45 protein-coding genes and 1 other RNA gene (1 of these 46 only partly in view) are annotated in these 57,671 nt (G+C 46.2%); 13 read left to right on the top strand and 33 right to left on the bottom strand.

Annotated features, from left to right (window positions below; genetic code table 11):
• Nucleotides 1-1,246, top strand: the 3' portion of a protein-coding gene (locus ACFSKO_RS12070) for an aminopeptidase P family protein (protein WP_380251859.1). Its footprint begins 572 nt before the window's first position; 1,246 of the gene's 1,818 nt are visible here — the last part of the coding sequence; its start codon lies beyond the left edge, outside the window; it ends in the stop codon at nt 1,244-1,246.
• A gap of 62 nt (nt 1,247-1,308) precedes the next feature.
• Here ACFSKO_RS12070 and ACFSKO_RS12065 read toward each other — a convergent pair whose 3' ends face one another.
• The gene (locus tag ACFSKO_RS12065; protein WP_380251857.1) at nt 1,309-2,214 is read right to left on the bottom strand and encodes a LysR substrate-binding domain-containing protein; all 906 of its coding nucleotides are present in this window, start codon (nt 2,212-2,214) and stop codon (nt 1,309-1,311) included.
• Between the two features lie 265 nt (nt 2,215-2,479).
• Between ACFSKO_RS12065 and ACFSKO_RS12060 the strand changes: the two genes are divergently transcribed.
• Nucleotides 2,480-3,310, top strand: a complete 831-nt coding sequence (locus ACFSKO_RS12060; protein ID WP_380251855.1) for an alpha/beta fold hydrolase — start codon at nt 2,480-2,482, stop codon at nt 3,308-3,310.
• Between the two features lie 29 nt (nt 3,311-3,339).
• Here ACFSKO_RS12060 and yddG read toward each other — a convergent pair whose 3' ends face one another.
• Together yddG and ACFSKO_RS12050 are read right to left on the bottom strand one after the other, a co-directional pair.
• Entirely contained in the window at nt 3,340-4,272 is a 933-nt protein-coding gene (gene yddG, locus ACFSKO_RS12055; RefSeq protein ID WP_380251853.1) for an aromatic amino acid exporter YddG, read from the bottom strand.
• Nucleotides 4,273-4,361: 89 nt separating this feature from the next.
• Nucleotides 4,362-5,141: a helix-turn-helix transcriptional regulator gene (locus ACFSKO_RS12050; protein WP_380251851.1), complete on the bottom strand. Its 780-nt coding sequence runs from the start codon at nt 5,139-5,141 to the stop codon at nt 4,362-4,364.
• A gap of 182 nt (nt 5,142-5,323) precedes the next feature.
• Here ACFSKO_RS12050 and ACFSKO_RS12045 point away from each other — a divergent pair, with 182 nt between their 5' ends.
• The gene (locus ACFSKO_RS12045; protein WP_380251849.1) at nt 5,324-6,061 is read left to right on the top strand and encodes a substrate-binding periplasmic protein; all 738 of its coding nucleotides are present in this window, start codon (nt 5,324-5,326) and stop codon (nt 6,059-6,061) included.
• Between the two features lie 97 nt (nt 6,062-6,158).
• Here ACFSKO_RS12045 and ACFSKO_RS12040 read toward each other — a convergent pair whose 3' ends face one another.
• The 29 genes from ACFSKO_RS12040 to ACFSKO_RS11900 form a co-directional block, all read right to left on the bottom strand.
• Nucleotides 6,159-8,414, bottom strand: coding sequence for a methyl-accepting chemotaxis protein (locus tag ACFSKO_RS12040; protein WP_380251847.1), 2,256 nt, complete (start codon nt 8,412-8,414; stop codon nt 6,159-6,161).
• Nucleotides 8,415-8,730: 316 nt separating this feature from the next.
• The gene (gene ligA / locus ACFSKO_RS12035) at nt 8,731-10,839 is read right to left on the bottom strand and encodes an NAD-dependent DNA ligase LigA (RefSeq protein WP_380251845.1); all 2,109 of its coding nucleotides are present in this window, start codon (nt 10,837-10,839) and stop codon (nt 8,731-8,733) included.
• Nucleotides 10,840-10,844: 5 nt separating this feature from the next.
• Entirely contained in the window at nt 10,845-12,515 is a 1,671-nt protein-coding gene (gene recN, locus ACFSKO_RS12030) for a DNA repair protein RecN (protein WP_380251843.1), read from the bottom strand.
• A gap of 25 nt (nt 12,516-12,540) precedes the next feature.
• The gene (locus ACFSKO_RS12025) at nt 12,541-13,380 is read right to left on the bottom strand and encodes an outer membrane protein assembly factor BamD (protein WP_380251841.1); all 840 of its coding nucleotides are present in this window, start codon (nt 13,378-13,380) and stop codon (nt 12,541-12,543) included.
• Between the two features lie 194 nt (nt 13,381-13,574).
• Complete coding sequence (gene lpxC, locus ACFSKO_RS12020) at nt 13,575-14,528, bottom strand: UDP-3-O-acyl-N-acetylglucosamine deacetylase (protein ID WP_380251839.1); 954 nt, start codon at nt 14,526-14,528, stop codon at nt 13,575-13,577.
• A 169-nt stretch (nt 14,529-14,697) separates the two neighbouring features.
• On the bottom strand, nt 14,698-16,404 hold the full coding sequence (gene ftsZ, locus ACFSKO_RS12015; RefSeq protein WP_380251837.1) for a cell division protein FtsZ: 1,707 nt from the start codon (nt 16,402-16,404) through the stop codon (nt 14,698-14,700).
• 93 nt (nt 16,405-16,497) lie between these two features.
• Nucleotides 16,498-17,769: a cell division protein FtsA gene (ftsA, locus tag ACFSKO_RS12010; protein WP_380251835.1), complete on the bottom strand. Its 1,272-nt coding sequence runs from the start codon at nt 17,767-17,769 to the stop codon at nt 16,498-16,500.
• Between the two features lie 67 nt (nt 17,770-17,836).
• Entirely contained in the window at nt 17,837-18,700 is an 864-nt protein-coding gene (locus ACFSKO_RS12005; RefSeq protein ID WP_380251833.1) for a cell division protein FtsQ/DivIB, read from the bottom strand.
• Nucleotides 18,697-19,629: a D-alanine--D-alanine ligase gene (locus ACFSKO_RS12000; RefSeq protein ID WP_380251831.1), complete on the bottom strand. Its 933-nt coding sequence runs from the start codon at nt 19,627-19,629 to the stop codon at nt 18,697-18,699. The genes ACFSKO_RS12005 and ACFSKO_RS12000 overlap by 4 nt, the downstream gene beginning before the upstream one ends.
• Nucleotides 19,626-20,579 (bottom strand): UDP-N-acetylmuramate dehydrogenase, encoded by a 954-nt coding sequence (gene murB, locus ACFSKO_RS11995; RefSeq protein ID WP_380251829.1) that lies wholly within the window; start codon nt 20,577-20,579, stop codon nt 19,626-19,628. The genes ACFSKO_RS12000 and murB overlap by 4 nt, the downstream gene beginning before the upstream one ends.
• A 3-nt stretch (nt 20,580-20,582) precedes the next feature.
• Nucleotides 20,583-22,019 (bottom strand): UDP-N-acetylmuramate--L-alanine ligase, encoded by a 1,437-nt coding sequence (gene murC / locus ACFSKO_RS11990; protein ID WP_380251827.1) that lies wholly within the window; start codon nt 22,017-22,019, stop codon nt 20,583-20,585.
• Entirely contained in the window at nt 22,016-23,170 is a 1,155-nt protein-coding gene (gene murG, locus ACFSKO_RS11985) for an undecaprenyldiphospho-muramoylpentapeptide beta-N-acetylglucosaminyltransferase (protein ID WP_380251825.1), read from the bottom strand. The genes murC and murG overlap by 4 nt, the downstream gene beginning before the upstream one ends.
• On the bottom strand, nt 23,167-24,291 hold the full coding sequence (ftsW, locus tag ACFSKO_RS11980) for a putative lipid II flippase FtsW (protein ID WP_380251823.1): 1,125 nt from the start codon (nt 24,289-24,291) through the stop codon (nt 23,167-23,169). The genes murG and ftsW overlap by 4 nt, the downstream gene beginning before the upstream one ends.
• A complete protein-coding gene (murD, locus tag ACFSKO_RS11975) occupies nt 24,288-25,727 on the bottom strand; it encodes a UDP-N-acetylmuramoyl-L-alanine--D-glutamate ligase (RefSeq protein ID WP_380251821.1) in 1,440 nt (479 codons plus the stop codon). The genes ftsW and murD overlap by 4 nt, the downstream gene beginning before the upstream one ends.
• Before the next feature lie 7 nt (nt 25,728-25,734).
• On the bottom strand, nt 25,735-26,823 hold the full coding sequence (mraY, locus tag ACFSKO_RS11970) for a phospho-N-acetylmuramoyl-pentapeptide-transferase (RefSeq protein ID WP_380251819.1): 1,089 nt from the start codon (nt 26,821-26,823) through the stop codon (nt 25,735-25,737).
• Nucleotides 26,823-28,247 (bottom strand): UDP-N-acetylmuramoyl-tripeptide--D-alanyl-D-alanine ligase, encoded by a 1,425-nt coding sequence (locus tag ACFSKO_RS11965; protein WP_380251817.1) that lies wholly within the window; start codon nt 28,245-28,247, stop codon nt 26,823-26,825. The genes mraY and ACFSKO_RS11965 overlap by 1 nt, the downstream gene beginning before the upstream one ends.
• Nucleotides 28,237-29,769, bottom strand: coding sequence for a UDP-N-acetylmuramoyl-L-alanyl-D-glutamate--2,6-diaminopimelate ligase (locus tag ACFSKO_RS11960; protein ID WP_380251815.1), 1,533 nt, complete (start codon nt 29,767-29,769; stop codon nt 28,237-28,239). Before ACFSKO_RS11960 ends, ACFSKO_RS11965 begins: the two co-directional genes overlap by 11 nt.
• The gene (locus tag ACFSKO_RS11955) at nt 29,756-31,522 is read right to left on the bottom strand and encodes a peptidoglycan D,D-transpeptidase FtsI family protein (protein WP_380251813.1); all 1,767 of its coding nucleotides are present in this window, start codon (nt 31,520-31,522) and stop codon (nt 29,756-29,758) included. Before ACFSKO_RS11955 ends, ACFSKO_RS11960 begins: the two co-directional genes overlap by 14 nt.
• Entirely contained in the window at nt 31,519-31,869 is a 351-nt protein-coding gene (ftsL, locus tag ACFSKO_RS11950) for a cell division protein FtsL (RefSeq protein WP_380251811.1), read from the bottom strand. Before ftsL ends, ACFSKO_RS11955 begins: the two co-directional genes overlap by 4 nt.
• A complete protein-coding gene (gene rsmH, locus ACFSKO_RS11945) occupies nt 31,866-32,945 on the bottom strand; it encodes a 16S rRNA (cytosine(1402)-N(4))-methyltransferase RsmH (protein ID WP_380251809.1) in 1,080 nt (359 codons plus the stop codon). The genes ftsL and rsmH overlap by 4 nt, the downstream gene beginning before the upstream one ends.
• Entirely contained in the window at nt 32,945-33,436 is a 492-nt protein-coding gene (locus tag ACFSKO_RS11940) for a division/cell wall cluster transcriptional repressor MraZ (protein WP_380251808.1), read from the bottom strand. The genes rsmH and ACFSKO_RS11940 overlap by 1 nt, the downstream gene beginning before the upstream one ends.
• 373 nt (nt 33,437-33,809) lie before the next feature.
• An RNA gene (gene rnpB / locus ACFSKO_RS11935) (RNase P RNA component class A) lies at nt 33,810-34,251 on the bottom strand.
• A 10-nt stretch (nt 34,252-34,261) separates the two neighbouring features.
• Nucleotides 34,262-34,984 carry an N-acetylmuramoyl-L-alanine amidase gene (locus ACFSKO_RS11930; protein ID WP_380251806.1) on the bottom strand — a complete coding sequence of 241 codons (723 nt, stop codon included), beginning with the start codon at nt 34,982-34,984 and terminating at the stop codon, nt 34,262-34,264.
• A complete protein-coding gene (gcvA, locus tag ACFSKO_RS11925; RefSeq protein WP_380251804.1) occupies nt 34,968-35,906 on the bottom strand; it encodes a transcriptional regulator GcvA in 939 nt (312 codons plus the stop codon). Before gcvA ends, ACFSKO_RS11930 begins: the two co-directional genes overlap by 17 nt.
• Nucleotides 35,907-36,193: 287 nt before the next feature.
• Complete coding sequence (locus tag ACFSKO_RS11920) at nt 36,194-37,294, bottom strand: NAD(P)/FAD-dependent oxidoreductase (protein WP_380251802.1); 1,101 nt, start codon at nt 37,292-37,294, stop codon at nt 36,194-36,196.
• 24 nt (nt 37,295-37,318) lie between these two features.
• Nucleotides 37,319-39,175, bottom strand: coding sequence for an ABC-F family ATP-binding cassette domain-containing protein (locus ACFSKO_RS11915; RefSeq protein ID WP_380251800.1), 1,857 nt, complete (start codon nt 39,173-39,175; stop codon nt 37,319-37,321).
• 14 nt (nt 39,176-39,189) lie between these two features.
• Complete coding sequence (locus ACFSKO_RS11910) at nt 39,190-39,912, bottom strand: TerB family tellurite resistance protein (protein WP_380251798.1); 723 nt, start codon at nt 39,910-39,912, stop codon at nt 39,190-39,192.
• Nucleotides 39,913-40,021: 109 nt separating this feature from the next.
• Nucleotides 40,022-40,729, bottom strand: a complete 708-nt coding sequence (locus ACFSKO_RS11905) for a DUF3750 domain-containing protein (protein ID WP_380251796.1) — start codon at nt 40,727-40,729, stop codon at nt 40,022-40,024.
• Nucleotides 40,730-40,904: 175 nt separating this feature from the next.
• A complete protein-coding gene (locus ACFSKO_RS11900) occupies nt 40,905-41,669 on the bottom strand; it encodes a DUF2161 domain-containing phosphodiesterase (RefSeq protein ID WP_380251794.1) in 765 nt (254 codons plus the stop codon).
• 321 nt (nt 41,670-41,990) lie between these two features.
• On the opposite strand from ACFSKO_RS11900, the gene ACFSKO_RS11895 reads away from it, so the two are divergent.
• The 6 genes from ACFSKO_RS11895 to ACFSKO_RS11870 all read left to right on the top strand — a co-directional run bounded on the left by ACFSKO_RS11895 (nt 41,991) and on the right by ACFSKO_RS11870 (nt 51,047).
• Entirely contained in the window at nt 41,991-43,382 is a 1,392-nt protein-coding gene (locus ACFSKO_RS11895) for an FAD-binding oxidoreductase (RefSeq protein WP_380251792.1), read from the top strand.
• A 147-nt stretch (nt 43,383-43,529) separates the two neighbouring features.
• A complete protein-coding gene (locus tag ACFSKO_RS11890) occupies nt 43,530-45,644 on the top strand; it encodes a methyl-accepting chemotaxis protein (RefSeq protein WP_380251790.1) in 2,115 nt (704 codons plus the stop codon).
• An 849-nt stretch (nt 45,645-46,493) separates the two neighbouring features.
• Nucleotides 46,494-47,591: an ABC transporter ATP-binding protein gene (locus tag ACFSKO_RS11885; protein WP_380251788.1), complete on the top strand. Its 1,098-nt coding sequence runs from the start codon at nt 46,494-46,496 to the stop codon at nt 47,589-47,591.
• An 89-nt stretch (nt 47,592-47,680) separates the two neighbouring features.
• Nucleotides 47,681-48,775, top strand: a complete 1,095-nt coding sequence (locus ACFSKO_RS11880; protein ID WP_380251786.1) for an ABC transporter substrate-binding protein — start codon at nt 47,681-47,683, stop codon at nt 48,773-48,775.
• A gap of 161 nt (nt 48,776-48,936) precedes the next feature.
• Nucleotides 48,937-50,196, top strand: a complete 1,260-nt coding sequence (locus ACFSKO_RS11875) for an ABC transporter permease (RefSeq protein WP_380251784.1) — start codon at nt 48,937-48,939, stop codon at nt 50,194-50,196.
• A 5-nt stretch (nt 50,197-50,201) separates the two neighbouring features.
• Nucleotides 50,202-51,047, top strand: a complete 846-nt coding sequence (locus ACFSKO_RS11870) for an ABC transporter permease (protein ID WP_380251782.1) — start codon at nt 50,202-50,204, stop codon at nt 51,045-51,047.
• An 87-nt stretch (nt 51,048-51,134) separates the two neighbouring features.
• On the opposite strand, the gene ACFSKO_RS11865 is transcribed toward ACFSKO_RS11870, so the two are convergent.
• A complete protein-coding gene (locus ACFSKO_RS11865; protein WP_380251780.1) occupies nt 51,135-52,157 on the bottom strand; it encodes a GlxA family transcriptional regulator in 1,023 nt (340 codons plus the stop codon).
• A 222-nt stretch (nt 52,158-52,379) separates the two neighbouring features.
• Here ACFSKO_RS11865 and ACFSKO_RS11860 point away from each other — a divergent pair, with 222 nt between their 5' ends.
• The 4 genes from ACFSKO_RS11860 to ACFSKO_RS11845 are packed head-to-tail and all read left to right on the top strand — an operon-like array spanning nt 52,380 to nt 57,653.
• The gene (locus tag ACFSKO_RS11860; RefSeq protein WP_380251777.1) at nt 52,380-53,630 is read left to right on the top strand and encodes a sarcosine oxidase subunit beta family protein; all 1,251 of its coding nucleotides are present in this window, start codon (nt 52,380-52,382) and stop codon (nt 53,628-53,630) included.
• A gap of 12 nt (nt 53,631-53,642) precedes the next feature.
• Nucleotides 53,643-54,041 (top strand): sarcosine oxidase subunit delta, encoded by a 399-nt coding sequence (locus ACFSKO_RS11855; protein ID WP_380251775.1) that lies wholly within the window; start codon nt 53,643-53,645, stop codon nt 54,039-54,041.
• Nucleotides 54,041-57,061, top strand: coding sequence for a sarcosine oxidase subunit alpha (locus ACFSKO_RS11850; protein WP_380251773.1), 3,021 nt, complete (start codon nt 54,041-54,043; stop codon nt 57,059-57,061). Before ACFSKO_RS11855 ends, ACFSKO_RS11850 begins: the two co-directional genes overlap by 1 nt.
• Entirely contained in the window at nt 57,054-57,653 is a 600-nt protein-coding gene (locus ACFSKO_RS11845) for a sarcosine oxidase subunit gamma (RefSeq protein WP_380251771.1), read from the top strand. Before ACFSKO_RS11850 ends, ACFSKO_RS11845 begins: the two co-directional genes overlap by 8 nt.
• Nucleotides 57,654-57,671 lie beyond the last annotated feature (18 nt).

The following is a 57,671-nucleotide window of genomic DNA, read 5'->3' as shown; positions in this document are numbered from 1 at the left end:
TTGTGCAGTCTTGAGCTTGCCGGATTCTGTGGCCTGGTTGCTCAATGTACGTGGCGAAGATGTGGATCATACACCGTTAGTGTTGTCGTTTGCTGTCGTGCATGCCGACGGGTCTGTTCAATGGTTTGTTGATGGTGGAAAAGTTACCAGCGAGACACTTTCTGCACTAGATAATCAGGTTGAAGTAGCTGAACCGGACGCTCTTGAAAGTCGTCTGATTGCTTTTGCTCAAAAAGGCAAGTCTGTTTTGGTAGATCCTGCAACGTGCCCGGAACGTATTACTTCCTTGTTGGAAAAAAATGGTGCCAAGCTGGTGCGTGCCATGGACCCGGTGATGAAACCGAAAGCCCGGAAAAATGACACGGAGCTCAATGGCATTCGTGCGGCACATATTCGGGATGGTGCTGCAATGGTTCAATTCCTGAAATGGGTAACCGAAAATGCGATTGAGCGTGCCGGGACAGATAATCCTGTAACGGAAATGGAAGCTGCAGACAAACTGCGTTCATTCCGGGAAGACGTCCCCATGTTCAAGGATCTTTCTTTTGACACCATATCTGGAGCAGGACCCAATGGGGCGATGTGCCATTATAAGGTTTCGAATGAAAGCTCAATTTCCTTAAATATGAATGAGATCTTCTTGATCGATTCTGGTGGACAGTTTCTAGACGGAACAACAGATATTACGCGTACCATTATTATCGGATCTCCGACCGAAGAAATGAAGGATCGTTTCACACGGGTACTGATGGGCCATATATCACTAGCTATGGCAAAGTTCCCCAAAGGAACAAACGGAATGCAACTTGATAGTTTGGCAAGGCGTCCGTTGTGGGATGCTGGTTTGGATTTTGATCACGGCACGGGCCATGGTGTCGGATGCTTCCTTGGTGTACACGAGGGTCCACAGCGCATTGCAAAGGCGTCATCACCTGTAGCGTTAGAGCCTGGGATGTTTCTTTCCAATGAGCCTGGATATTATAAAGCGGGTGAATATGGTATTCGCATTGAAAACCTGATTATTGTACGTGATGCTGGAAAAATGATTGGCTTGGATATACCACTCTATGATTTTGAGACGGTTACACTGTGCCCAATTGATTTACGCCTTGTCGAGCCATCGATTATGAGTGCGAGCGAAATTAAATGGCTGAACGATTATCATGCTTGGGTACGAGAAGAACTAACACCTTTACTTGATGCGGAGCATCAGGCGTGGCTCCAAGCCGCAACAAAGTCAATTTAATTTAGAATCACATGTATCTGTCGTTAAGGCTCTGATGCTTGCCTTGATGACAGACTACACGTTTACTTCGGCTGTCTGGAGGATAGACAATCTAGCTGGTTCTGTGCCCGGATCCATTGAAGGAAAACATGTAGGTGATGAGGAGCCACTCCCTTTTTGTAAACCAGATGGTACCCAGTATCTTTGCCGCTACTTAAGCTAAATAACTCAATAAGTCGCCCGTCTTTTATGTCTTCGCTGACCCAGTTAGAGGGCAGCACGCCTATTCCTTGACCGCCGCGAATGGCGTCACGTGTGAGGTATCCTGACAGGTGTATCTTTGCATGGTGCTTTTTGAATGCAATGCCGTGATGTTCCAGCCAGTGGTTCCATTCTGAATGACGATCGTCAATGTCGCAAACCCAGGGGAGTTTGGTAATGTCCTGAGGCTCTTTTATGGTGACGTCTTTTAAAAGTTCTGGAGCGACGACAATAGAGGCATAACTGCCCATCAGTTTTTCCACTGTAAATCCAGGCCAATTTCCGTTTCCGTATCGGATGGCGAGATCATACTCTTGCCGACGCAGATCAACGACTTCGCTGTTGGCGTTGAGAAGGATCTCTATATCAGGGTGTTTTTGTCGAAAGTCCCAAAGTCTGGGCATCAACCAAAAATTTGTAAAGGTGGGGGTTAAGGTAATCCTTAAGGGGCGGTGCTCTGTGCTATTTTTCAGGTCATTTACAGCGTCATCAATAATATCAAAGCTCTTACTTAGTTCTATACCCAATTGTAAGCCAGCTTCGGTTGGCACAACGCCGCGGCCTTCCCGACGTGACAGTGTGATACCAAACCATTCTTCTAAACGCTTGATCTGCTGGGCGACTGCGGCATGGGTTACGTTCAATTCGTTTGCCGCGTGCGTAAGGTTGTTATGACGGACAACGGCTTCAAAGGCCCTCAAGCTGGAAAGGGAGGGGAAGTTACGCATTCTTATATGTAAGAAAAACTAACATTTATGAAATTTTCCTGAATTGATATGTAACAAGAATACCCTGATATTTAAGAGAGTAATATCTTGAAAGGATGTGAGCAATGTTAAATGTTTTGGGAAAAACTTACATATTGGCGGCAAGGATGGATGATACTCGTTGGTTTGAAAAACCAGACCAGAAAGCAGAGAAAGTTGTTTGCGCTGAGTCCTCATACTTTCTTTCGTTACATTCATGTTTGGGTTTTGTTAAAGGGCAGAGTAAGTGTTGCGCTTCTCAAACTCACGGATGTTAAAGCTTGATCAACGATTTGTTTTTGACGGTCAGACTGTTGCTTGGGGTGTTATGGGAGAAGGGGATCCCTTGGTTCTTATCCATGGGACACCCTTTTCATCTCAGGTCTGGCGACGGATTGCTCCGCTTCTTGCTAATCGGTGGCGCATTTATTTTTTCGACTTGATCGGTTATGGCCTATCAGAAAAGAAGACTGGCCAGAATGTTTCTCTTTCAGTGCAAAATGAACTCTTAGTTGCTTTATTACAGGAGTGGCAAATTTCGCACCCTACAGTACTTTGCCATGATTTTGGTGGGGCAACAGCTTTACGGGCTCATTATTTAAACGGTTTGGCGTATGCGAGCCTAACACTGATTGATCCTGTCGCTCTTTCGCCGTGGGGATCTTCCTTTGTTCAACATGTTCGCCAGTTTGAGGACGCTTTTGCAAAGGTTCCAGATTATATGCACGACGCTATGCTTAAGGCTTATTTACAAAGTGCTGCTTTCAAAGAACTCGATGGTGAAGCTCTTGAAATTTATATGAAGCCGTGGCAAGGAAAAATTGGTAAGCCTGCGTTCTATCGGCAAATAGCACAAATGGATGAAAAGTATACGGATGAAATTTCCGGTCGTTATGGGGCAATGGACTGTCCCGTGAAGCTTCTTTGGGGAGAAGAAGATAATTGGCTTCCACTTGCTCAAGGAAAAAAGCTGGCTGAGAGATTAACTGGTGGGAAGATCACACTTGTACCCGGCTCCGGGCATTTGATGCAGGAAGACCGCCCGGAGGCTATCGTTGCTGCTGTATTAGAAGGATAAATTATGACCTTTAGCGGCGAATTTTGTGCTCATTTATCGTGACGAATTTTGGTCGTATGTTGAGCGATTTTTTTAGACTTATGTGCCTTCAGTATTTTAATTGACGCTAAGAGTGCGCCACCAACGATAAGAAGGCAGGCTATCGCGATAGTCCAACTTGCCTCAGCCAGTCCAGTTGAGATCAGTACTAAAGTGCTTAGGAGTGGGGCGGCATAGGAAAGAGCTCCTAGCACTTGGATATCTCCGTGTTTGGTTCCGTAATCCCAAACAAAAAATGCCAAACCAACGGGGCCGAGGCCAAGGGCTATTATAGCAACTGATTGTATGAGGTTTGGCGTTACCCAGCTCTCGGTTATCAAATGACATATCAGTCCTAGTAAAGCTGTTGCACCACAAAATCCGGTTACGGCCTCGCTAGGCACATGGTTAAATTTTCGGTTAAGAACAGAATATCCAGACCAGATTAATGCACAAGTGATGGCTGCGAGATACCCAAAGGAATATTCTGGGTTCAGTGAAAAGGATTGTCCCTTGGTTACAATTAGAACCGCGCCGGCCAAGCCTAATAATGTTCCTGCAATGTGGAACCAATAAAGGCGTTCCCCAGGAAGCAAGGCTGAAAAAAATACGATTAACAGTGGCCAGAGGTATGCAATAAGGCTTGCCTCTACCGCGGGAGCGTTGTGGAGGGCGATAAAGTAGAAAAGATGATAGCCGAACAAACCGCCAACCGATATCAGCCAGATCAAAGGTCGTTGCTTTAATTTCAAGAGCTTGTCTTTTCCTTGGAGGGTTAATATTAACAATCCAGATAGAAAGGCAATGGCGAACGACGACATCAAAAGTTGAAAAGTCGGAATGCCTTTTGCCCATGTGGTAAAGAGCGCAAGGAGAGCCCATAGCAGTATGGCGATTCCCCCAATAAGGGTTGCGCGTATCTTTGTCGAGGAAGTGTCTGTCATGTTCATTAGCCCAAAGTTAATGGCTGCATTCTAATCACTTTGGCAGGAGTGTCTTGTCTGGGGTTCCTTTTGTTTATACTCAAATTCCGCTATTGATGATTTTGATAGATTTTCCGTTCTTTCCCCGGAGCCAAATCATAAAGCTTTCGATAGGCACGGTTGAAGCTGCTTTGGTCCGAGTAACCTACTTCTTGGGCGATGTGAGAAAGGGAAAGGTTACTGCCAAGTACCAGTTGTCGTGCGCGCTCCAGCTTTAGTCTCGTTTGAAAATTTTGTGGTGAAAATCCCAGGAAATTTTGAAATAAAGAATGGAGATGGCTGACGGATAAGCAGGCTGTCATCGCGATGTCCTTTGAGGAGAGGGACCGCGTGTGATTTTCTTTTATAAATTTTAAAGCAACTTGGAGTTTCTCTGGAAGCTGGTCTCCTACGACTGAAGCTTTATCAGCCAGAGCAAGTAGGAACAACTTGATCCCTTGCTCGCCAATAGAAGTGAGTCCGTGTTGTTCTAACTCTAGCGCAGTAAACCGACTTAAGTTCAATAAGCCTTCGTCGAGTGAAAACAATATCTGATTGTGCGCATGATCCCAAAGTGAGTTAAGCTCTGGCATGTAGCTGGCATCGGTAAAGTCAAAGTCGACTACGGTAAAGCTGTTGGGGTGTAATCCACGAAAAGCATGGGTGTCATTGGCCGTAATAATAGCGACTTGATCAATACTGGCTATTCCAGACGACTGTTCCGCTTCCAGCTCCAACTCTCCTTTGTGGGGGATTATCAGTTGGTGAAATGTACTGTGGCTGTGACTTTTGAAATCTTTATCGTAGCTTTTTATCTTTGCTTCCATGCTGCATTTTATCAGACTTGCCATGTAAGCCAAGCCGTGAACAGAAAGAAAAATTATACTTGTGGAGTAATTTTATTATTAAATAACAAAGACTTAATTTGAAGATAATTTTATTAAACACAAGTTAAAATAATTTTGATATAATCTGAAGTCTCTGCGATGACCTTGGGGTCAAAGAGAACGATTACTGTGAATTGGCGGTGTCTATGAAATTATGTGGATATGGAGCTGTATTTTATCTGCTGTTGAGCCTGTTCTTAGCGCCTGCATACTCCCAAACTATATATACGGAGAATTTTCCTCCTTATAATTATCAGGTTGATGGAAAATTACAGGGATTATCCAGTCAAATGATCCAGAAGATGGCCCATGAGATTGGTGTTGAGCCTTCTATTTCTTTTTTACCTTGGGCGAGAGCTTACAAGTATGCAAAGGAGAGAGAAAATAGTGGTATTTATTCTATAGTACGTATTCCTTCGAGGGAATCTGATTTTCACTGGGTTGGTCCTATCGAGACTGTAAATATGGGTATTTATACATCTGAACTCAGCGGAGATGAATACTTTGGAGAAAATGAAGAAAGGTTGGGTCAAGCCAAGATTGCGCCGAGTATCGGTGTGCAACGTGGAGGCGCAGCGGAAAAAATTCTCACCTCAATGGGATTCAAAAATCTAGATCATTCCGAAACAACGCGGAAAGCTATTTTGAGATTGATCAATCATAGATACGAATTATTGGCACTTGATGGAAACTATTTACAGTTCATATTAGAAGCCGAAAGTATTCCGCTGACTCGTATCAGAAGAGTTGCAGATATCGGCACGTTCGACTTATATCTTGCATTTTCAAGAAGCACTCCAATTGAAGTGGTTAAGAAATGGCAACAGGCACTGGACATCATAAGAAGTCGTTCTGCTAAAGAGAGCGATGACGTTATAAATTAATGTTATATACCGATGATTGCCCAGGACGTTTTAAGTTAAAAAGCATAGCCTCTTATCTTGAATAATAAACAAAATTGAGGCTATGCAGATGAGCGGATTATGCCACCGCGCGTTGACTTTGGTTCGTAGCCAGTTGTTTTTCTAAGAAGTTGTGAAGTTCTTCTTTTGAGCTATTAGTATGGCTAAATTCTATCAGAAGACCACTAGATGGTGTGCCTTCCATAATTTTGAAACTAATCTCTAATTCGAGACCTGTGATTTCAATGCTGTGGGCCGATTCAGGTAAATAGGCAAGGGGGCTGATTTTCGCTCCAATATCAGACAGATCAATTAATTCCACATTAAGTTTATTGGTGCCGATAATAAGAGAAGCTTCCCAAGGGCCGTGGTGCTTTGTGGTTTCCGCTTGATCTCCGACGGCCGACTGGCGCAATTTGGCGAGGACTTCTGCCATACGTTGTTCCAACTCGACAATATATTCAGAAGTCTCATTGGCATTTGTGACGACTTGGTCGGATATTTTACTTACTTGTTTGGTTTCGTTTGCAAGATGTTCCACTTCGGAAGAAGCTTCAGTGGTGTTTGTTGCTGTTTCTTGAACGTTTTGACTGATTTCCTTGGTTGCCAAATCTTGTTGTTCTACTGAATCAGCAATGGTTTGTGCGATATCATTGACTTCGGTAATGGTGCCTGCAATGGATCGGATAGCGGTTACAGCTTCCTCTGTTTCTGTACGAATAGCAGTAACTTGGCCACTGATTTCTTCGGTGGCTTTTGCTGTTTGTGTTGCGAGACTTTTAACTTCAGATGCGACAACAGCAAATCCTTTTCCTGCATCGCCTGCACGGGCAGCTTCGATGGTCGCATTGAGGGCCAGAAGGTTGGTCTGTTCTGCTATGTCCTGAATGAGGCTGACGACATTTCCGATTTTATCGGCAGCCAAAGCGAGGTCACTGATAGTTTTATCAGTACTTTTAGCTTCCCCGACAGCTTTAAGGGTGATGGAGTTTGATTGTTCCACCTGGCGGGTTATTTCTCCTATTGATGATGAAAGTTCTTCAGCAGCTGAGGCTACAGCTTGAACACGCTCGCTTGCTTTGAAGGTGCTTTGAGCCACCGAACTGGTTCTTCCCGATAGCTGTTGAACAACATTGCTCATATCCAAAGAAGCCTCTTTCATCGTTGATGATTTAAGGTTGGCGCCTTGGACTGCATCCTTAATTTCTCGATCAAGATCATCGGCAATAGATAAGAGCTCGTTTTTTAATGCATCAGCTTGTTCTTTCCTCTGCGCAGCATTTTCCGCACGGGATTTGACAATTTCAATTGAATTTTCTTTAAAGACCTGGACGGCTCGACTCATTTCACCCATCTCATCTTTTCTCTCGAGTCCAATAATTTCAATAGATTGATCACCTTTTGCGAGGCGTCTCATGGCTGTTATTATTTTCCCAAGCGGCACAGTGATGCTTCTTGTAATCAGCGTGCTTAAAAGAATCGAGCTAAGTAATAAAATGGATACAACAATGATGGTGATGAATTTCGTTTGATCACGAACAGTATTCAAATCCGTTTTTGCTTTTTCTAAACCGATCCCTGCAGTGTCAAAAAGAGTGATAAAATCTGGTTCCATTTGTTTGAATATGGAGCTTAGTATTTTAACTTCGGATTGAGTTTGCATAAAGGCTTGAGACCACAAAGTGAACTTTGTGACATAAGCCTCTAACAACTCAGTGATTTGTTTTTTTTGAGAGGCTGACAGGTTGGAAGTATCTAGGGTTTGAAGGAATTCTGTTTGTCTGGCGTTAATTCGTGTAACGTACTTTTCTTGTCCACGTAACATAAAGTCTTTTTCGTGCCGGCGCATCATCAGCATTTTTATGGTCAGTACTTCGAGATTGGCGCTTTTTAATTGTTCTTCAATCTGGTGAACCGCATTACGTAAATCACCTTTTAACCCGCTTTCTTCATCCAATCCCATGACCTTAGTGAGGTCGAAAACTTTTTGAAATTGACTGGCATGGACTTCGAGATTGCTTTGCAGTCGTTCGATTTCACCATGAAGGTTTTTAGCCATTTCTAACCCCGACAGCTCACCAAGTGCGGTTGATACATGTTGTTTTTCAGCTAGATAGAGAGCCGCATATTTAAGGTCATTACGGAGAAGGAAGTCTTTCTCTCGGCGACGCATTTGAAGGGTCCCGATCTCAATATTTTTTGTAAGCGTTGCTAGTTTCTCGTTTTCAGATTGATCATGAAAGGCTTCTCCAACCAGCTTGTCGCCAGAAAAAAAAGTCCCTCCCAAAATAAGTAGACTTAACACGGCTAAGCCAGCAATAAAGCTTATACGCATACTAATTTTTATACTTTTAAAAACACTGAAATTCAACATGACAGAACCATTCCTTAACAGGTGTGAGAGGTCAAATTGGCAGAAATGACCACGGTTTTGTCTCGACGCCTACAAACTGTATCTTTGGCAAAAGGCACATGATCTAGGTGTATATTACGAGCATTGGTAGTTTGAGGGGATAATTACTAAAAATACATTAAGTGAAATATATTTATCGTTATAGTTGTGATTTTTGTATGTTTTAAAGCTGTATCTTGCGTTGATAACATAGATACAGATCTCTTTTAGTTTGATAAAAAACGTTGGTGAAAAATAGTTAACTAACGAGCGTGTGCCATTCTTCTTCACTTAGAACGCTAACGCCAAGAGATTCCGCTTTCTTAAGTTTTGATCCGGCATCTGCTCCAGCAACAACAAAATCTGTTTTCTTGGAGACGGATCCTGCAACTTTGGCACCGAGGCTCTCGGCTTTAGACTTGGCCTCGTCTCTGGACATTGTTTGAAATTTACCCGTGAAGACGATTGTCTTTCCGGTAACAGGTGAATCATTTCTGGCCTGAAGCACAAACTCTTCGATTGTTAAGTGCTGTTTTAAAGCTGAAATAACTTCTTGGTTATGGGGTTCACCAAAGAAAGCAATAAGATCTCCTGCCATGGACGCGCCAATACCATCAATTGCAAGGAGTTCGGAGAGAGCGTCGCTTTCGGGGTCGTGTACGAGCTTTGTTATTTCTTCTATGTGCTCCAAAGTTGCATAGGTCTTAGCAAGAAGTTTGGCCGTTGCTTGGCCAATTTGAGGAATGCCAAGGGCGTATATAAAGCGGTCCAAGCTAATGGTTCGTTTTGCTTCAATGGCATTATATAGTTTTTCTACCGACTGTTTCCCCCAACCTGGCTGGTTACGCAAGGGTGTGAGGGTATTTTTATCTTTTTGTGAGAGAGTGAAAAGATCTGCGGGTGATTTGATCAGATCCTGCTCAAAGAAGAACTTGATTTGTTTGTCTCCCAAACCTTCGATATCAAAAGCATTTCGACTGACAAAATGTTTCAAGCGTTCTACTGCCTGGGCTGGGCATATCAACCCGCCTGTGCACCGGGTGACGACTTCGTCTTTTTCCTGAATGGCGAGGGAGCCGCACTCGGGGCAATGATCAGGGAAGGCAAAAGGAATGGAGCTTTCTGGACGTTTGTCGAGTAGAACTTCCACGACTTGAGGAATAACGTCGCCTGCACGTTGAATAACAATGCTGTCACCTTCGCGGACGTCTTTTCGTTCGATCTCGTCCCGATTATGAAGCGTGGCTCTTGAGACGACAACACCACCGACTGTAATTGGTTCAAGATTTGCGACAGGTGTCAGTGCGCCTGTGCGTCCAACTTGTATGGTGATTTCATTGAGGCGTGTTATGGCTTGCTCAGCGGGAAATTTGTGGGCAATGGCCCAGCGTGGTGCGCGGCTGACAAAGCCCAAACGTTCTTGCCAATCAAGGCGATTAACTTTGTAAACAATACCATCTATTTCATGCTCTAGATCGGGTCGGTCCATCATGATATTGCGATAGTAATCCAGAACCTCAGTCTGGGAGGTGCATAGCTCTCCTGGGTTAACAGGCAAGCCCCAGCTTTTGAAGCTGGCACGGACTTCGGTTAAACTTTTACCGAGAGGCTTAGAGACTTCGCCCCAAGCATAGGCATAAAAATCAAGAGGACGTGCGGCGGTGATGGATGGATCGAGTTGGCGTAGAGAACCTGCCGCGGCATTCCGTGGATTGGCAAAGAGTTTTCCGCCGATGGAAGTTTGATTGGTATTAAGTTCGCTAAAGCGATCGCGCCGCATATATACCTCACCCCGAACCTCGAGAACATCGGGATAGCCTGATCCTGAGAGATGGTGTGGTATGCAGGCGATGGTTTTTACATTCTCTGTTATCTTTTCGCCTACAGCGCCGTCACCACGGGTTGCTGCTTGAACCAAAACTCCTTTTTCGTAACGGATAGAGCATGATAGCCCATCGATTTTTGGCTCTGAAAAAATTTCAATGATTTCGTCCTTGCTCAGGCCGAGGAAGCGTCGAATACGTGCTAAAAATTCAGCAACGTCTCCGTCATCAAAGGCATTTCCTAGCGAAAGCATGGGGACGCTGTGGTTAACTTTACTAAACCCGGAAGAGGGGGGGGCGCCGACTTTGGAAGTTGGGCTGTCGTCTCGAACCAACTCGGGAAAATGCTTTTCTATCGCGGTATTGCGTCTGCGAAGAATGTCGTATTCTGCGTCCGTAATTTCGGGTTCGTCTTGCTGATAATAAAGCTTGTCGTGCTTGGAAATTTTTTTGGCTAGAGTTGCCAACTCTTGTGTAGCTTGTTCAGGCGTAAGCCCTTCTGTCTCTGGATCAAAGAGAGAGAATGTTTGGTTTTTGTCGTTCAAGGTACTTATCCTAAAAGGCTATCAGCTGCGGATCTAGCTTCATTTGTTATCTCAGCCCCTGAGAGCATTCGGGCTACTTCTTCGCGTCTTTGCTGGTCTGTAAGGGCAAAGACAGTTGTCGTTGTTTGTTTGCCTTTTGCCGACTTCGCGACCATGAGATGCTGGCTGCCCTTTGCCGCGACTTGAGGGCTGTGGGTGATTACCAAAATTTGACGTTCTTCAGCCAAACGCGCTAAACGCTCGCCCACGGCATGGGCCGTGGCTCCGCCAATACCTGCATCAACCTCATCAAATACCAGACAGCCGATTGGACTGACCTTGGCCATTACGACTTTAAGGGCAAGGAGGAAGCGTGCGAGTTCGCCTCCCGAAGCTATTTTACCAAGTGGGCCGGGTGCGGATCCAGGGTTGGTTGAGACAAGAAATGAAACCTGGTCCCAACCATGAGAGCCCCAGTTTTTTTCGGCCTGGATTTCAATGCCCGTTTTGAAAGAAGCACGTTCGAGTTTGAGGGGGGGGAGTTCGCTGTTAATTGCTTTGTCCAGCTCCATGGCTTTTTTATGCCGAGCCTTACTTAGCTTTTCCGCGGCTTGGACATAATCGTCGCGTGCTTTTTCGCAACGACGGTCAAGCTCTTGTAAGTGCTCGTTACCCGTGTCAATCAGGTAAAGCTGCTGCGCAACGGTCTCTCTTATCCGCGGGAGCTCTTCGGGCTCAACACGATGTTTCCGGGCGAGGTCCTGATATGAAAAATACCGTTCTTCAATCTCTTGAAGTTTTGCTGGATCGAGATCTAAATCATTTGAAATGCTTGTCAAAGATGACAGAGCATCTTGAACTTCATAGGTCGCCCGGTCCAGAGCGTCCACAACAGGTTGAAGGCGCTCTCTTGCGCTTTCCGGAATGTTGAGAAGATGCCCCTGTGCACCTGAAATTGCATTTTCAGCCCCACCAACGCCATTTTCACCCGTAAGATCTTGTGTACAGGCGCTCATCGCTTGGACCAGCTTTTCACTATGCATCAGGAGTTGACGCTGGGATGATAGGGTATCGAGTTCGCCTTCCTCTGGTGTGAGAGCGTCAAGCTCTTCGAGTGAGTGTCTAAGGAATGTTTCTTCTCTTTGAGCTTGAGCAAGTTTTTCATCAGCCTCGGCGCGTTCTTTTCGAACGTGATGCCAATGCGTCCATAGGGTATTAATTTTTAAGAGTAATTCATCGTTACCACTGGCAGCATCTAGAAGGTTCCGGTGGTTGCTTTGGTCCAAAAGGCCGCGCTGCTCGAATTGCCCTTGTATTTCTATTAGAAGATCACCTGCCTGCCTCAAAAGGTTGGCAGATACGGGGGTGTCATTGATATAAGCACGGCTGCGGCCGTCCGAATTTAGGACGCGTCGAAATACCAGAAGCTCGTTTTCGAGAATGACGTCTTTTTCTTGTAGGAGGTCAAAGACCGGATGGCTGGGAGCAGGATCAAAAACAGCGCTAACGGTTGCTTTATCTGTGCCTTGTCGCACGAGCCTTGATTCTGCTCGTGCACCTAATGCAAGACCGAGAGAATCTAATAGTATTGATTTACCCGCACCTGTTTCGCCCGTGAGGACACAAAGCCCCTGATCAAAGGCGAGCTCTAATCGGTCGATGAGAACCACATTGTTGATCGTTAAGTTGAGCAGCACAGCTCACCTGCCATTTATAGAGCCATTAAAGAATTGAATCCCAGACTTCAGAAATCCATGAGCCTTCTTTTTCTGCAGGCTCAAGATTTTGTCCGGTTAATAGAGCGTAACTGTCTTCATACCAGCGGTCGCCGGGAAAGTTATGGCCTAGTACTGCCGTTGTTGCTTGCGCCTCATCAATGATGCCCAAAGCGAGGTAGGCCTCTACCAATCTATGAAGGGCTTCTGGAACATGTGTTGTGGTTTGAAATTGACCAATAACGGTTCTGAAGCGATTGATTGCTGCAAGGTATTCTTTACGGTTGAGGTAAAAACGGCCAATGGTCATTTGTTTTCCCGCGAGGTGATCATTGGCGAGGTCGATTTTTAACTGAGCATCACGGGCGTACTTACTCTCTGGGAAACGGCGTACCACATCACGGAGAGAAGTTAATGCCTCAACAGTCATTTTTTGATCGCGGGCGACATCTGAAATCTGTTCGTAATAACTCAAGGCTTTCAGATAATAGGCGTAAGGCGTATCGCGATTGCCAGGATGAAGTTCAATAAACCGATCCAAAGCGCTAATGGCGTCGTCATATTGGTTTTCAGTATAAAGAGCATAAGCAGCCATTAACTGTGCTTTGGAGGCCCAAACTGAATAAGGATGCTGCCGCTCAACTTCGTCGAAGAGGCGGGCGGCTTCCTGGTTTTCACCTGCTTTTAAAGCATTGTTGGCGGCGCTGTAGAGTTCTTCGACCGGCCTTTCGACGTACGCGGGCTTTTCATCTGAGCTACAAGCCGCAAGTGTTGCAATCAATGACAGTGCAAGCGTCGCACGGAAAAGGGGAGTTGCAATTAACTGTCTAAATAGACCGGATTTCATATTACGCTACTCTTTTTGTTCGCGATTTTGGTTACCTGAGGCTGAATTGTCAAAGCACTATAGGGCTTCGTTATCCGGTCCTCAAGAGAACTGAGCCGATCTTGACTGGAAAGGTGTAAAATAATTTTTTTGCTAGAAAGAAAAAAGCAAAAAAGCCCAGTAAAACCGGGCTCTTTTTAATAAGTGTGCCTTGCTTAGACGCTGGCTGCTGCTGCTCTTTGTGGGACGGTATAAGAGGCGCTATGAGAGACTGTATCTTCAATAGGAAGAGTTACCCATTCCCAAGCACTGTTATCAGCGAGTAATTTCTTAACAAGACGGTAGGTTTGGGCATGTCCTGTGCGTACACCATGGTAGTGACCAACAATTGGAGCGCCCGCGAGATAGAGATCACCGATGGAATCTAAAACTTTGTGTCGGACAAACTCGTTACCATAACGAAGACCGCCTTCGTTCATGATTGTGTCGCCATCAATCACAATTGCATTATCTAAAGAACCGCCACGGGCAAGTCCCATTTTGCGAAGTTGATCTGCTTCATGTAAGAAGCCAAAAGTACGGGCGCGGCTGACTTCTTGTTTGTAACGATCAGCGCGGACTTCCATGTAAAGTTCTTGATGACCGATAGCTTGACTTTCGAAGTCGATTTCGAAACTTACAGAGAAACACTCGTTTGGACTAAGGCTACCAGAGCGGTTATCTTCTTCGTCGCGAACTTCTTTGAGTATGCGAATAGCACGCTTAGGGGCATTTTGTTCTAGTATGCCAGCACATTCGATCAGAAATACAAACGGCGAAGAGCTTCCGTCCATAACGGGAACTTCACAAGCATTGATGTCAATATAACAATTGTCGATACCAAACCCTGCAAGAGCAGACATTAGGTGTTCGATGGTACCTATTTTAACATCGTCTTTTACAAGCATTGTGCAAAGAGGTGATTCTATTGCGTATTCCCATGTCGCTGGGATTACAGCGCCTTTACCTGCAACATCTGTCCGACGAAAAACGACACCGGTATCAGGTGCGGCAGGGTGAAGTGTCATGATAACGTTGTCGCCTGAATGCAGTCCAACTCCAGAGCAATTTATGGCGCTCTTGAGTGTTTTTTGTTTTTGGACGCGATTGGCAGTGATGTTGGTTTTCATGAGCACGCTTCGTTTGTTAGTTAATCCCCCGGAAGCAAACTGAGCTATGCAGCTAAATTGTACACCCGATAAAATGCAACAAGGGAACGATAGCTCGTCCCCTTGTTTCTAACAAATCACTGTTTGTTTCAATATGTTACGAAATGTAACGTACTCTGAAACAATTGTCCTAGTTGGCTTGACGCCGCAGAAATGCTGGGATGTCCAGTAAATCTTCGTCGCTGGAAGCTGACTGAATGCGATCATTTGGGTCCAAGCCAGTCAAACGAGGTTGTTGGCTGTTACCTGTTGTCGGCGATTCGGTCGGCTTTGGAACCGCACTTGTTGCCACTGGGGCGGGTGCCGCTACAGTTGAGCCAATCTGTAATTCGTCATGTTCTTCGCTTTGGGTAGCTGCCTGAAGTGCCCGAGCTGCACCGCCAGTGATTCGACCAAAAAGTCCGCGACCCTTTTTTGCATTATCGTCGTGTCGGTCAGTTCCATTCGCCAAGGCCGCTGCCGCAAAAGGATCTGCTTTTTGAGGTTGTGGCTGTGGTATAGCTGGTTTCTGGTTGGTAACAGTCGCTGGAGTTGGAGCAACGAAAGTATCGTTCTTGATTTCAGCTTGAGGGGCCGATGCCATTATCTGTTGACCGTCAGCATCGCTGCGTGTGATTGCAGATTCAATACTTGTTTGCGAAGGTCCAGTTTCAATAATGGGCTGTGGCGCTGTGCTTGCGGCAGGGGCGAGTGGTTGTTGTGACGCTGCAGGCGCTGCTTGAGCAGACATTGAACCAGGACCTGCGTGTTCCGTTGGGGAAACCATCGTTTGGTCTGGTTGAGCTCCTGCCTGCTCTGGCGTCACGTTCAAAGGTGCTGGAGGTGTCTGGAACTCTTTGCTCTGTACCGGGCGGATATTTTTGATGGATTCAGCATCGATGCCTGTTGCAACAACGGAAACGCGCATGGTGCCTTCCATGTTTGGATCGTAGGTTGATCCAAAAATGATGTTAGCTTCAGGATCTACTTCATCACGAATACGATTAGCGGCTTCATCGACCTCAAATAGTGTGAGATCAGGGCCACCGGTAATGTTGATTAACACACCGCGTGCACCCTTCATGGAGACTTCATCAAGAAGCGGGTTGGAAATCGCAGCTTCAGCAGCGTCCATAGCGCGGGTTTCACCTTCTGCTTCACCTGTACCCATCATGGCTTTGCCCATTTCCGTCATTACAGCGCGGATGTCGGCAAAGTCGAGGTTGATGAGGCCAGGCATAACCATAAGGTCTGTTACACCACTAACACCGGAGCGAAGTACGTCATCAGCCATTTTAAAGGCGTCGGCAAAAGTGGTTTTTTCGTTGGCAATTCTGAAGAGATTTTGGTTTGGAATGATGATCAGCGTATCAACATACTGCGCAAGCTCTTCAATTCCTTTTTCCGCAAGACGCATACGGTGTACGCCTTCGAAATGGAAGGGCTTGGTGATAACACCTACAGTCAAAATGCCTGCATCACGGGCTGATTTTGCAATAACCGGTGCGGCACCTGTTCCTGTGCCACCGCCCATACCAGCGGTAATAAAGACCATGTTAGAGCCTTCAAGGTGACCAAGGATTTCGTCCATGGCTTCTTCAGCGGCTGCCTTGCCAATGTCTGGTCGTGACCCAGCACCAAGGCCTTGTGTGATATTACGTCCGAGCTGAATAGTGCGATCACAGGATGATTGAGCAATCGCCTGAGCGTCGGTATTGGCGATAAGAAATTCAACACCCTCTAAATTACTCTGGATCATGTTGTTAACAGCATTACCGCCTGCGCCACCAACACCAATTACGGTGATCTGGGGGGTCAGTTCGGATTCAACTGGGGGAACATCTAAATTTAAAGCCATTACTAACCTCCATTGGGCGCCGACTCGGCGAACTCGTTTGTCAAGTTGTACTATAAAGTTGTGGAATCAGTCGAGCTAATTCCTAACTTTTTATTAAAAATTTTCACGAAACCATCTTCCAAATTTATTTACGAAGTTCTGAGGCTGAGGTTCTTCGGGTGTTTTTTCACTTTGAACCTCAGTATGAGAGATGGTTGCGTAGGTTAACAAGCCACTGCAAGTTGAGAAGCTGGGACCACCTGTTGCATCTGCTAACCCGGAAACGCGTATAGGTCTGCCTATACGTACTTGCTTATCTAAAATGAGGCTGGCCAAGTCTGGTAGACCGGGCAGTTGGCTGGCGCCACCTGTAAGGACGACGCGTCTTCCACCAACTTTATCGAAACCACTCATTTCCAATTTTGAGCGTACGATTTCAAAGGTCTCTTCTAACCTGGGCTGTATGATACCAACAAGAAGAGATCTGGGAACCTGCTGAGGTTGGCTGCCTGCGGCTTCACCAACTTGGGGAACATCAATCATTTCGCGTTCGTCGGTCACTGTTGCTACAGCGTGTCCATATAGTGTCTTCATGCGTTCGGCTTCAGCAACCGGGGTAGAGAGGCCACGCGCGATGTCGTTGGTAACGTGATGTCCGCCAACGGGAATGACATCGCAAAATACTAATTTGCCTTCACTAAAGACAGCGATTGAAGTTGTTGTTCCACCCATATCGACCAAGGTAACGCCGAGTTCCATCTCATCATCTACGAGACAGGATAATCCAGAGGCGTATGGTGAAAGAACAAAGGCTATGGGCTGTAAGTGACAACGCTTAATACAGGTCGTTAGATTTCGTAATGAATTTGTCGCAGCTGTAATAAGGTGCATGGTGACACCGAGCATCTCGCCATGCATGCCGCGAGGGTCTTTAATGCCGCGATTACCATCAAGAGTAAAGCCGGTTGGAAGCGAGTGTATAAGCTGTCGCCCCTGTTCAGGGTCACCCTGGGGACCTTGGACCTGGCTGGCGTGTTCGAGGGCCTGTCTGAGATCTGTATCGGTGACCTCGTGACCATTAATCGCAATTTCCAGATTGATGTTATGCGATGATGGTGCACCACCTGAGAGGTTGACCAAAAGTGCGTTGACGGTTTCACCGGCCATTTGTTCCGCAGCATGAACAGCATTGAGGATGGAATCTTCCAACGCTTCCATATCAACGATATTACCGCTTTTCATACCATGACTGGCTTGTTGGCCAATGCCGATAACTTTAGGAGGAGAATCTCCGTCTATCTGGGCGATAAAACAGCAGACCTTACTGCTACCGACATCGATAGCAGCAACGGTTCCGTGTTTGATTGCACCCGGGTTCCGCTTCATGATTTGCGGCATCCTTTCTGGTCAGAAAGGTCAGTTGTGTGTGTCTGGTTAAAATGAACCATCAACATCAGGTCTTTTTTCCTTTTGTGTTAATTTTTCTGTCTTTAGCGGAGCCGCCAGAGGTTCTTACGATCAGGCGATCGCGGGAACGTAAATCTACGAGTATAACATCTCGTTCCAGAACACCTTCTTCGCGTTCTATACGTGCAAAAAATGACCATGCGTCGGTTGGGTCCACTTCGGGAAGCTGAACATCAACGCCATTGTTAAGACGAATGTTCCAACGGCGGCCACTTACTCGAACAGCCGCTTTTACCTTCGTTCCCAAATCGGGTTCACTTGCGATGAGGGCAAGTATCTCTTTCGCATGATCAGGTGCATCTGGACCAACGATGAGCGGCAAGGTCGAGAATCTTTTTGCCTTTGCCGTCGGAATGACTGCACCGTTTTGATCAATGACATGCAAGACGCCTTCTTGTTGCCAGAGAGCGAGAGGTTGTCGTTCGGTCAATTGAACATAGATCACATTGGGGAGACGACGTTCTACGATGGCGTATTCTACCCACGGCAGAAGTTCGATTTCTGCTTTTGCGTCTTCTGGGGAAAAAGACAGTATAGGTGTGCCCCGTTCGACATCAAGCTTGTTGAGGATTGCCTTTGCATTGGTACGTTTTCTGCCTTCAACCAATACGTCTTCCACAGATAAACCTGCCTTGGCCGTCATGTCATGAAAATCATCTACGGCAAGGTTGATTTGTCCCGGTATCCATCCATTGGTCCAAAGTACGGTCACCAAGCAGGCAATAGCAAAGATCGAGCCAATACCTGTGCCGATAAATACTCGTCGCCAGTTGGTATCGCCAAAGGGAAGTTTACTTCGTTTTTGTTTACGATTACGGCGACGTTTGGTTGTCACAGTTTTTTTGCTCATTGCTCCTCCTTGATCCGAAGGGCGTCTTTGACCATCCATGCGCAGAGTTCGGGAAAAGAAATGCCAATATATTTTGCTTGCTCAGGAACCAGACTAAGGTCGGTCATTCCAGGTTGAGTGTTGGTTTCCAGATAATACAGTCCGCCATCGCCTCCAGGTGTGTCGTCATAGCGGAAATCGCTCCGACTGACACCTCTACAACCGAGGATTTGATGGGATTTTAATGCTGCATCTAATGCTTCTTGATAAATTTTTTCTGGGAGTGGTGCGGGGATAATGTGATCTGTTTTTCCATCCGTGTATTTGGCTTCATAGTCATAGAAACCTTCTTTCGGGGATAGCTCTGTTACGGCAAGTGCGCGATCTCCCATAACAGCAACTGTTAGTTCGCGTCCTGGAATATAGCGTTCAACCATAATATCGCCTTGGAACCCTAATTCTTTACGTGTAGTTGCTATATGATTGTCGCCTTCAAACACGATATGAACGCCGACGGATGAGCCTTCGCTCAAAGGTTTGATTACATAAGGACGAGGTAGGGGGTCGCCTAGAGCAAGATCCTTGGCAATAATGCTTTTACTTTCGGGAACTCTGACACCGACTTGTTCAACGAGAGCTTTGGCGCGTTCTTTGTGCATGGCAAGCGCTGAACTTAAGACGTTAGAGTGTGTATAAGGTAGTTCTAATAATTCCAAAAGGCCTTGCACGCATCCATCTTCGCCCCACTGGCCATGAAGCGCGTTGAAGACAACAGAAGGCTTAACTTCTTTGAGTTGAGAAATTAACGAGGGTATATCGTTGCTCACATCAATCTCGGTTACGTTATAGCCTGCCTCTTGCAAAGCCTTGGCACAGGCGGCTCCACTGGCAAGGGATACGTCCCGCTCAGCTGAAAAACCACCTTTGAGCAATGCAACGTTACAGGTCATAAATTTTTATTCCTTATCGTATTCTTAGCGTTTAATGGAGCGCCAATGCGTTTTATTTCCCAGTGAAGATCAATCCCAGATGTGTTCTTGACGCGCTGACGGACGTCTTCCCCTAGGGTCTCTAAATCACTTGCGGAGGCTTTGTCAGTGTTAATGAGAAAATTACAGTGTTGTTCTGATACCTGTGCATCGCCGATTTGGTGTCCGCGGCAACCGGCTTTGTCGATAAGTTGCCAAGCTTTGTTGCCTTCAGGGTTCTTGAATGTGCTGCCACCCGTTCTGGACTTTATGGGTTGGGTGCTTCCACGCGCATCCTGAATTTCTTTCATGCGCGTGGCGATATCTTCTTCGACACCAGTTTCGCCTTGAAAACAAGCGCTTAAGAAAATCCAATCACTGTCTAGATTGCAATGCCGATAACTGTACCCAAGCTGATCGGGCGTGAACTTATGCATGTTACCTTCGGGGTCCATTACTTCAGTCCAAAGGAGTACGTCTTTGGTTTCTCGGCCGTAAGCCCCGGCGTTCATACGCAAAGCCCCGCCAATGGTTCCGGGAACGCCGCAAAGAAATTCTAACCCTGTAAGGCTGGATTTCAACGCAGTCTTTGCAACTTTGACATCAAGCGCTGCAGCTCCTGCTATTATCTGAGAACCGTCACTCTCGACCTTTGAGAAGGCAGGGCCAAGTCGAATAACAACGCCGGTCACACCACCATCGCGGACGAGAAGGTTTGAGCCAACGCCGATAACCATTACCGGGACATCAGCCGGTTTGTTTTTGATAAAATGGACGAGGTCGTCTTGATCTGCCGGAGTAAAAAGCACATCCGTTGGGCCACCCACACGAAACCATGTGATTTTACCAAGACGCGCGTCGGCCTTGTAGCTGCCTCTAACTGTTGGCAGCCTGTGTATGAGGTGGTTTTCTGGAAGGCTATTCTCGATCATGAGTTACGACTTTGCCCCTTCCTGTTTTTCTTTCAGAGACTGGAGTTGTTTGGGAAGATCATGCGCCCAAGCTGAGATACTTCCGGCCCCGAGGCAAACCACAACGTCGCCCGGTTCGGCCGAGGCAGCAACGATGCTTGCAAGATCATCCGGGTGCGGGAGAGCTATTGCGTTTCTGTGACCTCGGGTGCGTAAGCCTTTGACGAGACTATCGCGGTCAGCCCCTTCAATGGGGTCTTCTCCGGCGGTGTAAACGTCTGAAACGATAACCTGATCGGCATCATTAAAGCAGGAGCAAAAACCTTCAAAATGATCAGATAATCTGGAATAACGATGAGGCTGAACAACTGCAATTACCCGTGAATCTTTCGATACAGCTTGGCGAGCAGCCTGAAGAACGGCGGCAATTTCAACAGGGTGATGGCCATAGTCATCAATAATTGTGACCCCGTTAACTTCGCCGGTTTTGGTGAAGCGTCGTTTTACGCCTTTGAAACCTGCTAAAGAAGTGCGAATTCCTTCATCGCTCATGCCCAGCTCGCTTGAGACTGAAATAGCAGCCAACGCATTGAGGATATTGTGGTTGCCGAGCATGGGGAGGCGACAGTCAGCTACGGTCCGACTTTCTTCATCATTTCTTTTGGAAATCACGACATCAAAAACGTTGCCAGTGATTTCTGTGCGCACGTTCACTGCACGGAACTTGGCTTGTGGGCTAAATCCATAAGTAACAATACGGCGATCTTCTATACGACCAATCAAAGACTGAACCACCGGGTGATCAATGCACAAGACAGAGAATCCGTAAAAAGGAATGTTGGTGACAAAAGTCGCAAAGGCTTCGTGTAACGCTTCGATGGAGCCGTAAAATTCCATGTGCTCGGGGTCGATGTTCGTGATCACGGATACGGTTGCGGGAAGCTTGATAAAAGTACCATCGCTTTCATCGGCCTCTACCACCATCCAGTCACCATCCCCCAATCGGGCGTTGGTACCATAGGCGTTAATGATACCGCCATTGATCACGGTTGGATCAAATTTACCACCGTCCAGTAGAGCTGCAATCATGGAAGTTGTTGTTGTTTTTCCGTGTGTACCACCGACTGCTACACAAGATTTAAAACGCATCAATTCAGCCAGCATTTCTGCTCGGCGAACGATGGGGGTTAATCGGTTGCGTGCTTCTTCTATTTCAGGGTTGTCCAACTTTATCGCGGATGAAACCACGACAACCCGAGCATCTTGAACATTTTCAGCTTTATGGCCGATCATGATCTTTATACCCATTTCGCGAAGCCTAAGAACGTTGGCAGATTCAGCGATATCGCTTCCTTGAATCTGGTAACCCAAATTATGAAGGATTTCTGCAATACCACTCATACCAATGCCGCCAATGCCGACAAAGTGTAGCGGACCTATATCAAGTGGCATGCCTTTCATGCTGCCGCACCCGTTGAAACGTTCTCGTTTGTTGATGGTTCGTCTCCATTATTTGTTTGGATTCCACAAATGACATCAGCCAAATTGCTTGCGGCGCCAGTTATGGCATGCTCGCTGGCGCAAGATGCAGCTCTTTGCAGAATTTGTGTGTGTGAAAAAAGGGAAATTAAACGTTCAGATAAGCTTTTTGCATCAAGACAGGCTTGGGTCATAAGCCAACCGGCCCCAGCATCGGTAAAATCGCAGGCATTTTTTGTTTGATGATCGTCTGTTGCATGTGGGTAGGGGACCAATATTGCCGGCCGCCCAGCTGCAGCTAATTCAGTAATTGTTGAGGCCCCTGATCTGCAAATAGCGATATGAGCTTTGGCTAATCGTTCAGGCATATCATCAAAGAAGGGCTTCAGATCGGCTGAAATATCGTTTGAATGATAGATTTTAGCAATATTCTCAGAGCCCTCACCGCGGACCTGCTGACTGACATGCAGACGTTTTTTTAACTCTTCCGGTAGCAGAGTAAGGGCTTCTGGAACAATCGTATTAAAAACGGATGCACCTTGGCTTCCCCCGGTGACGAGAATATTAAATTGACCGTTTTCTTTTGGGGTGCTGAAAGGAATTTCCCGTAACGCCATGATCGTTGGCCGGACAGGGTTTCCTGTTAGGGAGATTTTACTCTCTTGGCCAGTAGGAACGTGGGTTACTGACCGAAAAGAAGTGCAAATATTTTTTGCTCTTCTTGCAAGTAATCTGTTTGCACGACCAAGGACGGCATTTTGCTCGTGGAGATAAAGAGGGATGCCAAGTTGACTTCCCGCTAGGGCGGCTGGAACACATGCATAACCACCAAAGGCAACGATGGCATCAGCCTTTATAGTGCGCAGTAATTTTCTGGCCTGAAGTGTTCCAAAAACCAACTTGCAAAGGCTCATGGCTTTACGTGCAATTCCACTGCCTGCGACACCCCCTGCGGAAACGCGGTGAACAGTAACATCTTGGAGGTCGTTACCAAACCCTTGCCCTCTGGCATCGGTGATGAGGCTTACTTTGTGTCCACGATTTAGAAGCTCTTCTGCAAGGGCGCGTGCAGGGAACATGTGTCCACCAGTACCCCCAGCCGTCAAAACAATGTGAGTATTTTTTAGGATCATACTTCTAACCCTCCATGTGGTCGTCTACGGGTGAGGGCGAGTACCATCCCCATGCCAATGGAAAGTGCCAAAAGTGAGGAGCCACCATAACTGATAAAGGGCAGTGTCATGCCTTTTGTTGGAATCAGATGAATGGCGGATGCCATGTTGATAATTGCCTGAAGACCAAATTGGGTTAAGAGGCCCGTGCATGCCAGGAGTACAAATAAATTGTTTTCCTCCAACAATCGGCTGAAGCCTCTCAACACAACAAAGGCAAAAAGAGATACAATGATAAGACAGGCAATCAAACCAAGTTCTTCACCCGCAACAGAGAATATGAAATCAGAATGCGCATCCGGAAGCTGAGATTTTACTGTGCCTTCGCCCGGGCCTTGCCCGAGAAGGCCACCATTTTTGAAGGCCTCCATAGATCGGTTAACCTGATACCTGCTACCAGCAGCTGGATCTAGAAAACCATCAATACGCGCGGTAACATGGGGTAAAGTAAAGTAAGCAGCAATCAAACCAACAGCGGCGAGAAATATAAATACGCCAACCAACATCATTGATAGCCCGGCGAGGAATAACTGAACGCCCCCGATCGCGGTAATGACAACGGTTTGACCGAGATCCGGCTGCATCAACAACAAACTGATCACAACCAGCCAGATACCTATGGCAATCCAGGTTCCGGGAATACCTTCATCGGTTTTGGCGCTGGCAAGCATCCAGGCAACCGTCACAGCAAAGAAGGGTTTCACAAACTCTGAGGGTTGGAGAGAAAAACCAAGTAGATTGATCCACCGCGTGGCGCCTTTGATTTCTACGCCTAAAATCAAAGTTGCGAGCAATAATAAAAGAGTTACGCCCAGACCTAAAACTGCAAAACGTCGGATTTTTTTAACGGGTAGAAGAGAAATACCAATCATAAAAGCGGCTGCAGCGGGTAGAAGTAGGAAGTGGCGTTTTGCAAGCTGAAACGTTCCTACACCAATTCTATCTGCGGCGGCAGGGGAGGCCGCGAGTATAAGTAAAGCGCCAAAGCCCATAAGGACAAGAAGTGCTGCAAGGTTCCAGCGATCAACAGTCCACCACCAACGGCCAACAACTGAAGTATCCATTCTTGAGAAGGTACTCACGATGCGATACTCCCGTGCTGATTGCGAGCACCCGAAGGGCTTACAATTTCATTTACGCATTGTTTGAAATGGTCGCCGCGAAGTTCAAAGCTGCGGTATTGATCCCATGAAGCACAGGCGGGTGAAAGTAAAACAACTGCGTCTTTATAGCCGTCTTGTGCTGCGTCATTGGCAGCTTTTTTTACGGCGCGATCCAGCGTTTCGCAAAGTTCATAGGATACGGCTTTGTCGAGTTGAGTAGCAAAATCTTTGGCGCAATCACCAATGAGATAGGCTCGGCGAATACGATTGAAATACGGGTCTAAATCTTCGATGCCACCTTCTTTAGCGAGGCCGCCAGCGATCCAGTAAATGTTATCGTAACTGCCCAAGGCGCGAGCTGCGGCATCTGCGTTGGTCGCTTTTGAATCGTTAATGTAACGGATGCCGTTCTTAATCATGACCAACTCTTGACGATGAGCCAGGCCAGGAAAAGATGCCATACCGGAAATGATTTCTGCGTTAGACAATCCGAGAGAACGGCACGTTGCAAAAGCTGCTGCTGCATTCTGGTGATTGTGTACACCAGGCAAACGTTCAATTGTGTTTAAGTCAACGATCTCTTCTGCTGTAGTATTTGTCGGGATGAAACAATCGTCAGTCAGGTGCCCTTGGCTAACGAAAACACCTTCGGCCAATCGAATATGCCCTGAAATTGGAATTGTTTTAATTTTGCTCTCAACATTGATCTGATCGAAAACAGCACGACTTTCTTCATCATCAATGCCGATGATGGCGGTTTGAGATTTTGTTTGTCTGTCGAAGATATGCTTTTTGGCTTTGATGTAGCCTTGCATATCTCCATGTCGATCGAGGTGATCTGGGCTGATGTTCATAAAGAGTGAAATATCAAAAACGAGGTGTTCGAGAAGGTCGAGCTGATATGACGACATCTCCAATACATAGACACCTTCATGGTCAAGGTCGGGCAGTTCTAAGGCTGGAGTGCCCAAATTGCCTCCAACAGCGACTTTCTGACCAGCAGTTTTGAGGATGTGAGCGATTAAACTGGTCGTCGTTGACTTCCCGTTGGTACCCGTTATGCCAACAAAGGTTGCATGAGGGCAGGCGCGATAAAGCAGTTCGACCTCACATATGATTTCGACGGCGTTTTTTTTAGCGGCCGCTGCAACGGGATGAGGTTTCGGATGTGTCAAAGGAATGCCAGGTGACATGACCAGACTATGAACCTTTTCCCAATCACAGTCATTTAAATTAACAATCTTGAGGCCAGCATCAGTTGCTTTTTCTCGACCCTGAATATTGTCATCCCATGCCCACACTTCGGCACCAGATTGAGCGAGCGCACAAGCCGCAGTAAGACCCGAACGACCTAAACCTAAAACGGCAAAGACCTTTTTGTCTTGGGAACGGATGTATGTGCTCAGATCAATCATTATTTCCTTATCTCAACTTAAGTGTTGCGAGGCCGATAAGGGCTAGAATCATGGAGATAATCCAAAATCGGATGACAACTGTTGGTTCGGCCCACCCCTTTTTCTCAAAATGATGATGAAGAGGAGCCATTCGGAACACTCGTTTGCCCGTGGTTTTGAACGAAACGACTTGGACAATGACCGATACTGTTTCGAGAACAAAAAGACCGCCGATAATAGACAGAACAATTTCGTGTTTGGTGATAACGGCGATAGCACCAAGTGCGCCGCCGAGACTTAATGAGCCAGTATCTCCCATAAAGACCATTGCTGGTGGGGCATTAAACCAAAGGAAACCAAGGCATGCGCCAACTAAAGCACCACAGAAAACGGTTAGTTCTCCTGTTCCTGGAACATAAGATATTTGCAAGTATTCGGCAAAAATGGTGTTCCCGACCAGATAGGTGATAAGGCCAAAGCATGCGCCGGCAATCATGACAGGCACAGTGGCGAGGCCATCAAGGCCATCTGTCAGGTTGACCGAATTGGAGGCGCCGACCATAACAAAAACAGCGAAAGGAATATAAAAAAGACCGAGGTTAACCATCAAGTCTTTAAAGAATGGAATGGCGAGATGGGTGTTCATGCCGTCTGGACTTGCAGCCATAATTCCCCAGGTCGCGAGAACTGAAATTAGAACCTGAGTAAAGAGCTTTGCTTTACCAGGGAGCCCTTTGGTATTTCGTTTTGTAAGCTTTAAGTAGTCATCTCCAAAGCCAATTAGGCCAAAACCAATAGTGACAAAGAGAGTAATCCAGATAAAGGGGTTGTGTAGATTTGCCCAAAGGAGAGTTGAGACTGATAATGCAAGCAGGATTAAAGCTCCCCCCATTGTTGGGGTGCCTTTTTTTGTCAAAAGGTGGCTTTCTGGGCCATCATCACGGATAGGCTGACCTTCACCTTGTTTGTTTTTGAGCATACGGATGATGCGGGGCCCAAAAATAAAGGAAATGAGCAATGCGGTTAAAACAGCGCCGCCACTTCGGAAGGTTATGTATCTAAAGACGTTGAAAATTGAATATTCATCAGCAAGGGGAAGGAAAATTTCAAACAACATTATGTCTGTCCTCCACTATTTTTTGCGGAAATATTTTTCAAGCGATCTATAATTACGGACATTCTACTTCCCAATGACCCTTTAACGGAGACAACATCATTAGCCTGCACGATGTCAGCAATGATAGCGGCTAATTCGGTTGAATTTTTTTTGTGAACGCCACGTATTTCAGCTGGCAGGGCTTCGTGTAGGGCTTCCATGTGTGCTCCGCAAGTAAATACGAGATCAATGCCTGAAACATTTATGGGACCAGCTAGATCAGCGTGTATTTTCCGTGATTTACTTCCAAGTTCCAACATATCGCCGAGAACGACAATCCGGCGCCCAGATTCGCGTGGTGTTGCATTTGCCAGGACGTTAATAGCGGCGCGGACTGAAACCGGGCTTGCATTATAACTATCGTCGATAAGTTCAAAACTATCCCCATTTTCAAGGGCGAGTAACGTTTTTTCTCCACGACCTGCCAGCCCGTGCAGGGTGCTTAGATCCGCAGCGGCTTTTGAAACATCAGCTCCGATGGCTTGAATAGCGGCAAGGGCTGCCAAGCTGTTGAGTATCCAGTGAAATCCTGGGTTTGAGATCGTATAGTCTACGACTGAGCCACTGATATCTGCTTGTACACGGCTGTATTCTGCGAAAAGTTCATAGCCAATAAGTCTTGCATCTGATTGTGGGTGTTCGCCAAAACCAATGATATTCTGCACACCATTTTCTTTTGCACTCTCAGCCATTAATTCGAAAAGCGGATGGTCTTTGTTGAGTACTGCGACACCACTGTTGTCCATTGCTTCAAATATTTCGCATTTCGCTTGCGCAATTTCTTCTATGGATTTGAAGAACTCAAAGTGAACGGCTTCGATTGTGCTGATAATCGCGACATCAGGACGGACGAGTTTTGAAAGTTCCCTGATTTCACCGGGGCTATTCATGCCGACTTCATTTACAGCGTATACTGCATTGCGTGGCATGCGTGCCAAACTAAGTGGAACGCCCCAATGGTTGTTGAAGCTGGCGGCGCTGGCAGCGGTAACCTCTTGTTTGCTTAAACAGTGGCGTAGCATCTCTTTGATACTGGTTTTGCCGACAGAGCCCGTAACGCCAATAAATTTGGCTGTGCTATTGGCACGGGCTGCCGCGCCAAACCTATTTAAGGCGCCAAGAGTATCGTCAACAATGTGGAGGCAGACATCCTCGCTCAATCTTTCTGGGCGGCGCTCAACGACAGCGACAGATGCTCCTTTTTCAAAAGCATCTGCGACATAATCATGACCATCAAAATTTGGTCCCTGCAAAGCAAAGAAAAGGTCTCCTTTTTCCAGGTTCCTTGTGTTGAGGGATAAGCCCGTGGCTTGCCAATCACAGGTGTTTTCGCCTCCTGTGGCATCGGCTGCTTCTTGAGCTGTCCAAAGAACCTCACGTGCCATTCGTTACTCCCGTCTCATTCTTAATATCTGTCCCACTGTTTTCTTCTTGCAGGGTCGCGGCGATTGCCTCTCGGGCTACATCGCGATCATCAAATGGAAGTACTTTATCGCCGATAATTTGGCCGCTTTCGTGACCTTTTCCGGCAATAATAAGGAGATCTCCGTCATTAAGGTCCGAAACAGCCTTAAATATGGCCTTGCGACGGTCGTTAACTTCGATCGCGTTGGGGGCCGCGGACATGGCCTGCGCACGAATACTGGCAGGATCTTCTGATCGAGGATTGTCATCTGTGATATAGGCGCGATCAGCTAATTTATCTGCTATGCCACCCATAAGAGGGCGTTTTCCTGGATCCCGATCCCCGCCACAACCAACGACTATTGATAGCTTTTTTCGAGTATGTGGTCGCAGGGCGTTGATGATTGCTTCCACCGCATCCGGTGTGTGGGCAAAGTCAACATAAACGGTTCCGCCTTTGGCTGATGTGCCAACTTTTTCTGCCCGACCCGGAACGCCGGAAAGTTTTGGTAATGTATCGACGATTGCCGGGAGACTGGCACCACATCCGAGGGCAAGGCCAACGGAAGCCATAATGTTGCCCGCCTGAAAGCTTCCGGTAAGGGTTAATTTTAAATGAGTGGTTTTACCAAAGAGAGAAAGCTTAAGCTCTTGGCCATCTGTTGTTGGACGTTGCTCGACAACTTGAAGATCTGAAATATTATGGCCGTAGCTGATGATTTTGTGTTTTCTTTTTTCACAGATGCTCCGGATTTGATCAAATTCCAGCATGTCGGCGTTGAGAACAGCCGTCCCACCTTCTGGCAGTAGGTTTTCGAACAAGCGTAATTTAGCCTGTAAGTAGCTCTCCATATCTTTATGATAATCGAGATGGTCTTGTGACAGGTTGGTAAAAGCGGCGGCCTTTGGTTTTAAACCATCAAGACGGTATTGATCCAAGCCGTGGCTTGAAGCCTCAAGAGCGAGGTGCGTAAAGTCTTGTTCACTCAAACCCTTTAAACAGGTAAAGAGTTCAATACTATCAGGTGTTGTCAGAGCTGCAGGCGCGTTTGGTTGAGGCGGGTAAAGACCAAGTGTTCCGAGGCTGGCTGCTTTATGTCCCAGTTTTTCCCAAATTTGACGGGTGAAGGTTGCAACAGAGGTTTTACCGTTTGTGCCTGTAATTGCGACTAAATTTTCAGGTTGTTGTGCACTAAAAGCTGCGGCCATAAGGGCGATGACTTGTCGCGGATTAGGACTCGTGATTACGGGAACCTGCGGTTCACAATCTGAAATGTCTTTTCCTGCTGGGACGAGAAGAGCGCCAGCACCTGCTTTCAAAGCTTGTGATATAAAGTCACAACCATCAAGGCCGCTATCGGTTGAGGGCGGGAGTGCTGCAAAAAGGTAACCCGGTTTGATTTTCCGACTATCGAGAGACAGGCCTGTTATATCCCCGTTGCCATGGTTTTCAATGGGGCGATAGTTTTCTGGTAACTGTGACAGCAAATCATCTAGCCGCAATCTTTCGTCCTTCCATGCGGGCCTTGGCTTTTTTCAAAATAGTATTGCCACCTATATCTGCATCTTCGATATGCACAGGCTCAATTCCAAGTAAGGGGGCCATACGTTCGACGACGCGTTTAACAACGGGAGCTGCAACCCAACCGCCTGTCGCAAATCCAAATGTTTTCTTCGTGCCTTTAGGCTCATCGACCATTACGTAAACCACATAACGGGGGTTGTTCATGGGGAAGGCCGCGACAAAAGATGAGACGCGTGAATTCTTCACATAGCGTCCGTTTCTTAGTTTGTCCGCAGTACCTGTCTTTCCGCCGACGAGATATCCCTGAGCGTTCGCGTTCCTGCCTGATCCGTGTAAGACAACCAGTCTCATTAAATCCCGCATATATGCTGAGGTTTTCTCACTGATAACGCGCCGCCCTACGGGGAGATCTGCGGGTGCGCGTTTGATGAAAGTGGCAGGTTTTAAATTCCCGCCATTTACAACGCTTGAGATAGCGGAGCTCAATTGTAGAGGGCTGACTGCGATACCGTGACCATAGGAAATTGTCATGGTATTGATTTCCCGCCAAGGCGACGGAACAAGCGGGGTACCAACTTCGCTGATTTCAACTGAAGCCGAGCGTAACAATCCAAAATTGGAGAGGTATTTTCTTTGGCCCTCGGTTCCGACTTCTAGTGCCATCTGGACCGTGCCAATATTACTTGAGTAAATCAGAATTTCTGGAACAGATAACCAACGCTTTAAAGGCTTGTAATCATTAATGGTAAACCGGGAAACACGAATAGGTTTACTGACGTCGTAACCATCGTAAATAGAGGCAACCCCTTCATCCAAAGCCATCGCAGATGTTAAGATCTTAAAGGTAGATCCCATTTCGTAAATGCCAAGGGTCGCACGATTGAAACGGGAATCATCAGTGGCAGTGCCTGGGTTTCCAGGGTCAAAGCTTGGAAGAGAAACTGATGAGATGATCTCGCCAGAATCGACATCGATGACAACGCCTGCTGCGCCAATGGCATTGAACTCTTTCATAGACCGGGACATCTCTTCATTCAAAATATGTTGAATACGAAGATCGATGCTAAGTTCTACAGGTTCAGGCTTTTCTCTTAAGGCTTTATCAAAGGACTGCTCAATCCCGGCCAAACCCTTGTTGTCAACGTTAGTGAAGCCGATAACGTGGGCCCCGAGTTTGCCGTGAGGATAAAAACGACGTTGTTCTGTTTCAAAGTTCAGGCCAGGAATACCAAGGCTATTCACGGCATATTGTTGGCGTGGGGTTAAGTTGCGTTTGATCCAGATAAACCCGCGACCAGATGTAAGTTTTTTTAGTAGTTTGTCTTGTGAAATCTCAGGCAGAATGTCGGCGAGTAATCGAGCCGTTGTTTCTGGGTTTGGTACTTTTAGCGGTTCTGCATAGAGTGACGCCGTGGGTAAGGTTGTAGCGAGAACGATGCCGTTCCGGTCGACAATATCGGCTCTTACAGTTTGAACCGGGGGGGCTTCGTCGATGATTTGTGTTGTCTTGTTACTATTTTTTGGCCCCTGTAATAGGGTGAGGTCAACCAGTCTGATCGAGATGATAGCGAAAGCGATGGCCATTAAAGTGCCAGCCACAATCAGACGTGTGCGTCCCACTTCAAGGGCATGGCGAACGCGCCCATCCAGCGTAATAACGGCCTTTGGAGCTCTTGGACTTGCTAAATTGGTCAGGCGACCTTGTTTGTTATCTTCGCGCCAGTCACTCATTGGCTTGCCTCCACACTCGCGTTGGTCGCGGCGCCTGGCAACTTAATATCTGTTCCGCCCTCTAATTCCCTGTCAAGTGTGGGGATGTTCTGTACAGTAATAATTTGAGATGGATGCAGAGGTTTTAAATCAAGATACTGGCTTGATAATCTGGCGAGACGTTCCGGGCGGTTGAGATAGCTCCATTCTGCCTGAAGAATACGGATGGCTTGTTTGTCGCTTTTGATCTTACGTTCAACAGAGGCCAATTGATCTTCAAGGTCCGTGACTTCGTGTTTGACCTGAAAAAGAACAATGGCACAAGCTGCACCAACAACGATCCAAAGCGTAAGGACGAAATTTTTCACTTTTGTCCTCCCGCTTCATAGGGCGTGTCAGTTCTGATCGCAACACGAAGCTTGGCCGAACGGGATCGCGCGTTTTCATGGCATTCGCTGTCGGATGGAGCGAGTGCTTTTTTCGTCGGAAGTGTGAAGGGGTGTTTACGCAACGCCGCGGGCTCAACCGTCGGAGAATGACGGGAGCCCAGCGACATCCCCCCACTGCGTTCGCGTAAAAAGTTTTTAACGATCCGGTCTTCAAGAGAATGAAAAGATACAATCGCGAGACGGCCACCAGGATTAAGCAGTTTTTCGGCTGCGATTAACCCACGTTCCAATTCACCCAACTCGTCATTCACATAAATACGAAGAGCTTGGAATGAACGTGTTGCAGGGTGAATTGTTTTGCCATCTTTACGAGGCTTGGTTCTAATAATTCGACGAATGAGCTCTGAGAGGTGTAATGTGGTCTCAAAAGGTTTCTCAACGCGATCAGTAACGATTGCTCTCGCAATCAACCGTGATTTTTTTTCTTCGCCGTACTTGTAAAGAATATCGGCAATTTCTTTCTCACCATAGGTATTGACCACGTGTGAGGCAGGTTGGCGCAAATCGGAATTCGGACCATCCATGCGCATGTCGAGGGGACCATCATTTTGGAATGAGAAGCCACGCTCTGCTTGATCAAGCTGCATGGAAGAAACACCGAGATCGAGAGTGATACCGTCAACCTTGGTCGTGCCAACTTCTGACAACAGGTGTTCCATATCTCCGAAACATCCTGAAAGAGTTGTGATCTTTCCGGCCTTGACCTCTGGAAGCTCCTTAGCACTTTCGTGTGCAGTTGGGTCACGGTCGATGCCGTAAATTTTACAATCGGCTTGTTGGGCAATGGCACGGCTATAACCGCCTGCGCCAAAGGTACCATCAACGAAAATTTCTCCGTCTTTCGGGGCCAGAGCTGTTATGATCTCTGACAGCATGACGGAGTAATGGCCGTCCTGCTGGGCATTAAAATTCTTTGATGGTTCTTGATCTGATGATGTTTTGTCAACCGGGGCTAAACATGGTTGAGGCGCGGAGAAAAGATGAAAAAAATTCATCACCCATTTTCTCCTTCACGACTGCCGCGAGGGGTAGATGCATCCGATAAAGAAATAGTGAGTTTCTTCGCTTTCGCTCTGTCTCTGGCTTCCTGCTTCTTTTCTTCCAGGGACACAGGATTCCAGACTTGAAATATATCACCTTTGCCAACAAAAGCAGCGCGATCGGTGATTTGGGCATGGGCGATCAATGCGGGTGGTAAAAGAATGCGGCCATCGCCATCAAAGGACAACTGATGAGAATCTGCAAGAATGGCAGTTGCAAGATCATCGTGCTCATCAGAAAAGAGGTCGAGGCTCGAACTCATGCTATTGTGGAGGCGGCGCATGAAGTCCATACCCGCAGCTTCTAAAGCATCAGCACGGTAGGACCGGAAAATAACAATACCTTGGAAGGGTTGGTCAGATAACATTTGGCGAAAGGTAGCCGGAACCGAAACGCGGCCCTTCTTGTCTACCTTGTTTTCGAATGTACCTATAAAAAAGGTCACTTGAATTCGCCTCAAAATAAATTGACCAACATTGGTCTGGAAAGACCACACCGCTGCAATCTTAATCCGGCTTGTTCCCGATTTGGTCCAAAATGGATGATTTTAGGTCACAAATGGGATTTTATGGGATAGCATGGGATCTGGTGGGTGTCAATGGTTTGGCACGTTGTGATTGTATGGTTAAAACATCGTTAATTGCTTATTTTTCAAGGCATATTCAATGACAAATCATCTTGTTATTCAGGTCCTTAAACAACCCGAAGCGATGAAGATTTTAAGTTTTTTCTGAGGCAATGAGTTGAATGATGCTGATATTTATTTCTATCGAAGACGTATAGACTCGATATCAGGAACGAAATGATTGTTTAATTAAAGTGTCAGACGGTCATAAGCCGGGTTTTGTCGCTTGTCGCAAAGCCAAAGCCTTTTGACAACGGAAGGCTATTCATCTGGGATGCCCATCGCTGGACACCTCTCGCAACTGACCCGGTCGACGATGCGGAAAAGCACCTGATCCCTCAAAACCGAAGCCTTGTGAACCTGCCGACCCTATTTAGTTTTGCTCCCGGTGGGGTTTACCATGCCGCTTCCATTTCTGGCCGCGCGGTGCGCTCTTACCACACCCTTTCACCCTTACCTGCCTATTGAAACCCTTATAGAGTTACAACCTACAGGTGGTTTGCTTTCTGTGGCACTTTCCCTAGGGTCGCCCCCGCCGGGCGTTACCCGGCACCGTATTCCCGTGGAGCCCGGACTTTCCTCCCTTTTCGGTTCAGGCGAACCTGCCAAAAAGAGCAGCCTGTCGGACCGTCTGACGGGGTACAGTTAGGTCGGATTGTTCTGGGCGTCAAGTTGGGAATGTAAATTGCTCAATATCTCGCAACATTCTTGGTCAATAACCCCATCTAGCTTGTCGGGGCGAAAGTGACGTTGAAAGGCAATTATAGCAGCAATCGATGCGGGATGTTCTGGAGATAGTAGGTCTAGAAAATATCCATACGCGCTAAGTTTTTGTAAAAAATTGTCTTTGTGGATATCACTCTGACTTGAAATATTATTTGTATAGAGGCCAATATTAGCGTTTTGGAGGCGCCCCCAATCAAACAATTCGCCGGGATCTTCTTTGCGTTCCGGGGCGACATCAGAATGAGCAAGAACTCTTTGAGGTGGGATAGGGTGCCTATTTAGGATTTCTTTACAAAGCTCGATTAGAGCTCGCATTTGGGGTTCTGAGAAGTTGCGATACCCCCATTCGTGACCAGGGTTAACGATTTCAATGCCAATGGAACAGCTGTTAATATCGCTTTCGCCCTGCCAAGACGCCAAGCCAGCGTGCCAAGCCCGGTTTTCTTCATCGACCATTTGGAAAACACACCCATCTTCTTCTACGAGATAATGTGCGCTGACTTGAGATTGGTCATCACAGAGACGATCAAGGGCCTCTTGCCCGGATTTCATCCCGGTGTAATGAAGCAGAAGGGTATCAATTTTTTTTTCCTTTGGTCGGATACCATAGTTGGGAGATTGGAATTTACGGTTGATTTGCATATCGTTCTTCCAGCTCTTTTAGCATCAGTGTGTTTGCTGTGATTTCGGCTGATTCAGCGAGCAACCAGTTCCTGAATTTCTTTAGGGCGGGTTTGTTGGCTTTACTCTTTGGGCAGACAAGGTGGTAGTGACCAACAAGAGTGGCATATTCTGGAAACGGCATGTGCAGTCGGCCAGTATTAAGATCGCTTTCAATCATTGAAATGTCTCCCATGGCAATACCAAAGCCACTCACCGCAGCTTGAAGTGCGTTGTCTGTTGTGTCAAATGATTGACCGACACTTGAGTCAACTTCCGTCGTGCCTACTTCCATACACCATTGCGCCCACTCCAGGCAGCCGCTTCCGCAAAAAAGAAGAGTTAGATGTTTGAGGTCATTTGGATTGTGTGGTTTGGGTAGCTTATTCAAAAGCTCAGGTGAACAAACTGGTGTCATCCATTCGTTCGTAATGATTGTGCTGTGCAAACCTGGAACTAAGTGATGGCTGTGTAGAATTCCTGCATCATAATTCTCTTTGTCAAAATCCACAGTGTGCCAAGCGGTGGTTAGTCTTACATTTATATCTGGTTCTAATTCCTGAAATTTTGATAACCGAGGAATGAGCCATCTGACGGCAAATGAAGGCAGGACCTTGATTGTTAAGTCTTGACTGTAGCCCGTAAGTTCCTCTGAAACACTTTGGATGCGATCAAACACTTCGCTGAGAACGGGTAATAACTTTTGCCCAGATTCTGTTAATTCCAGACCGCGGTGTCGTCGTTGGAAAAGCTGTATTTGATAGTGATCTTCCAGAGTCTTGATCTGCCGGCTGATTGCTCCCTGCGTGACATGTAACTCTTCCGCCGCCTCTGTGAAGCTAAGGTGTCGAGCGGCTGTTTCAAACGCTTTTAAGGCGTTAAGGGGAGGGAGGCGTCGAAGCATTGTTCTTTCCATGAGAAAAACTCATTTAACTATGACAAATTCCAGTTTGAAGAACAAGGGAGAGAAGGTCTAACTACTGGTAATAGTTAGTAACGTGTAGTTGTACTGTGTGCGAAAGGTATGCTGTTATGAGAAAAATACATGCCAAATTAAAAGTATTTATTTTTCATTTTTTTACTATGAAGCATGACTTTTTTACAGATACCTCTTGGATGAGGTCTGAGAGAGATTATCTGGCGCGACCAGGATTGGGACTGTTCACGCCTGTCTTGACGCGAGCACCTGATTTAATTCTTGATAGAAAGAACCCGTTCTGCGATTGCCATGGAAGACGTCAAGCCGGGAGATTCGATACCAAAAAGGTTAATCAATCCGGTAACGCCATGGGTATGATGATCTTGGATGACGAAATCTACAGCCGTTTCGCCGGGGGCCTGAAGTTTGGGACGGATGCCTGAATAATCGGAGGTTAATGCACCATCTTCCAGAGCGGGCCAATAGCGACGTATAGCTTCATAAAAAGGAGTTGCCCGCGTGGGGTCGACTTCATACGCAAGCTCTTGTGTCCATTCTACGTCGGGGCCAAACCTGACTTGCCCGTCGAGATCTAAAGTCACATGCACCCCGAGGCCGGCAGCCTCTGGTACTGGATAAATCAAATGTTGGAACGGTGATTTACCGTTTAAACTAAAATAGTTTCCCTTGGCATAGTACAGTCGAGGGATAAGAGTATCAGGAAAGCCCTTTAATTTTTGTGTCAGTCCTATTGCGCCTAGCCCTGCAGCATTTATGACCGTATTAGCGCAGAGCGTCATAGGGCTTTCTCCTCCGGTCGTTAGAATGATTCCGCGATCTGTAATTTCACCGTTAAGCACCGGTGTATTGAGCGCAATCATACCGCCGTGATTCTCGAGGTCGCCTTGGAATGCCAAAATTAAATTATGGACATCGACGATGCCTGTGGAAGGAGAAAACAGGGCTTTTGTAATCTTAAGATCTGGTTCGCGCTCTTGGGCTTCTTCTGAGGTGAGGTAGGAGAGATCCTCAACACCATTAGCGTGAGCCAGAAGCCTGATACGCTCCAAGGCTGGTTCTTCTTCTTTGGAAGTCGCGACGATGAGCTTACCGCATTTTTTGTGTGGGACAGCATGGTCTACGCAATAAGGGTAAAGTAGTTCTTTCCCACGAAGGCAAAGCTCTGCTTTCAAGCTTGCTGTGGGGTAATAGATGCCTGCGTGAATGACGCCGCTATTTCGTGCTGAAATTTCTGTGCCCGGCATGGCTTCTTTTTCAATAACGATGACTTCGCGGCCAGACATTGCAAGAGCTCTGGCGCAAGCCATACCGACCACACCAGCACCAATGACGATGCAATCTACTTGTTCCATAGTTATCGTTACCGACTGATGTTCTTAAGCATTGCCAGACTTTAGACTCTCTTGTTTTTCTTCGAGTTGAAGCCAGCGCTCTTCTGCTAAAGCAAGATCATCATGAGCTTTTCCAAACAGTTCTGTTGCTTTTTGGAAACGTTCAGGATTTGTGCTGTAAAGCTGTGGGTCAGCCATTTCTGCTTCGAGTTTTGTTGCTTCTTCGTTCAGTTTTTCCATCATCTTGGGGAGCGAGTCTAACTCGCGTTGCTCTTTGTAACTTAGTTTCCCAACTGATTTTGAAGGTTTTGAACTCGATAGGTTCTCTTTTTTATTAGGTTTAATGGTACTTGTATCTAGGAGCGGTTGGCCTTCGGAATCAACGCCGAGAGCTTTTTGATTACGATAATCACTATAGCCTCCCGCATATTCAACGACAGACCCGTCTCCTTCAACAGCATAGATAGCAGTTGCAAGGCGGTCGAGGAAGTCACGATCGTGGCTTACCAGCAATAAGGTGCCATCGTATTCATCCAAAACCTCGACCAGTAAATCCAACGTATCCATGTCTAGATCGTTAGTTGGCTCATCGAGAACCAAAAGATTACTGGCTTGGGCAAACATACGGGCTAACAAAAGGCGATTTTTTTCGCCCCCTGATAGGGTGTATATAGGTTGGCGAACCTGACCTTCGTCGAATAAAAAGTCTTTAAGGTAACTGACAACGTGCTTTTGTTGTCCCCGAACCATAATGGAATCACCGCCACCGGGCGACATTGCCTCCCATAGCGTACTGTTGGGGTCGAGGTCTTCACGTTTTTGATCGAAATAAAGCGTCGTCAAATTGGTTCCAAGTTTGACACTGCCACTATCAGGTTGAATCTTACCCAACAGCATTTTAACCACTGTAGATTTACCTGCACCATTAGGACCAACAAGGCCAATACGGTCCCCACGCTTCACTTTGGTACTGAAGTCTTTGATGATTTCACGGGTGCCGCCATCTTTGAGAGGGTACGACTTACTGATATTCTCGGCTGTGATGACCTTGTCACCACCTGTATCCAAAGTATCAATTTGAAGCTTGGCTGTGCCTGGAGCTTTCATCCACTCCTGACGTTTTTGGCGTAGATCTTGTAAGTTGCGCAAGCGACCCATGTTACGTTTGCGACGGCCAGTTACGCCGCGCTGTAACCAATGTTCTTCGCGTACAATTTTTCGTTTAAGGCGATGAAGCTCTTGCTCTTCGTTCTGGCGCATTTCGTCGGCCCAGGCTTCATAATGTTCGAAACCTTTGCCGAGACGATTGATTTTACCGCGATCGAGCCAAAAAGTTTGGCGCGTGAGGTGATTGAGAAAGGCCCTGTCGTGGCTGATTACCATCAAGGCACCACGGAATTTTCCGAGCTCTTCCTCTAGCCATTGGATGGTTGGGAGGTCCAAGTGGTTTGTTGGCTCATCCATCAATAAGACTTCAGGGTCGCTAATGAGTGCGCGGGCGAGTGCTGCACGCCTGCCTTCACCACCGGATAATCCTGTTAAAAGGCGGTCACCGGGTAAATTTACGTGAAGGAGCATCGCATCAACAAGGTAGTCCGATTCACTAGCTTCTGGTCTTAAACCTGCTTTTACATGCTCGAATACCGTTTCGTCCTGATCAAAAACAGGATCTTGTGGCAGGTACGCGACTTTAATGCCGGGTTGTAAAAAGCGCTGGCCTTCGTCTAGTTCTTGTTGTCCGGCCATGATCTTGAGCAGGGTTGATTTTCCGGTACCATTACGACCGACGAGGCATGCTTTTTCGCCCCGCGCCAGTCCAAAAGAGAGATCCTGAAATAAAGTTTTCGTACCAAAGCGCAGTCCGGCGCTATTAAGCGCGACAAGGTGTGAAGGAGGGGCCATTTTGATTTTTATTCTTAACTTCTAAGTTGTTTGATTTGGTCATAAGCAACATTAATCGCTGCGAGCTTCTCGTTGGCGAGGTCGACAAATTCTTGTGGCATGCCTTGGGCGACCAATTTGTCTGGATGATTCTCGATAACAAGCTTGCGGTGTGCTGCTTTAATGACTTTATCCGTATCACTCGATTGAACGCCGAGGATACGGTAAGGATCACATTTATCAGATCCAATGTTTGATGCGTGTAAACGATCCCACTGCAATTCGCTGAACCCAAAAATTTCAGCAACGCGTTGCAGGTAAATAATTTCTTCAGAAGAAACGGTTCCATCGGCCTTGGCAATGTGGAACAGGCCGTTCAGCAATTCTTCGAGAACAGCGGGATTATCTTTGAAAGTACGCCCAATTTGGTGTGCGTAAGGCTCAAAGCCTTCGGCGTCTTGTCGTGCACGATCAAATAGGCGGCCAACATTCTTCATCTCATCCGGAGGAATTCGAAAAACTTGTTTGAAAGCAGCAACTTCGTCTTTTGTGACAACGCCATCAGCCTTGGCCATTTTTGCGCCGAGAACGATGACTCCGATGGTAAAGGTGATTTGTTTGGTGCTGTCTTGGCCTTCTTCGGGCTCTGATGTCATTTTATCGACAGCATGCCCGGCCATGGCACCTAAAAAAGCGCCAATAGGGCCACCGAGAGCAAAGCCAGCGGCTCCGCCAAAAATTTTTCCCCAAATACTCATAATGTCTAAGTTTTGCCTTTGGTTTTCATTCTTGCCGTTTGTAGCAATGTCACTGTTTTTAGGTCAATGCTCTATTCTTCATTTGGACTAGCCTGCTGGTTGCGCTGAGTCAATCCGTTGCTTCTATTGTATCACGGATAAAGCCAATTTTACCGATACCTGGTAACCTTAGGGCAAGATTGTCCGGATCCAATCCGAAATTTAAACCCAAGATATTGATTTCTAAACCTTCTGATTTGGATAGGATGGCTCCTAACACGCCGTAAAGAGAGAATTGCACACCAGTGTTGCTGGGCGCAGTGGCAACAAAATTATTGCTTTCATCCAGATAGTCTTTCCCAATCGCGGTCGGGGGGAGGTCAACTTTCATTGCAGGCACATGCCGTAAAACATGTGCTGTGAATGTATTTGAATTAGGTCCGGGCCAAGCTTCATATTTTTCCGGATAAGGATAAGAGTTCGCGGCCTCAATGATTTGTGGAATTAGTGTTTGAGCTTCGGGGCCTCTGATTTCGGAATATATTTCCGGTTTAGATCCAAACCAATTACGATCGGGCCAATCATTGGTGATCGAAATTACGGGAAGTCCGCGTCTTTTGCGCCAGCCAATGACTTCAAGTCGTGTGTAAGACGTTGCGTTCTGGGGTTTGATGGCGATCCATGTATGGACAGCAAAAGCCCCGCGCCAGCTAAAGGTTCTGGCGCCATACACTTGAACGATGGCTTCAGAGTTTGTTGCAGGATCAGGAGCCGTGCCAATTCGGTCATGATTTGCTTTGCTCCATGGTGTCGAAAGATCAATTTCGCCTGAAAACACAATAAATCCGGGGCCCAAAAGTAACAATAAGACAGCTAAGAACAGAATTTTTAGAGTCTTTATAGATTTGAATAGATATCGCATAGTTTTACTTATCTATATGCCAAATGAGGCAGGTCTATGTCCTAAGACTCTGATCATAGGTAAGGGCTGTTTTTTTAGACCAAAATATCGATCAGGGAGTTGCTTTTTTTTCTTTAGCCATTTTACCCTGTGATATCTTTTTTTTCAAATTTTTTACCGGATCTTTAAGGGTAGTCAGAGTATCGGAAAAGGTGATCAAAGCTTCTTCACCCTTGGGGGTGAGCGTGTAAACACCTCTATTGATCCGCTGGTACCAACCGTAATAGTCTTTTTGCAAAATCGTAGATGATTTTTCGACCCCAGTGTTGTTGCGAATATCTGAAACCGTGGCTTGGGTGTGGCTGTGAATGTAAGCGGCGCAACGGAGTGCGTCTTGGCGATAAGCTGTAATGATGGCACGTTTGTTTATACCACCTTGGTTGGGGTCACCGACCCTGCGTTCGAACTCCTTTAGGAGAAGCCGCTGTCTTCGAGAGTTTTTGCGGGGGATATAGGGACCTGGATCTTGATGGATTTGGATATCTATTGGAGTTTCTTCTGTAAATCGAACCGTAATTAATCCTAGACCCAAGCGGCGACAAAGCTTGATGATGTCACGTTTGTAGCGAAACCAAGGATTTGTCTTCTTTAATTTACTGGGAACAGCAAAGGCCAGATATACTTCTTCGGATATACTCTGGCGATCAATGCCTTGAAAAAGTAAGGTTAAATTAAAACTGGTTTTAAGTTCGACGATAACGGGTTGCTCATCTCCTCTGATGGCAATGACATCGCAGTCTTTGATTTCTGACTTTACCTCGTATCCTTGATTTTCAAGGTACGCCTTTATTGGGGGGTATAGATCAGTCTCTCGCAATGTTTTTTCCTGATGAATAGGGGGTAAAGAATAGGGGGTAAAGAATATGGGGTAATAATGGTGGCTAAAAGTATGAGTTCAAAAATGTCACTAAAAATTTCCCGTAAGAAAAATTCTAAAAACAACCTCACACAATAATTCCAAGGTTCCTTATTGGCAGGAATTTACTCTGCATGCTAGGTTAATGTCATCAAAGCCCCTTACGGCCCATGTCTTTGTTTAAACTGTGATGCGTTTGTTTGAACGGGGTTATTTTGAAATACGTGGGACGCTTCCTTAAAATATTACCTAAGATTACTTCTTCGAAATGACGGTGAGAAAATGAGAAATACGACGCGGCTTAATAGTACGTTAAAGGCCTTGCTTCTTGAGCTATTAGGCAGTCGCCTTAACTTTTCAGCTGCTATTTGTGATCGGCATGGGCAGGGTGAATCTCATCATCCAATTATGGCGCCAGAGGCTGTGGCCTTTGTACGCACTACTGAGGAAGTCTCTGCAATTATGCGCCTTTGCCATGAGCATGATTGTCCTGTCGTACCGTTTGGTACAGGGACGTCTTTGGAGGGGCACGTGGCCGCTATTGCTGGTGGGCTTTGCATCGATTTATCTGAAATGGCTGAAATCATTGCGGTTAATGATGAAGATCTGGACTGCCGGGTGCAGGCCGGGGTGACAAGAAAACAGATAAACCAGTACCTGCGTGATACAGGTTTATTTTTTCCAATTGATCCAGGGGCCGATGCCTCTCTTGGTGGGATGGCGGCAACACGAGCCTCGGGAACCAATGCTGTCCGCTACGGTACGATGCGAGATAATGTTCTGGGGCTTACCGTAGTGATGGCAGATGGAGAAATTGTTCACACCGGAGGGCGTGCTCGAAAATCTTCAGCAGGGTATGATTTGACAAGAATGTTTGTTGGCTCAGAAGGAACCTTGGGCATCATTACAGAGCTACAGTTAAAACTCTATGGTATCCCCGAAGCAATCTCTTCAGCTGTGTGTTCTTTTGGTGATCTGGAGGCCGCGGTTAATTCGGTAATGCTAATTGTGCAATCTGGTATCCCAGTGGCACGGATCGAATTACTGGATGATGTGCAGATGGATGCGGTTAATAAGTATTCTAAACTCAATTATGCCGTTGCTCCGACTCTGTTCTTTGAATTTCATGGTACGGAAGCCAGTGTAAAGGAACAGGCTGAGAGGGTCGGTGAAATCGTGGCTGATTATGGCGGTGGAGACTTCCAGTGGGCAACCAGACAAGAAGACCGCACCAAGCTTTGGCAGGCCAGACATGATGCATATTATGCGGGTATCAATTTACGAACGGATTGTCAGGGGTGGCCGACGGATGTGTGTGTTCCCGTATCCAAATTGGCGGAATGCATTCTAGAAACCCGCCGTTTAATTGATGCGTCAGGATTAATTGCTCCTATGGTTGGCCATGTTGGTGATGGTAATTTTCATGTTCTCTTTATTGTCGACCCCGAAAACGAAGAGGAGATGGACCAAGCCGCAGAGGTGAATGCTACAATGGTAGAAATGGCAATTGGCTTTGGCGGAACCTGTACTGGTGAGCATGGTGTGGGCTTGGGGAAGAAAAAATACCTTGTACGTGAGCACGGCGAAGGCGCAGTAGCGCTGATGCGCACGATTAAAACGGCGTTAGATCCGAAGGGATTATTAAACCCAGGTAAAGTCGTTCCCGAAGTTTAATGAATTGATTTATAAGAAAAATTAGTATGACATTTTAATTTCGAACTTGATTGGGATCGAAAATAAACTGTTTTACCCTTTAACGAATTATTAAAATTTCTGCATGCTATAGTATGCAGCCGATTGGGGATTCGTTAAGGAAGATTGATGGAATTGCAAAATAATAAAGGCGCCTTGATAGACGAGGCGCGTAATATCAAAGAAATTAACAGCCATAGTGCTGGTGAGAAAAGATCTGCAGAGAAGTCGGGTAATTTTATTACAAATTTAAAAATTGGTAAGAAAATCGGACTTGGTTCAAGCTTGGTATTACTGCTCCTTATTATAGTCGGTTTCATATCTTTTAATGGAATAACTGAGGCGGAAAAACACTTTAAGGAATATAGATCATACGCCATACAAACAAACCAAATGGGGCGTATTCAGGCAAATTTGCTGACGGCTCGTTTATTTGCAAAAGATTACATCAAAACCAATAGCGAAGAATCTGCGGCAAAGGTCTCTGAAAGAATAGAAATAACAGCTCAGTTAGTTGAAGAATCAGGACAATTATTTGAACGTCCTGAAGCCGTTGAATTGTTAAAAAAACAGGCTGAAGAGATACGAGTGTATCAAAAATCATTTGAAGCTGTGAGAGCCCTGGTGTTACAGCGAAATGACGTTGTTGAGACTATGAATAGAATTGGACCGCTGGCTGAAAAAGAGCTGACTCAAATCATGGTAAGTGCTTATGAGGACGGGGATGCTGCAGCTAGTTATTTAGCAGGAAACACGCTTCGCCACTTACTGTTAGCCAGATTGTATGCTACACGCTATCTCGTTGATAATACGGAGGCTAGCGCAAATAGATCGATACAGGAACTTATTGATTTTGGCTCTTTTTCGGAAGAAATGCTTAGTGAGCTTCAAAACCCTACACGTAGGAAGTTGGCAACAGAGGTTTCAGCGTTTGCCAAAGAATACCTTACCACTTTTAAGAAGACTGTCGATATTATCAGTAGCCGAAATGAGATTATCAGCAATAGTCTCGATGTTATTGGTCCGAGGCTTGCGGAAGAAACGGAAAATCTGAAGTTAGAGAACAAGGCGCTGCAAGATGAATTGGGACCTCGGGCAATAGAATCTATGGATCTGACTGTTCTTATTACAGTCGTGGTCTCCATTGCGGCTCTGATTGTGGGAGTTGTTCTTGCGCTTTTAACCGGCCGTATAATTGCGGGTCCTGTTAACCGGATGACAGGAGTAATGAACAAACTGGCAAATGGTGATTTAAACGTGACGATTCCTTCTGTTGGTCAAAAGGATGAAGTCGGAGACATGGCCGTTGCTGTACAGATCTTTAAAGATAACGCGATTGCCGTTGAACGTATGGCTGAGGAAAAAGTTGAGCTTGAAAAACGAGCTGAAGAGGAAAAGCGCCAACAAACGAAAGACATGGCTGATCGTTTTGAATCATCTGTTGGTACAATTATTGGCACTGTTTCATCTGCTGCGACCGAGTTGCAGCATACAGCTCAATCTATGTCTGCCACCGCAGAGGAAGCCAACTCACAATCAAATACTGTAAGGTCAGCCTCTGAAGATGCATCGTCAAATGTTCAAACCGTCGCGGCAGCAACAGAAGAGCTGTCAGCCTCTATTAATGAGATTAGTCGACAGATTGAAGAATCTACAAATATTGCTCAAAAAGCAGTGAGCGATGCAGATGTCGCGAATGAAGACGTGAGAGGACTTGCTGATGCAGCACAAAAAATTGGCCAAGTTGTTGGGTTGATTTCTGATATTGCGGAGCAAACCAATTTACTTGCTTTGAATGCAACGATTGAGGCCGCGCGTGCGGGTGAATCCGGTAAGGGTTTTGCTGTTGTTGCGAGCGAAGTGAAATCTCTTGCCAATCAAACGGCGAAAGCTACCGAGGAAATCTCGGCACAGGTTAATCAAATGCAAACTGCGACAGATGGAACTGTAAAATCCATCGAAGGTATTGCTGAGATTATTAAAAGTATTAGTGCTAATTCGACGTCAATTTCTGCTGCAATTGACCAGCAAAATAGTGCGACACAAGAGATTTCGAGAAATGTGCAAGAAGCTGCGGCAGGTACACAGCAGGTTTCAACAAACATTGTCTCCGTTCAAGAAGCTGCAAATCAAACTGGCGTATCATCTGGTGAAGTACTTGAGGCGGCTAGTGAGCTTTCCTTGCAGTCGGAAACTCTTCGTACAGAAGTAGATAACTTCATCGAAGGCTTAAGGGCGTCATAGATTTTTTACTTTGATCACGGGCCACTCAATAGCTGTTCAGTGGCCCGTTTTACTTGGTGTGTAATCGGCGGTGCGTTGTTAAGCCACATTGATTAGTATGCGAAGGTATTGTGGCCTTAATGGGTAAGGTCAAAGAGACACAGAATATCAAAGAATATGATGTTTTTTTACCAGATTTTTCTATAAATACGAACTTCCTCTTTTATTAAGCTTTCTATGCGTTTGGCTTTTATGTTTCAGACTCTATTAGGGTGAGAGACAGATGTGGTCCTCAACTAAAAAATTGAAAGCGAGATTTTTGAAATTCATGTACTTTGCCACCATACATTTTCATAAATACCTATTAACTTGTATAGGGGAGTGAGTAGAACATAGGGGCTTATGGATTAAATTTTGCCAGTCGGCGTTTGAAGAGATGAAAATGTCGCGATTGGGCGAAAAATAAGTTATTATGTCTCATTAGTTCATGTTAATGTCACATTTATTCATGACAGTTTGATGTTCATGGGTCATCGTAATTGAGGTTTTGGTAGTTATCTTAGCAGAGGAATAAGCCTTCAGAAGAAGGGCATCAAGGCAACCTAGTCACATGAAGGTTGTTATCATCTGTTTAGAAAATAATAAAAAGTCCGATATAAAATCGGATGAGGGAGGCAGGACTTGTTAAGTCACAAATATACCAACGAACCAGCCTTGAATCAGATAAGTTAAAAAGCACTTTTTCACGAATTAGCGCATGCATATGCTGTGAGCGCTTGATTCATTCTGAATTAGTGTTTCTAATGTGTGCTAATGAAAAACACGTGTACTGCGTGATAAATTTGAACAGGTAGCGAGGCAATAGGCGCTATGGCGAATCCCGCATCTAGCGAAGCGTATGTACGTTTTGATGGGGTCCAAAAAAGTTATGACGGCGTTAATTTGGTTGTTAAAGACCTCAACGTTGACATACCCCGGGGCGAATTTCTAACAATGTTGGGCCCATCCGGGTCCGGTAAAACTACTTCATTAATGATGCTTGCAGGTTTTGAAACCGCAACTCATGGCGATATCTTTCTCAATGGGCGCTCTATTAATAATGTAGCGCCTCATAAACGTGGAATCGGGATGGTTTTTCAAAACTATGCTCTGTTCCCACATATGACTGTTGCTGAGAATTTGGCTTTCCCACTTCAAGTTCGAAAAATGGGGAAAGCTGAAGTCGAAGAAAAAGTTCAAAAAGCTTTGGATATGGTCGAACTCGGCCCGTTCGGAAATCGACGCCCAGCTCAACTTTCGGGTGGACAACAACAGCGTGTTGCTGTCGCGCGTGCTCTGGTTTTTGAACCTGATCTGGTCTTGATGGATGAGCCTCTTGGTGCTCTTGATAAAAATCTGCGCGAGCAAATGCAGTATGAAATCAAACATATTCATGATCGATTGGGTGTTACAGTTGTTTATGTGACCCACGATCAGTCCGAAGCTCTGACCATGTCAAATCGGATTGCCGTCTTTGAAGATGGTCGTATCCAACAACTTGCTCCGCCGACGGAACTCTATGAAAAGCCTGAAAATGCATTTGTTGCCCAGTTTATTGGGGAAAACAACAAACTGACTGGTCGGGTGGATGCCCTTGCAGACGGTATTTGCGAAGTGGTTCTTGATAATGGTGATCGCGTTAAGGCGCTGGATGTCAATACGGATGGTGCGGGTAACGGAACAACTCTTTCTCTGCGCCCCGAACGGGTTTTCTTAAACCCTGTTGATGGGCAATGCCAGAACATGTTCTCGGGCAAAGCTGAGGAAGTTATTTATCTTGGTGATCACATTCGGGTTCGCATGAACGTTTGTGGGCACAATGATTTTATCGTCAAAGTTCCAAACTCTTCTGACAAGAAAGGTCTCGCACAAGGCGATACCATTCCTATCGGGTGGAGTATTGACGATTGTCGGGCGCTTGATGCCTGATATTTAAGACCATCTTTTGCTCGTAGGAGCAGAAGATAACGAGGTGTTTAAAACACAAGGTCACAAAGCCTTAGGGAGGCATATTAAGAATGAAGAAAACTTTGAAAATTTCCACAGCTCTCGTGCTGGGTTCAATGGTTGTAGCAACGGCGGCTCAAGCTGCTGACAGTCTTACAGTTGTATCTTGGGGCGGGTCATATACAGCTAGCCAACGTGGCGCTTATAGTGATCCATTCACCGCTAAAACTGGTATTACAATTCTTGATGAAGATAAATCAGGTAATGGGCTTGCTGGTATGCGTGCGCAGGCTGAAGCTGGTAACGGCGTTTGGGATGTTGTTGATATCCTTGAAGGTGACGCTTTGACTGCTTGTGACGAAGGTTTGGCACAAGAAATCGATTACAACAACGATCTTGATAAAGGTGCAGATGGTTCTTCCGCGCTTGACGATTTTGTTGACGGTTCTCTGAGTGGTTGCTTTGTTCCAACAATTGTTTATGCAACGATGTTTGCATATAACAACACAGCTTTCACTGGTGATGCTCCAAAAACAATCTCTGATGTTTTTGACCTGAACAAATTTCCAGGTAAACGCGCACTTGAGAAAAAACCTGATGCTAACCTAGAGTGGGCTCTTGTTGCTGACGGCGTTCCTTACGGCGAAGTTTATGACGTTTTAGATACACCAGAAGGTGTGGATCGTGCTTTTGCTAAGCTTGATACAATCAAAGATTCTGTTGTTTGGTGGGATGCCGGTGCTCAACCTCCACAGCTTTTGGCTGATGGGGAAGTAACGATTGCTTCTGCTTACAATGGCCGTATTTTCAATGCACAGGTTGTTGAAAATCAACCTTTCACAATCATCTGGGACGGTCAGATGTTTGAGCTTGATGGCTGGGTTATTCCAAAGAATGCGCCAAACAAAAAAGCTGCTATGGATTATCTGAGATTCTCCACAACGACACAGGCTTTGGCTGATCAAGCGAAATATATTTCTTATGGTCCTGCACGTAAGTCATCTGCTCCGTTGATTTCTACACACCTTGAGACTGGTGTAGATATGAACCCACACATGCCTACTAACCCTGCAAACTTCAAAACACCAATTAAGAAGGATGCTGGTTTCTGGGCTGATAACGGCGATGATCTGAAAGAGCGTTTCAACGCTTGGTTGGCTCAATAAGCCATTTGATACGAGGGGGAGCTTTCGAGCTCCCCCTTATTCGTAAAGTATCTACTAAAAGATACCTGTCCAATAAGTAAACGGACCCGATACCGGGGAACTTCTTTTTGTGAAATCAATTATTGTATAGTTGAGCCACAAAGAACGTCTGGGAAAATTTCATGTCGATATCAGTCGAGGCAACGGGCGAATTGGCCCCTGAAGAGCAGAAGCGACTTAAAGCTGATCTGCACCGTTCATTGCGCCGAAACAAAATTAAAGCCCTGATGCTAGTGGCACCACTTGTTGTTTTTATCCTAATTACGTTTGTCGCGCCGATTGGTGACATGTTGATACGAAGTGTCGACGATCCAATCGTAAATGAGTTTATGCCGCTGACAACGAATGCTCTTGAGAATTGGGACGAGCAGTCTTTACCTGATGAAGCTATTTTTGCAGCCTTAGCTCAAGATATTCTTGATGGAAATAAAGCGAAAACTATCGGTAAAGCTGCTAAACGTCTAAACTATGAACAAAGTGGTATGCGTAGCCTCATTATGGGGTCTGCACGTAAATATAAAAAGATACAAGCTCCCTATAAAGAAAGCCTGATTAGTATCAAAAAAGGATGGGGTGATATTGATAACTGGAAGGTTATTAAACGCCTTGGTTCTAAACTCACTGCTTCTTATTACATTAACGCCTTTGACATGGAGACCTCTCCTGATGGCGAAGTATCTTTTGTTGATTCAGATGAGCAAATTTATTTAAAACTGTTCTGGCGTACGATATGGATGTCTATGCTGATTACGGCAATGACTGTGTTACTGGGTTACCCAGTGTCGTATCTTTTGGCTTCTCTTCCAACGAAGACGGCAAATATTTTAATGATTCTTGTTCTGCTGCCATTTTGGACGTCTTTACTTGTACGGACAACATCCTGGATTGCAATGTTACAGAGCCAGGGCATATTGAATGATTTGTTCGTTTGGGTCGGCATCATTGGCGATGAGCAGCGTATACAGCTTATTTATAATGCGATCGGAACCGTGGTTGCGATGACGCATATTCTTTTGCCGTTTATGATTTTGCCACTTTATTCTGTGATGAAAACGGTACCGCCAAGCTATTTACGTGCTGCGCGTTCTCTTGGAGCGACACCTTGGACTGCATTTTGGCAGGTTTACCTACCGCAGACGGTTCCTGGTATTTCTGCAGGCGCAATCCTCGTCTTCATTCTTGCGATAGGTTATTACATTACACCTGCACTCGTTGGTGGACAGTCTGGTGAGTTTATCGGGAATGCAATTGCAGGGCACATGCAGAAATCACTTAACTGGGGCCTAGCTGCTGCACTGGGTGTTATGTTGCTGGTGTTGGTTTTGGGAATTTACGGTGTGTACAACCGTATCGTTGGTACTAACTCCGTTAAGCTGGGATAGAGATTATGGCAATACCTTCATATGCTGGACCACTGGAACGCACTTGGTATTATACCTTCCGTTTGTTTTGTGTGGCCGTGTTTATCTTTCTGATTGCGCCGATTTTGGTTATCGTGCCGCTTTCTTTTAATGCAGAACCATATTTTAGTTTTACGAAAGGGATGTTAACTCTAGATCCTGACGCTTTTTCTCTAAGATGGTATGAAACATTTCTGACGAGTGATCGTTGGTTGGATTCTATTAAGAATTCGATTGTGGTTGCGCTTTTTGCGACCTTCTTCTCTGCTGTTCTTGGAACCCTTGCTGCCTTGGGACTTAATCGTTCAGAGCTACCTTTTAAGGGCGTCATTATGGGGTTGTTGATTTCTCCTATGATTGTGCCTTTGATTATTGCCGCCGCAGGGATGTTTTTCTTTTATTCCAAAATTGGAATTTCACAAAGTTATGCTGGCTTGATCATGGCACATACGGCCTTGGGAACACCTTTTGTTGTTATTACCGTGACAGCAACGCTTAGTAACTTTGATCATACTTTAATCAAGGCAGGGGCTAGCCTCGGTGCAACGCCGACTTATACTTTCTTCAAAGTAACGATGCCGTTGATTATGACTGGGATTATTTCTGGCGCTCTCTTTGCTATGATGACCTCTTTTGATGAAGTGATTGTGGCGATCTTTATTGCTGGCGTTGAACAACGAACTATCCCATTGCAAATGTGGTCGGGTATTCGTGAGCAGATTAGTCCGACAATTCTTGCAGTTGCAACAATCCTGATTACTTTCTCAATTATCATGTTGACGACGGTTGAAATCTTGCGTCGTCGTTCGGACCGGATCCGCGGTATCTCCTAATCTTGCCGATGGATAATAACAAAAAAAGCAGGCAATCCTTGGGTTGCCTGCTTTTTTTGTAAGTGGGTTTTGGGAAAACTGAGTGATCTAGATATTTTCGGGGAGCAAATTAGTTAAAATCCGATGGCCTTCTTCCTTGGCGTTTCGAATGGAAGAGGGCGGACGCTTGAAGGTTTTACTGAAATGCCTGGAAAAGTGGGATGCGTCCGAAAACCCGCAATCTGCGGCTATATCACTTATGGCTTTGTCGGTATTTAACAGCTGCCAAAGCCCATGCCGTAGGCGGAGATCCCGATAACAGGCCTGTGGGCTTATGCCTAGATGTTCGTTAAATGTGCGTTCAAGCTGTCGTTTAGAAATATTGACCCGATTGGAAATCTCTTCTACGGATAGAGGAGACGACATATTCTGTTCCATAGTTAAAACGGCTTTTCGAACACGATCGTTATTTGATATCTGTATCATCGGTGGTTGTGGTTGCGGTGAGGATGCCGAGCGAATTTTGTCCACTTGAAGAATTCGTAACGCTTTTTGTGCTGCGGCTTTACCGAGATGTTTTTCAACCAACCATGCGGCAAGATCGAGCGCACCTGCCCCTCCTGCGCAAGTAATACGATTCCCATCCACGACATAAACTTGATCAGCTACAGGCTTAACGTCGATAAATTCTTCGAGAAAGTCGTTGTAATGGTACCAGCTAACACAGCATCTGCGCCCTTTCATCAGGCCCGCCCGGATCATTGTAAAACTTCCGGTACAGAGGCCGACAATCGAGGTGCCAAGCCCAGCTGCTTTTTGTATGATTTTGATTGTTTCCTGATCGGCCTGAGGCCCTTTGTGCAATAAACCACCAACAACGACAAGATAGTCGTATTGGCCAAGATCTGTGGTATCTTGTTGAGGAGTAATCTCGACACCGCAACTGGATTTTACTGCTTTGCCGGGTTTGTTACTGATAATAGACCATTTACATTTTAAAGGGCGGCTAAAATCCTCATCATCGGCTGAAAGTCTTAAAGTATCGATGACAGAAGAAAAGGGCGTTAATGTGAAGTTCGGCAGCAGTATAAATGCGACACAAAGGGATGAATCTGTGGTCTTGTCATTCAAAATTCTGAACTTCCCTTAATGGACATAAAGTTTGGCTTTAACCTAGTTAACGTGCGTCGTTACAGAACTGTTGCATTAGTCATCAGGATGATTTGCGTCGCTTTTAAACGTGAAGGTTATCAGAATGTCGCAAGGATACAATAATCTTGTCTTCGCCGTACATGGAACTGTTTTGTAACTCGGCGTAGGATGTGGACAACTAACAGAGGAGTATAAACGGCTATGTCCCGTTTTTCGATTTTCAGCTTGGCACGAAATGCCATGAGCTGGCATCAGAACTGGCCCCGCCAATGGCGCAGTCCAGATCCGAAGCCTGAATACGATGTTGTGATTATTGGTGCTGGTGGCCACGGTTTGGCAACAGCCTATTATCTTGCCAAAGAGCACGGTATCACAAACGTGGCCGTTATTGAAAAAGGCTGGCTCGGGGGCGGTAACACAGGGCGGAACACAACAATTGTTCGCTCTAACTACCTTTGGGATGAATCTGGTCTCTTCTATGAGAACGCGATGAAGCTCTGGGAAAATCTTTCTATTGAACTGAATTATAATGTGATGTTCTCTCAGCGTGGTGTGATGAACTTGGCCCATAATTTGGGCGATGTCCGTGAATCCGTACGCCGTGTGAATGCAAATAACCTGAACGGCATTGATGCTGAATGGCTCAATGCTGAGCAGGTAAAAGAATTTTGCCCAATTATCAATATTTCAAAAGACAGCCGCTACCCAGTTATGGGCGCGACACTTCAACGTCGGGGCGGAACTGCCCGTCACGATGCGGTTGCCTGGGGTTATGCTCGTGGTGCTGATGAAATGGGTGTTGATGTTATCCAGAACTGTGAAGTTCAGGGCATGATGATTGAAAATGGTGTGGTCAAAGGTGTTCGAACTTCTCTTGGTGATATCAAAGCCAAGAAAATCGCTATGGCTTGCGCGGGGCATACTTCTGTTGTCGCTGATATGGCGGGCATTCGTCTGCCAATCGAATCACATCCGCTTCAAGCACTGGTGTCCGAACCAATGAAGCCTGTGCTCGATTGTGTTGTGATGTCTAACGCCGTGCACGTTTATGTCTCTCAGTCAGACAAAGGTGAGTTGGTTATGGGCGCAGGTATTGATTCTTATGTTGGGTATAGCCAACGCGGGTCTCTGCATGTCATCGAAGATCAGTTGGCCTCGGCTATGGAGCTTTTCCCGCTCTTCTCTCGGACGCGGATGATGCGGTCTTGGGGTGGTATCGTGGATACATGCCCAGATGCTTCTCCCATCATTGGTAAAACGCCTGTTAAAAACCTCTATGTCAATGCTGGCTGGGGTACGGGTGGCTTTAAAGCAACGCCAGGAGCAGGTTGGTGCTATGCGCATACAATCGCAAAAGATGAACCGCATGATCTTAATGCGGCATTCTCCATCGATCGCTTCATTACCGGTGCGCTTGTGGATGAACACGGTGCTGCTGGTGTAGCCCACTAAGGAGTTAATTGGATGCTTTATATCAAATGTCCTTTCTGTGGTGACCGCGATGAAACCGAATACCACTACGGTGGTGAGGCGCACATTGCTCGTCCAGAAAACCCGGATGATCTCACTGATGCTGAATGGGCGGAGTACGTCTTTATGCGCACGAACACCAAAGGTGTACATCGTGAACGGTGGGTGCATTCAGACGGATGTCGTCGTTGGTTTAATGTTGCACGCAACACGGTGACGAATGAAATTGTCTCTGTATATAAAACAGGTGAAAAGCCGGATTTACCAGTAGCAGCAACAACAAAGCCTGCTACTGTTAAGAAGTCTGCTCCGAAAAAAGCTGCTCCCAAAAAGGCTCCGGCTAGAAAATCGATTGCTAAAAAAGCACCTGTTAAAAAGAAAGAGGGCGCGTGATGACCGAGCTGTTCCGTACAACGAAAGGAACTCAGGTTGACCGTTCTAAAACCATTAACTTCACGTTTAATGGTAAAGGTTATAAAGGGGTTCAGGGTGATACACTTGCTTCGGCTCTTATAGCAAACGGTGTTCATCTGGTTGGCCGTAGTTTTAAAACTCACCGCCCACGCGGTATTCTGACCTGCGGTTCCGAAGAACCAAATGCGATCATTCAGCTGGAGACGGGGCCGCGTAGCGAACCCAATTTACGCGCAACTCAGGTCGAACTTTATGAAGGCCTCAGCGCTAAATCTGTGAACTGCTGGCCATCGGTTAATTTTGATATTGCTGCAATTAACGCGATTGCCGGGCGAATTTTTGTTGCCGGTTTTTATTATAAAACTTTCATGAAGCCATCATCCTTGTGGATGACAGTTTGGGAACCCGCTATTCGCCGGATGGCAGGTCTTGGTGTTCTGCCACGCGAAAAAGATCCTGATACTTACGATCACATGAACGAATTCTGTGAGGTTATGGTTGTTGGCTCTGGCCCCGCAGGTTTGAGCGCAGCTCTCGCTGCAGGTCGCACAGGGGCGCGTGTTGTTCTTTGTGATGAGCAGGCCGAATTTGGTGGCACGCTTTTGAATACAAAAGAAGTCATTGATGGTAAACCTGCACAAGAGTGGTGCAAAAGCGCGATTGCTGAACTGGAAGCCATGGACAACGTGCGTTTGTTAAAACGTGCCAATGCTTTTGGGTATTACGATCATAATTATATCACGGTTCATGAACGTCGCACCGACCATTTCGGTCCCGGTGCTAAACCTGAACTTGCGCGTCACCGTATTTGGCATTTCCGTTCCAAACAAGTTGTGTTGGCAACGGGTTCTCATGAACGTCCACTTGTTTTTGCAGATAATGATCGTCCGGGTGTGATGCTTGCAAACGCGGGCCAGGCCTATGCCAACCGTTATGGCGCTTTGCCGGGACGTCGTGGTGTTGTTTTTACAAATAATGACAGTGCTTATGCCGTTGCAATTGACCTTGTTGATGCCGGGATGGATATCCCGACAGTTGTTGATTTGCGTGAAGTCGTTGATGGTGATCTGCCAAATGCGGCACGTAAAAAAGGCATAGAAATCATCACGGGTTCTGGCGTTATCGCCACATTGGGACGCAAGCGGGTTAAGGGCGTTGAAGTTGCCACTGTTTCTTCTGATGGCAGCAAAGTGACCGGAGCCAAACGGAAGATTGATTGCGATACTGTCTTGACTTCTGGTGGTTGGAGCCCGGCGGTTCATCTTTTCTCTCAGTCAATCGGCAAACTCCGTTTTGACGAAGAAAAAGTTTGCTTTGTTCCAAATATCTCTTCTCAAAATGAGCGTACTGTTGGTGCCTGTAAGGGCTCTTTCGATTTACAATCTGCATTGGATGAAGGTGCTACTGCGGGTGCTTTAGCAGCAAAAGATACCGGCTTTGGCAAAGGAAAAGCGCCCGCTTCTCCAAAAGCCTTAGTTGTTGAAGAGAAACCGATCAAAGCTTATTGGGTCGTCCCAACAGATCACCCTGTTGGCCAAGGTCAACGCAAGCATTTTGTGGATTTCCAACACGATGTAACTGCTGCAGATATTATGTTGGCAGCTCGTGAAGGTATGCATTCTGTTGAGCATATGAAACGCTATACGACAACAGGTATGGCAACCGATCAAGGGAAACTCTCCAACGTAAATGGCTTGGCCATTTTGTCATCGCAGTTGGAAAAAGCGATCCCGAAAGTTGGAACGACAACTTTCCGTCCACCTTATACTCCTGTTAATTTCGGAGCCTTGGCTGGTCGTGGTATCAACGGAGATCTTGCCGATCCTGTTCGTCGTACAGCGATGTACAGCTGGCATCTTGAAAATGGTGCGGCGTTCGAGCCTGTCGGTCAGTGGCAGCGTGCTTGGTACTATCCAAGATCTGGCGAAGACATGCATGCCGCAGTGACACGCGAAACGGCTGCCTTGCGTGAGGGGGTCGGTATTCTGGATGCCTCTACATTGGGTAAAATTGATATTCAGGGTAAAGATGCTGCACAGTTCTTGAACCTGATTTATACCAATGCTTGGTTAAAACTACCTGTCGGTTCTTGTCGTTATGGCTTCATGCTTAAAGAAGATGGCATGGTGTTTGACGATGGTGTGACTTCTCGTTTGGGTGAGAACCACTTCCATATGACAACAACAACTGGTGGTGCTGCGGGTGTTCTCGATTGGCTAGAAGAATATTTACAAACCGAATGGCCTGATCTTGAAGTCTATTGCACATCCGTTACGGAAGAGTGGTCTACGCTTTCAATTGGTGGTCCAAAAGCGCGCCAACTCTTAGAAGAGTTGGCACCGGAGATGGACTTTTCAAACGACGCCTTTCCATTCATGGCGTGGCGTGAGGGGGTTGTTGCTGGTGTGGATGCGCGTGTGTTCCGTATTTCTTTTACCGGAGATCTCTCTTACGAGATCAACGTTCGTAATTGGCACGGTCTTCATTTATGGAAGAAGTGTATGGAGTTGGGTGAAAAGTATGACATTACGCCATACGGTACTGAAACCATGCACGTTCTTCGGGCTGAAAAAGGTTTTGTGATTATTGGTCAAGAGACTGATGGTACGCAGACGCCTCAGGATCTTGGCATGGACTGGATCGTTGCGAAAAAGAAAGGGGACTTTGTCGGTCGCCGTTCCTTTATGCGTGCAGATACAGCGCGCCCCGACCGGAAGCAATTGGTTGGATTGTTGACTGAAAATCCAAAAGAGGTTTTGACAGAAGGTGCACAGCTCACTTATGAGCGTGTAAATCCGACCCCTGCACCAATGGTTGGTCATGTCACTTCTGCTTATTGGAGTCCAAACCTGAATCATTCTATTGCAATGGCCTTGGTTAAAGATGGTCATAACCGTATGGGGCAATGGATTTACGCACATGATCGCGGCAAGGTTACAAAAGTAAAAATTGTAAACCCTGTGTTCTATGATCCAAAAGGAGAACGTCGTGATGGTTGATAATTTCCGTAACAGCTTAATCGCTGATAAGGCACAGGCCATGATCAATGGCTCTGTTGGTGGAGAAAATGGCGTTACATTGATCGAAGTCCCATTTCTGGCACAGGTCAATATCCGTGGTAATGCAGACGACAAAAAATTTGTTGCGGGCGTCAAGAAGGTAACAGGCCTCACCGTTCCGACTGAACCGAATACTTATGTCACAAAGGGGGATCTTACAGTGTTCTGGATGGGACCGGATGAGTGGCAGGTCGTTGGTGCTGTTGATAGTCAGAATGAACTTGTCGCGAAGTTTCACAAGGCTTTGGATGGGCTGCATGTCGCGGTTATCGATGTGTCTGGAAACCGTACGGCATTGGATCTCAGTGGTGCTCAGGCACGTAACGTGATGAAGAAAAGCTGTCGGCTGGATATGGATCCACAGGCATTCTCTGTAGGACAAGCAGTTCAGACAAGAGTTTCAAAGGCTCCTGTACTTTTGCAAATGCTTGATGATCAGCCGACCTACCGGATGTTCGTGCGGCCGTCGTTTGCTGAGTACCTGGTTGACTGGCTCCTAGATGCTATGGGCGAGTATCACCATGTTTCCTAACGGATGACGATATAAATA

Origin of the sequence: Kiloniella antarctica (assembly GCF_042682825.1) — a bacterium.
GTDB lineage: Bacteria > Pseudomonadota > Alphaproteobacteria > Kiloniellales > Kiloniellaceae > Kiloniella > Kiloniella antarctica.
Note: the sequence above shows the minus strand (reverse complement) of the source record. Positions and strands in the feature narration are given on the sequence as shown.

Coding starts and splice junctions, on each gene's coding strand:
- ACFSKO_RS11855 (WP_380251775.1), top strand. CDS start 53,643: ATGCTTTATATCAAATGTCCTTTCTGTGGTGACCGCGATGAAACCGAA.
- murC (WP_380251827.1), bottom strand. CDS start 22,019: ATGAAAGGCATGCCACTTGATATAGGTCCGCTACACTTTGTCGGCATT.
- lpxC (WP_380251839.1), bottom strand. CDS start 14,528: ATGAAAACCAACATCACTGCCAATCGCGTCCAAAAACAAAAAACACTC.
- yddG (WP_380251853.1), bottom strand. CDS start 4,272: ATGACAGACACTTCCTCGACAAAGATACGCGCAACCCTTATTGGGGGA.
- ACFSKO_RS11870 (WP_380251782.1), top strand. CDS start 50,202: ATGGCAATACCTTCATATGCTGGACCACTGGAACGCACTTGGTATTAT.
- ACFSKO_RS11910 (WP_380251798.1), bottom strand. CDS start 39,912: ATGAGTATTTGGGGAAAAATTTTTGGCGGAGCCGCTGGCTTTGCTCTC.
- ACFSKO_RS12025 (WP_380251841.1), bottom strand. CDS start 13,380: ATGAAATCCGGTCTATTTAGACAGTTAATTGCAACTCCCCTTTTCCGT.
- ACFSKO_RS11875 (WP_380251784.1), top strand. CDS start 48,937: ATGTCGATATCAGTCGAGGCAACGGGCGAATTGGCCCCTGAAGAGCAG.
- ACFSKO_RS12040 (WP_380251847.1), bottom strand. CDS start 8,414: ATGCGTATAAGCTTTATTGCTGGCTTAGCCGTGTTAAGTCTACTTATT.
- ACFSKO_RS12065 (WP_380251857.1), bottom strand. CDS start 2,214: ATGCGTAACTTCCCCTCCCTTTCCAGCTTGAGGGCCTTTGAAGCCGTT.
- ACFSKO_RS11895 (WP_380251792.1), top strand. CDS start 41,991: ATGAGAAATACGACGCGGCTTAATAGTACGTTAAAGGCCTTGCTTCTT.
- murD (WP_380251821.1), bottom strand. CDS start 25,727: ATGATTGATCTGAGCACATACATCCGTTCCCAAGACAAAAAGGTCTTT.
- ACFSKO_RS11860 (WP_380251777.1), top strand. CDS start 52,380: ATGTCCCGTTTTTCGATTTTCAGCTTGGCACGAAATGCCATGAGCTGG.
- ACFSKO_RS11880 (WP_380251786.1), top strand. CDS start 47,681: ATGAAGAAAACTTTGAAAATTTCCACAGCTCTCGTGCTGGGTTCAATG.
- ACFSKO_RS12050 (WP_380251851.1), bottom strand. CDS start 5,141: ATGGCAAGTCTGATAAAATGCAGCATGGAAGCAAAGATAAAAAGCTAC.
- mraY (WP_380251819.1), bottom strand. CDS start 26,823: ATGTTGTTTGAAATTTTCCTTCCCCTTGCTGATGAATATTCAATTTTC.
- murG (WP_380251825.1), bottom strand. CDS start 23,170: ATGATCCTAAAAAATACTCACATTGTTTTGACGGCTGGGGGTACTGGT.
- gcvA (WP_380251804.1), bottom strand. CDS start 35,906: ATGCTTCGACGCCTCCCTCCCCTTAACGCCTTAAAAGCGTTTGAAACA.
- ACFSKO_RS11930 (WP_380251806.1), bottom strand. CDS start 34,984: ATGCAAATCAACCGTAAATTCCAATCTCCCAACTATGGTATCCGACCA.
- ACFSKO_RS11845 (WP_380251771.1), top strand. CDS start 57,054: ATGGTTGATAATTTCCGTAACAGCTTAATCGCTGATAAGGCACAGGCC.
- ACFSKO_RS11965 (WP_380251817.1), bottom strand. CDS start 28,247: ATGGCACGTGAGGTTCTTTGGACAGCTCAAGAAGCAGCCGATGCCACA.
- ACFSKO_RS11955 (WP_380251813.1), bottom strand. CDS start 31,522: ATGAGTGACTGGCGCGAAGATAACAAACAAGGTCGCCTGACCAATTTA.
- ACFSKO_RS11915 (WP_380251800.1), bottom strand. CDS start 39,175: ATGGCCCCTCCTTCACACCTTGTCGCGCTTAATAGCGCCGGACTGCGC.
- ACFSKO_RS11885 (WP_380251788.1), top strand. CDS start 46,494: ATGGCGAATCCCGCATCTAGCGAAGCGTATGTACGTTTTGATGGGGTC.
- rsmH (WP_380251809.1), bottom strand. CDS start 32,945: ATGAATTTTTTTCATCTTTTCTCCGCGCCTCAACCATGTTTAGCCCCG.
- ACFSKO_RS12045 (WP_380251849.1), top strand. CDS start 5,324: ATGAAATTATGTGGATATGGAGCTGTATTTTATCTGCTGTTGAGCCTG.
- ACFSKO_RS12005 (WP_380251833.1), bottom strand. CDS start 18,700: ATGAGCAAAAAAACTGTGACAACCAAACGTCGCCGTAATCGTAAACAA.
- ftsA (WP_380251835.1), bottom strand. CDS start 17,769: ATGAAGCGGAACCCGGGTGCAATCAAACACGGAACCGTTGCTGCTATC.
- ACFSKO_RS12000 (WP_380251831.1), bottom strand. CDS start 19,629: ATGACCTGTAACGTTGCATTGCTCAAAGGTGGTTTTTCAGCTGAGCGG.
- ACFSKO_RS11850 (WP_380251773.1), top strand. CDS start 54,041: ATGACCGAGCTGTTCCGTACAACGAAAGGAACTCAGGTTGACCGTTCT.
- ACFSKO_RS11920 (WP_380251802.1), bottom strand. CDS start 37,294: ATGGAACAAGTAGATTGCATCGTCATTGGTGCTGGTGTGGTCGGTATG.
- ACFSKO_RS11890 (WP_380251790.1), top strand. CDS start 43,530: ATGGAATTGCAAAATAATAAAGGCGCCTTGATAGACGAGGCGCGTAAT.
- ftsZ (WP_380251837.1), bottom strand. CDS start 16,404: ATGGCTTTAAATTTAGATGTTCCCCCAGTTGAATCCGAACTGACCCCC.
- murB (WP_380251829.1), bottom strand. CDS start 20,579: ATGATCGAGAATAGCCTTCCAGAAAACCACCTCATACACAGGCTGCCA.